This window comes from Bradyrhizobium sp. AC87j1 (assembly GCF_002936975.1).
Classification (GTDB): Bacteria; Pseudomonadota; Alphaproteobacteria; order Rhizobiales; family Xanthobacteraceae; genus Bradyrhizobium; species Bradyrhizobium shewense.
Genome location: NZ_PTFE01000003.1, coordinates 165,021 through 222,691 on the forward strand (window position 1 = coordinate 165,021; position 57,671 = coordinate 222,691).

At 64.7% G+C, this 57,671-nt stretch carries 47 protein-coding genes and 2 pseudogenes (2 of these 49 cut by a window edge); 30 read left to right on the forward strand and 19 right to left on the reverse strand.

The window, feature by feature from the left end:
* Positions 1-500 carry the 5' portion of a cyclase family protein gene (locus tag CV770_RS03570; protein ID WP_091959596.1) on the reverse strand. The gene continues 277 nt to the left of window position 1, outside the view, so 500 of the gene's 777 nt are visible here — the first part of the coding sequence; the start codon lies at positions 498-500; the stop codon falls past the left edge of the window.
* A gap of 292 nt (positions 501-792) precedes the next feature.
* On the opposite strand from CV770_RS03570, the gene CV770_RS03575 reads away from it, so the two are divergent.
* From CV770_RS03575 to CV770_RS03590, 4 genes are all read left to right on the forward strand, one after another.
* Positions 793-1,764: a TRAP transporter substrate-binding protein gene (locus CV770_RS03575; RefSeq protein WP_104461342.1), complete on the forward strand. Its 972-nt coding sequence runs from the start codon at positions 793-795 to the stop codon at positions 1,762-1,764.
* A gap of 64 nt (positions 1,765-1,828) precedes the next feature.
* The gene (locus CV770_RS03580; protein ID WP_091959366.1) at positions 1,829-2,380 is read left to right on the forward strand and encodes a TRAP transporter small permease; all 552 of its coding nucleotides are present in this window, start codon (positions 1,829-1,831) and stop codon (positions 2,378-2,380) included.
* On the forward strand, positions 2,371-3,663 hold the full coding sequence (locus CV770_RS03585) for a TRAP transporter large permease (RefSeq protein ID WP_028142561.1): 1,293 nt from the start codon (positions 2,371-2,373) through the stop codon (positions 3,661-3,663). Before CV770_RS03580 ends, CV770_RS03585 begins: the two co-directional genes overlap by 10 nt.
* A gap of 21 nt (positions 3,664-3,684) precedes the next feature.
* Positions 3,685-4,491 (forward strand): SDR family NAD(P)-dependent oxidoreductase, encoded by an 807-nt coding sequence (locus tag CV770_RS03590; protein ID WP_104461343.1) that lies wholly within the window; start codon positions 3,685-3,687, stop codon positions 4,489-4,491.
* Positions 4,492-4,504: 13 nt separating this feature from the next.
* Here the strand turns inward: CV770_RS03590 and CV770_RS03595 are convergent, their stop codons facing one another.
* From CV770_RS03595 to CV770_RS03610, 4 genes are read right to left on the reverse strand one after another with little or no spacing between them, the layout of a single operon-like run.
* Complete coding sequence (locus CV770_RS03595) at positions 4,505-5,203, reverse strand: molybdate ABC transporter substrate-binding protein (RefSeq protein ID WP_104461344.1); 699 nt, start codon at positions 5,201-5,203, stop codon at positions 4,505-4,507.
* Entirely contained in the window at positions 5,200-7,332 is a 2,133-nt protein-coding gene (locus CV770_RS03600; RefSeq protein WP_104461345.1) for a xanthine dehydrogenase family protein molybdopterin-binding subunit, read from the reverse strand. The genes CV770_RS03595 and CV770_RS03600 overlap by 4 nt, the downstream gene beginning before the upstream one ends.
* The gene (locus tag CV770_RS03605; protein WP_104461346.1) at positions 7,329-7,799 is read right to left on the reverse strand and encodes a (2Fe-2S)-binding protein; all 471 of its coding nucleotides are present in this window, start codon (positions 7,797-7,799) and stop codon (positions 7,329-7,331) included. Before CV770_RS03605 ends, CV770_RS03600 begins: the two co-directional genes overlap by 4 nt.
* A gap of 13 nt (positions 7,800-7,812) precedes the next feature.
* Positions 7,813-8,787, reverse strand: a complete 975-nt coding sequence (locus CV770_RS03610; RefSeq protein ID WP_201759684.1) for a tripartite tricarboxylate transporter substrate binding protein — start codon at positions 8,785-8,787, stop codon at positions 7,813-7,815.
* A gap of 234 nt (positions 8,788-9,021) precedes the next feature.
* Between CV770_RS03610 and CV770_RS03615 the strand changes: the two genes are divergently transcribed.
* Positions 9,022-11,112: a molybdopterin oxidoreductase family protein gene (locus CV770_RS03615; RefSeq protein WP_104461347.1), complete on the forward strand. Its 2,091-nt coding sequence runs from the start codon at positions 9,022-9,024 to the stop codon at positions 11,110-11,112.
* On the opposite strand, the gene CV770_RS44180 is transcribed toward CV770_RS03615, so the two are convergent.
* Together CV770_RS44180 and CV770_RS44185 are read right to left on the reverse strand one after the other, a co-directional pair.
* A complete protein-coding gene (locus CV770_RS44180; RefSeq protein WP_502693584.1) occupies positions 11,109-11,951 on the reverse strand; it encodes a tetratricopeptide repeat protein in 843 nt (280 codons plus the stop codon). The two genes, CV770_RS03615 and CV770_RS44180, sit on opposite strands and share 4 nt — an antisense overlap.
* Positions 11,952-12,076: 125 nt before the next feature.
* Positions 12,077-12,499, reverse strand: a pseudogene (locus CV770_RS44185) (caspase family protein); the annotation flags it as partial.
* A gap of 168 nt (positions 12,500-12,667) precedes the next feature.
* Here CV770_RS44185 and CV770_RS03625 point away from each other — a divergent pair.
* A complete protein-coding gene (locus tag CV770_RS03625) occupies positions 12,668-13,450 on the forward strand; it encodes an enoyl-CoA hydratase/isomerase family protein (RefSeq protein WP_104461348.1) in 783 nt (260 codons plus the stop codon).
* A 144-nt stretch (positions 13,451-13,594) separates the two neighbouring features.
* Here the strand turns inward: CV770_RS03625 and CV770_RS03630 are convergent, their stop codons facing one another.
* Together CV770_RS03630 and CV770_RS03635 are read right to left on the reverse strand one after the other, a co-directional pair.
* Complete coding sequence (locus tag CV770_RS03630) at positions 13,595-14,023, reverse strand: GlcG/HbpS family heme-binding protein (RefSeq protein WP_018319272.1); 429 nt, start codon at positions 14,021-14,023, stop codon at positions 13,595-13,597.
* Positions 14,016-17,024 carry an FAD-binding and (Fe-S)-binding domain-containing protein gene (locus tag CV770_RS03635; protein ID WP_201759688.1) on the reverse strand — a complete coding sequence of 1,003 codons (3,009 nt, stop codon included), beginning with the start codon at positions 17,022-17,024 and terminating at the stop codon, positions 14,016-14,018. Before CV770_RS03635 ends, CV770_RS03630 begins: the two co-directional genes overlap by 8 nt.
* 244 nt (positions 17,025-17,268) lie before the next feature.
* Between CV770_RS03635 and CV770_RS03640 the strand changes: the two genes are divergently transcribed.
* Together CV770_RS03640 and CV770_RS03645 are read left to right on the forward strand one after the other, a co-directional pair.
* Positions 17,269-18,468, forward strand: a complete 1,200-nt coding sequence (locus CV770_RS03640; protein WP_104461349.1) for a pyridoxal-phosphate-dependent aminotransferase family protein — start codon at positions 17,269-17,271, stop codon at positions 18,466-18,468.
* 62 nt (positions 18,469-18,530) lie between these two features.
* On the forward strand, positions 18,531-19,328 hold the full coding sequence (locus tag CV770_RS03645; RefSeq protein WP_018319275.1) for an enoyl-CoA hydratase/isomerase family protein: 798 nt from the start codon (positions 18,531-18,533) through the stop codon (positions 19,326-19,328).
* 173 nt (positions 19,329-19,501) lie between these two features.
* On the opposite strand, the gene CV770_RS41440 is transcribed toward CV770_RS03645, so the two are convergent.
* From CV770_RS41440 to CV770_RS03650, 3 genes are all read right to left on the reverse strand, one after another.
* Positions 19,502-19,720 carry a hypothetical protein gene (locus CV770_RS41440; protein ID WP_146101233.1) on the reverse strand — a complete coding sequence of 73 codons (219 nt, stop codon included), beginning with the start codon at positions 19,718-19,720 and terminating at the stop codon, positions 19,502-19,504.
* Positions 19,721-19,899: 179 nt separating this feature from the next.
* A complete protein-coding gene (locus tag CV770_RS43835) occupies positions 19,900-20,031 on the reverse strand; it encodes a hypothetical protein (protein ID WP_283811271.1) in 132 nt (43 codons plus the stop codon).
* Between the two features lie 11 nt (positions 20,032-20,042).
* A complete protein-coding gene (locus CV770_RS03650) occupies positions 20,043-20,492 on the reverse strand; it encodes a hypothetical protein (protein WP_146101234.1) in 450 nt (149 codons plus the stop codon).
* 480 nt (positions 20,493-20,972) lie between these two features.
* Between CV770_RS03650 and CV770_RS03655 the strand changes: the two genes are divergently transcribed.
* The gene (locus CV770_RS03655) at positions 20,973-21,368 is read left to right on the forward strand and encodes a hypothetical protein (protein ID WP_104461351.1); all 396 of its coding nucleotides are present in this window, start codon (positions 20,973-20,975) and stop codon (positions 21,366-21,368) included.
* A gap of 249 nt (positions 21,369-21,617) precedes the next feature.
* Here CV770_RS03655 and CV770_RS03660 read toward each other — a convergent pair.
* Positions 21,618-21,763 (reverse strand): annotated as a pseudogene (locus tag CV770_RS03660) (transposase); the annotation flags it as partial.
* Between the two features lie 14 nt (positions 21,764-21,777).
* Here CV770_RS03660 and CV770_RS03665 point away from each other — a divergent pair.
* The 6 genes from CV770_RS03665 to CV770_RS03690 all read left to right on the forward strand — a co-directional run bounded on the left by CV770_RS03665 (position 21,778) and on the right by CV770_RS03690 (position 31,359).
* A complete protein-coding gene (locus CV770_RS03665) occupies positions 21,778-22,356 on the forward strand; it encodes a dihydrofolate reductase family protein (protein WP_104461352.1) in 579 nt (192 codons plus the stop codon).
* 612 nt (positions 22,357-22,968) lie between these two features.
* Positions 22,969-26,874 carry a beta strand repeat-containing protein gene (locus CV770_RS03670; protein WP_201759685.1) on the forward strand — a complete coding sequence of 1,302 codons (3,906 nt, stop codon included), beginning with the start codon at positions 22,969-22,971 and terminating at the stop codon, positions 26,872-26,874.
* Positions 26,875-27,079: 205 nt separating this feature from the next.
* The gene (locus CV770_RS03675) at positions 27,080-28,054 is read left to right on the forward strand and encodes a Bug family tripartite tricarboxylate transporter substrate binding protein (RefSeq protein ID WP_165637466.1); all 975 of its coding nucleotides are present in this window, start codon (positions 27,080-27,082) and stop codon (positions 28,052-28,054) included.
* Positions 28,055-28,241: 187 nt separating this feature from the next.
* Entirely contained in the window at positions 28,242-28,784 is a 543-nt protein-coding gene (locus CV770_RS03680; RefSeq protein ID WP_104461354.1) for a tripartite tricarboxylate transporter TctB family protein, read from the forward strand.
* 11 nt (positions 28,785-28,795) lie between these two features.
* Entirely contained in the window at positions 28,796-30,319 is a 1,524-nt protein-coding gene (locus tag CV770_RS03685) for a tripartite tricarboxylate transporter permease (protein ID WP_104461355.1), read from the forward strand.
* Between the two features lie 158 nt (positions 30,320-30,477).
* A complete protein-coding gene (locus tag CV770_RS03690; RefSeq protein ID WP_104461356.1) occupies positions 30,478-31,359 on the forward strand; it encodes an outer membrane protein in 882 nt (293 codons plus the stop codon).
* A 77-nt stretch (positions 31,360-31,436) separates the two neighbouring features.
* Here the strand turns inward: CV770_RS03690 and CV770_RS03695 are convergent, their stop codons facing one another.
* Together CV770_RS03695 and CV770_RS03700 are read right to left on the reverse strand one after the other, a co-directional pair.
* Positions 31,437-32,630, reverse strand: a complete 1,194-nt coding sequence (locus CV770_RS03695) for a CaiB/BaiF CoA transferase family protein (RefSeq protein WP_201759686.1) — start codon at positions 32,628-32,630, stop codon at positions 31,437-31,439.
* A 118-nt stretch (positions 32,631-32,748) separates the two neighbouring features.
* Positions 32,749-33,051: a hypothetical protein gene (locus tag CV770_RS03700; protein ID WP_104461357.1), complete on the reverse strand. Its 303-nt coding sequence runs from the start codon at positions 33,049-33,051 to the stop codon at positions 32,749-32,751.
* Between the two features lie 198 nt (positions 33,052-33,249).
* Here CV770_RS03700 and CV770_RS03705 point away from each other — a divergent pair, with 198 nt between their 5' ends.
* From CV770_RS03705 to CV770_RS03720, 4 genes are all read left to right on the forward strand, one after another.
* Positions 33,250-36,606 carry a M10 family metallopeptidase C-terminal domain-containing protein gene (locus CV770_RS03705; protein ID WP_104461358.1) on the forward strand — a complete coding sequence of 1,119 codons (3,357 nt, stop codon included), beginning with the start codon at positions 33,250-33,252 and terminating at the stop codon, positions 36,604-36,606.
* Positions 36,607-37,098: 492 nt separating this feature from the next.
* On the forward strand, positions 37,099-37,947 hold the full coding sequence (locus tag CV770_RS03710) for a right-handed parallel beta-helix repeat-containing protein (protein ID WP_104461359.1): 849 nt from the start codon (positions 37,099-37,101) through the stop codon (positions 37,945-37,947).
* 65 nt (positions 37,948-38,012) lie between these two features.
* Positions 38,013-38,861 carry a right-handed parallel beta-helix repeat-containing protein gene (locus CV770_RS03715; RefSeq protein ID WP_104461360.1) on the forward strand — a complete coding sequence of 283 codons (849 nt, stop codon included), beginning with the start codon at positions 38,013-38,015 and terminating at the stop codon, positions 38,859-38,861.
* 211 nt (positions 38,862-39,072) lie between these two features.
* Entirely contained in the window at positions 39,073-39,630 is a 558-nt protein-coding gene (locus CV770_RS03720) for a tetratricopeptide repeat protein (RefSeq protein WP_104461361.1), read from the forward strand.
* A gap of 130 nt (positions 39,631-39,760) precedes the next feature.
* Here CV770_RS03720 and CV770_RS03725 read toward each other — a convergent pair whose 3' ends face one another.
* A complete protein-coding gene (locus CV770_RS03725; RefSeq protein ID WP_104461362.1) occupies positions 39,761-40,357 on the reverse strand; it encodes a prepilin peptidase in 597 nt (198 codons plus the stop codon).
* A 3-nt stretch (positions 40,358-40,360) separates the two neighbouring features.
* On the reverse strand, positions 40,361-42,742 hold the full coding sequence (gene gspD / locus CV770_RS03730; protein ID WP_104461363.1) for a type II secretion system secretin GspD: 2,382 nt from the start codon (positions 42,740-42,742) through the stop codon (positions 40,361-40,363).
* Between the two features lie 139 nt (positions 42,743-42,881).
* Here gspD and CV770_RS03735 point away from each other — a divergent pair, with 139 nt between their 5' ends.
* Genes CV770_RS03735 through gspM form a run of 9 tightly spaced genes read left to right on the forward strand, consistent with a single transcriptional unit; the run spans position 42,882 to position 50,323 of the window.
* Positions 42,882-44,570 carry a GspE/PulE family protein gene (locus tag CV770_RS03735; protein WP_502693585.1) on the forward strand — a complete coding sequence of 563 codons (1,689 nt, stop codon included), beginning with the start codon at positions 42,882-42,884 and terminating at the stop codon, positions 44,568-44,570.
* A gap of 3 nt (positions 44,571-44,573) precedes the next feature.
* Positions 44,574-45,785 (forward strand): type II secretion system F family protein, encoded by a 1,212-nt coding sequence (locus tag CV770_RS03740; RefSeq protein WP_104461365.1) that lies wholly within the window; start codon positions 44,574-44,576, stop codon positions 45,783-45,785.
* Between the two features lie 23 nt (positions 45,786-45,808).
* Positions 45,809-46,264, forward strand: a complete 456-nt coding sequence (gspG, locus tag CV770_RS03745) for a type II secretion system major pseudopilin GspG (protein WP_104461366.1) — start codon at positions 45,809-45,811, stop codon at positions 46,262-46,264.
* Positions 46,227-46,721 carry a prepilin-type N-terminal cleavage/methylation domain-containing protein gene (locus tag CV770_RS03750; protein ID WP_095425671.1) on the forward strand — a complete coding sequence of 165 codons (495 nt, stop codon included), beginning with the start codon at positions 46,227-46,229 and terminating at the stop codon, positions 46,719-46,721. The genes gspG and CV770_RS03750 overlap by 38 nt, the downstream gene beginning before the upstream one ends.
* A complete protein-coding gene (locus CV770_RS03755; protein WP_104461367.1) occupies positions 46,699-47,094 on the forward strand; it encodes a type IV pilus modification PilV family protein in 396 nt (131 codons plus the stop codon). The genes CV770_RS03750 and CV770_RS03755 overlap by 23 nt, the downstream gene beginning before the upstream one ends.
* Positions 47,091-47,795 (forward strand): general secretion pathway protein GspJ, encoded by a 705-nt coding sequence (locus tag CV770_RS03760; protein WP_104461368.1) that lies wholly within the window; start codon positions 47,091-47,093, stop codon positions 47,793-47,795. Before CV770_RS03755 ends, CV770_RS03760 begins: the two co-directional genes overlap by 4 nt.
* Positions 47,792-48,706 carry a type II secretion system minor pseudopilin gene (locus CV770_RS03765; protein WP_104461369.1) on the forward strand — a complete coding sequence of 305 codons (915 nt, stop codon included), beginning with the start codon at positions 47,792-47,794 and terminating at the stop codon, positions 48,704-48,706. Before CV770_RS03760 ends, CV770_RS03765 begins: the two co-directional genes overlap by 4 nt.
* A gap of 1 nt (position 48,707) precedes the next feature.
* Positions 48,708-49,745, forward strand: coding sequence for a PilN domain-containing protein (locus tag CV770_RS03770; protein ID WP_148667116.1), 1,038 nt, complete (start codon positions 48,708-48,710; stop codon positions 49,743-49,745).
* Positions 49,742-50,323 (forward strand): type II secretion system protein GspM, encoded by a 582-nt coding sequence (gene gspM, locus CV770_RS03775; protein WP_104461371.1) that lies wholly within the window; start codon positions 49,742-49,744, stop codon positions 50,321-50,323. The genes CV770_RS03770 and gspM overlap by 4 nt, the downstream gene beginning before the upstream one ends.
* A 77-nt stretch (positions 50,324-50,400) precedes the next feature.
* Here the strand turns inward: gspM and CV770_RS03780 are convergent, their stop codons facing one another.
* On the reverse strand, positions 50,401-54,012 hold the full coding sequence (locus tag CV770_RS03780) for an autotransporter domain-containing protein (RefSeq protein WP_104461372.1): 3,612 nt from the start codon (positions 54,010-54,012) through the stop codon (positions 50,401-50,403).
* Positions 54,013-54,346: 334 nt separating this feature from the next.
* On the opposite strand from CV770_RS03780, the gene CV770_RS03785 reads away from it, so the two are divergent.
* A complete protein-coding gene (locus CV770_RS03785) occupies positions 54,347-55,027 on the forward strand; it encodes a hypothetical protein (RefSeq protein WP_104461396.1) in 681 nt (226 codons plus the stop codon).
* A gap of 45 nt (positions 55,028-55,072) precedes the next feature.
* Positions 55,073-56,653 (forward strand): MATE family efflux transporter, encoded by a 1,581-nt coding sequence (locus CV770_RS03790; protein WP_104461373.1) that lies wholly within the window; start codon positions 55,073-55,075, stop codon positions 56,651-56,653.
* Positions 56,654-56,663: 10 nt separating this feature from the next.
* Here the strand turns inward: CV770_RS03790 and CV770_RS03795 are convergent, their stop codons facing one another.
* A protein-coding gene (locus tag CV770_RS03795; RefSeq protein WP_104461374.1) for a glycosyltransferase crosses the window boundary here: on the reverse strand, positions 56,664-57,671 show its 3' portion. The gene runs 201 nt beyond the window's last position; only the last 1,008 of its 1,209 coding nucleotides appear in the window; its start codon lies beyond the right edge, outside the window; its stop codon occupies positions 56,664-56,666.

Below are 57,671 nucleotides of genomic sequence, written 5' to 3' on the forward strand. Positions count from 1 at the left end.
ATGGTGGCTTCATAGCCCATGCCGCAGCCGGAATTGACGTAGTCGGCGTTGCCGAATTTGGCGCCGGCGCTGGTGTTGACGACCACGATCTCCAGCGGCGACAGCGTGTGCCCGATGCGCTTCAGCTCCGTCTCGACATCGTCCGCGCTCGCGACGTAGCCGTCGGGCAGATGCCGGAAGTCGAGCTTCACGCCGGGCTGAAAGCACCATTCCAGGGGCACCTCGTCGATCGTCCATGACCGCTCGCCGCGGTTCATGGTCGGATGGAAATGCCAGGGCGCATCGAGATGCGTGCCGTTATGGGTCGACAGCGAGACCTGCTCGACGGCCCAGCCCTGGCCATCGGGCAAATCCTGCGCCTTGAGGCCGTCGAAAAACTGCAGCATGCGCGGCAGGCCCTGCTGGTGATCGATGTATTGGATGGTCGGATGGTTGCCCGGCGGATCGGCCGTCACGTCGTTTCTGAGCGGCACCGAGATATCGATCAGCTTCCGCGGCATGGGCATTCCTTCGAAATAGTCCGCTGTTTCGGACATCTTGAGGGGCCTCTCCTGGTCGGGTCAAGTCACGTGCCGGCGACGCAAGCCGTCCCGCCGGCTTCCACAACGACGCGAATTGCGCCAGATCGATCGATGCAACTGCTGCATCGATCAATGCCGGATTTGGCTTGGACATGGAATGCCGCGCGCCCTAGGGACGAGATTGGCGCTTGACTTCACACCTGAAGGGGAGCGACCCAAGGCGGCCTGCAGCCTGCCGACAACGACATAATCAACCCAGGAGGAAGCCCAGATGAAGACACTCACCGGTATCATCGCAGCCGTTGCATTGGTGCTCTCAGCGCCCCTGGCGACTGCCCGCGATTTCCGCTCCGCCGACGTGCACCCCGCCGATTATCCGACTGTCGAGGCCGTCAAGTTCATGGGCAAGCAGCTCGCGGCGGCGAGCGGCGGCAAGCTCGGCGTCAAGGTGTTTCCGAACGGCGCCCTGGGCTCCGAGAAGGACACCATCGAGCAGCTCAAGATCGGTGCACTCGATATGATGCGGATCAACGCATCGCCGCTCAACAACTTCGTGCCGGAAACCGTCGCGTTGTGCCTGCCCTTCGTCTTCCGCGACACCCAGCATATGCGCACGGTTCTTGACGGGCCGATCGGCGATGAGATCCTGGCGGCCATGGAGCCCGCAGGTCTGGTCGGCCTTGCCTATTACGACAGCGGCGCCCGGTCCATTTACACCGTGAAGGCGCCGGTCAAGTCGCTCGCGGACCTGAAGGGTCTGAAGATTCGCGTTCAGCAGTCCGATTTGTGGGTCGGCATGATCCAGAGCCTCGGCGCCAACCCGACGCCGATGCCGTATGGCGAGGTCTATACCGCGCTCAAGACCGGCCTGGTGGATGCAGCCGAAAACAACTGGCCCTCCTACGAGTCGTCGCGCCATTTCGAGGCCGCCAAATTCTACAACATCACCGAGCACTCCCTGGCGCCCGAAGTTCTGGTGATGTCCAAGAAGGTCTGGGACACGCTGAGCAAGGAGGATCAGGCGATGGTCCGCAAGGCGGCCAAGGAATCGGTGCCCGTCATGCGCAAGCTCTGGGACGAGCGTGAGCAGGCGTCCCGCAAGACGGTCGAGGCCGCCGGCGTTCAGGTCGTGACGATCGCCAACAAGGCGGAATTCGTCGACGCGATGAAGCCGGTGTACCAGAAGTTCGCCGGTGACGAGAAGCTGCAGGGCCTCGTCAAGCGTATCCAGGACACGAAGTAACACCACAGCGTCGGGTCCGGCGTCGCGGCCAAGGCGACCCGGACCCTCGCAAGGAGGCGCGGGAATGACAGACCCACACGTCGCAGATCACGAGCAGGGGGCAGTCGTGGCACGCCCGGCGACCGGCTTGCTGTCGCGCGTCAATGCCGTCGTCGCGCGCGCAGGCATGTATTTGTCCGTGAGCGGGCTGCTCCTCATCGTCACCGTCGTGTTCTACCAGGTGTTCGGTCGTTACGTGCTCAATTCGAGCCCGACCTGGACGGAGAACCTTGCGCTGGTTCTCATCCTGTATGTCACCCTGATCGGCGCCGCCGTCGGCGTGCGCGATGCCGGACACATCGGAATGGACAGCCTGTTGGTGATGCTGCCCGACCACGCGCGAGAGAAGATCGAGCTCGTCATCCACGTCCTGGTGGCCGCGTTTGGCGTCGCGATGGCCTATAATGGCTGGATTCTCGGGGCATCCGTGGGGACCGTGAAGATCCCCAATCTCGGCCTGCCCGAGGTCATCCGCTACGTCCCGCTGATCGCCTCCGGCGTCCTGATCGTCTCCTTTTCAATCGAGCACATCATTGCTCTCTTGCGCGGCGAAGAGGTCGTCCCCTCATGGAACTGATCATCCTCGGCGCGACGTTTTTCGGCTTCCTGATCCTCGGCGTCCCGGTTGCCTTCGCCATCGGTCTCTCGGCGATCTGCACCATCCTCTACGAGGGTCTGCCGGTCGCCGTCATCTTCCAGCAGATGATGTCGGGGATGAACATCTTCTCGTTCCTTGCCATCCCGTTCTTCGTCTTCAGCGGTGAGCTGATGCTGCATGGCGGCGTCGCCGACAAGATCGTGCAGCTCGCCAAGAATCTCGTCGGGCACATCCGCGGCGGGCTCGGCATGTCGAACGTGGTCGCCTGCACCCTGTTCGGCGGCGTCTCCGGATCGCCCGTGGCCGACGTGTCGGCGATGGGCGCGGTGATGATCCCGATGATGAAGAAGGAGGGGTTCGACACCGACTACGCCGTCAATGTCACGACCCACGCCTCGCTGGTGGGCGCGCTGATGCCGACCAGCCATAATATGATCATTTATGCCCTGGCAGCCGGGGGCAAGGTATCGATCGGCGCGCTGATCGCCGCGGGCCTCCTGCCGGCAATCGTGTTGATGGCGTGCATGCTGGTCGCCGCTTATGGCGTTGCCGTGAAGCGCGGCTATCCGGCCGGCAAGTTCCCGGGCTGGGCCGAGGTTTTCCGCTCGCTCGCGGCCGCGCTGCCGGGCCTTTTGATCGTCGGCATCATCCTGGCAGGCATCCTGTCCGGCGTCTTCACGGCTACAGAATCTGCCGCCGTCGCGGTCACCTACACGATGCTGCTGACGTTCTTCATCTACCGCACCATGACCTGGAGCAACTTCCTGCGCGCCGCCGCCAAAGCGGTGAAGACGACGGGCGTGGTGCTGCTGCTGATCGGCGTCTCCACCATGTTCCAGTACCTGATGGGGCTCTACGAGGTGGCCGACCTCGCCGGCGACCTGATGAGCAAGGTCTCCACGCAGCCCTGGGTCATCTTCCTGCTCATCAACGTCATCCTGTTCGTGCTCGGCACGTTCATGGACATGGCGGCGACCATCCTGATCTGCACCCCGATCTTCCTGCCGATCGCGATGAAGGCGGGCATGGATCCGGTGCAGTTCGGCATGCTGATGCTGATCAATTGCGCCCTCGGGCTGAACACCCCGCCGGTCGGAACCACGCAGTTCGTCGGTTGCGCCATTGGCGGCATTTCGGTGGGCGCGGTGATGCGCACCATCCTGCCGTTCTACGCCGCGCTGATCGCAGCACTGATGTTCGTGACCTACGTCCCTGCATTCTCGCTGTGGCTGCCCCGCCTGCTCATGGGTTACAAGGGCTAGCAGCTACAGGAGAAGCTATCAGTGACTGACTATCGCAAGCTCTTTGATCTCACCGGCAAGACGGCCGTGGTGCTCGGCGCCGCATCGGGCATCGGCAAATCGTCGGCCGAGGCGCTGGCCGGGTTAGGGGCCCGCGTCGTCTGCGCCGATCGCGCGCTTGACGCCGCGGAGGCGACCGCCGCCGGCATTCGCGACAAGGGCGGCTGGGCCGAAGCAGCCAGCTGTGACGCCGCGAGCGCTGCAGACGTCAGTGCGTTGGCTAAAAGCGTGATGCAGAAATTCACGCGGCTCGACATCGCGGTGACGACGCCAGGGCTCAACATCCGCAAGACCATCCTCGACTACACCGAGGAGGATCTCGACCGTGTCCTCAACCTCAACGTCAAGGGCACGGTGTGGTTCTTCCAGGCCTTCGGCCGCATCATGGTCGCGCAAAAGGGCGGCAGCATCATCGCCTGCTCGTCGGTGCGCGCGGTGACCATCGAGCCGGGCCTCGGCGTCTACGGCTCGACCAAGGCGGCGATCGGCCTGCTGGTGAAGGGCTTTGCCTCCGAGGTCGGCCATGCCGGCGTGCGCGTCAACGCAATCGCGCCAAGCATCGCGGAGACCGCGCTGACCGGCCCGTTCAAGCAGCGCCCCGACATCTATAATCTCTACGCCGGCCATACCGTGTTCAACCGCTGGAGCAGCGCCGACGAGGTCGCGACTGCAGTGGCCTATCTCGCTTCGGACGCCGCGAGCTATGTCAGCGGCAGCACGATGTTCGTCGATGGCGGCTGGACCGCCGTCGACGGCCCGCCGACAGGCCTCACCCAGCTGCACAAATAGGGCGTCATCGGCTCTAGCCGGTAAAGCCGGCGCGCCGGCGCAGGTCCTTCCGATCTGCGCCGGTCAGCAACGCGATCAGCGCCGCCGCCTCTTTCGGATGCGCTGCCCGCGCTGTCACGCCGGCCGTGTACATCGTCACGAGTTCGCAGCCGGGCGGCAGCGCCCCTGACAGTGCAATGCCGTCTGTCGCGATGATCTCGGTCGCCTGCGTGCATCCGATCGGCCGCGTCGCCGCGGACGCCGCGAGCTCCCGCATCGCCGTTGCGCCGTTCGGAAATATCTTGAGGCGCGATGCCACCTCATAGGCGATGCCGAGCTGGTCCAGCACTTTTGCGAAATGCTGTCCCGCGGTCGAGGCCTTGGTGTCAGGGACGTAGATTGCGTCGGCGCTGCGCAGCACCTCGCGCAGATCGGCCTCGGTCTTCACCGTCACCTTGGCATCGCGGCTCCGGACCGCCAGCGCGGTCTCGACCCGGCCGACATCCGTGATCGAGGGGGGGACGACGAGCTTCTCCTCGGCCAGCCTCGCAAGCAGTGCCTGCGTCAGGATCACAAGATCGGCCGGCGTGCTCGCGCGCAGCTTGTCCGCCATCACGCCGACCGCGCCAAACTCGCCGTCGATACCGAAGCCGGTTTGCGCCTTGAAAGCCTCGGTGACGCCGCGCACCAGGCCTTGTGCCGCGCCTCCGCTCAAAACGTTCACTGTCGTCAAGGCGCACGCTCCATCGCTGCAATGATCTTGTCGCGCGTGATCGGCAGGTCGCGCACGCGGACGCCGAGGCAATCATACACCGCATTCGCGATCGCCGCCGTCACCGGACCGTGGGCCGCTTCGCCGGCGCCGACGGGCTCGATCTCCGGCCGCTGGATGATCTCGACATCCACGGCCGGCACCTCGCTAAATGTCAGGATCGGATAGTCCGTCCATGATGTCGAGGTGATGCTGGTCCGGTCAAAGCGCACGCGCTCCTTCAGCACCCAGCTCGTGGCCTGGATCGCGCCGCCCTCGATCTGGTTGACCACGCCGTCCGGATTGATGGCCTCGCCGACGTCGACTGCAAGCGTCAGCCGCTTGACACGGATATCGTCGGTGCCCTCGATCTCGGCAATCGCGGCGCAATAGGCGCCCATGTTCTTGTAGCGGGCAAAGCCGACGCCGTGACCGATGCCCGATCGCCGCTGCGGCTTCCATCCGGCACGTCGCGCGGCGGCGCTGATGACATCGCGCGCCCGTTCGTCACGCAAATGCCGCAGCCGGAATGCGATCGGATCTTCGCCACGCAGGGCAGCGATCTCGTCGAGCAGGGACTCGATGGCGAACACATTGCCTTGCCCGCCAAGCGTCCGCAGCGCCGAGGTGCGCACCGGCATGGTCAGCAGCCGGTGGCTCGTGATCGTCCAGGCCGGGAAGTCATAGAGCGGAACGGAGTTGCGGTCACCGCCGCCGCCATTGGCGGCCGGCGGGTTGGTCGAGATCATGCGGGGATAGGGATTGGCGATCTCGGTTGCCGCGAGCAGCGCCGGCTGCGCCGCGCGTCCCGGCCGTGCCGCATGGCCGTTGCTCCAGATCGCGTGGCGCCAGCCGGTAATCTCGTTGTCGGCGTCGAGATCGGCCTCGATCTCGATGGCCATCGCCGCGCCGAACGGCGCGTGGGACATCTCGTCGTGGCGTGACCACTGCACGCGCACCGGACGGCCACCGACCGCCTTGGCCAGCAGCACGGCATCCAGCGCGACGTCATCGGCCGCATTGTGTCCGTAGCAGCCGGCGCCCTCGATGTGCTCGACGACGATGTTCTCCGCGGGCAGCTTGAGGACGATCGCGAGATCGGCGCGCAGCAGGTAGACGCCCTGGCTGTGCGTCCAGACATGGACACGATCGCCGCCCCATTGTGCCATGGCGCAGGACGGGGCGATCGAGGCGTGGGCGATGTAGGGGCGGGTGTATTGCCGGCGGAGTGTTTGGGCGGGCTTGTCCGCCGGCCCCGCCGCCTTGGTGTCGATGACGGTGGTCTCGACCGGTTGGCTCTTCAAAAAGCCCGCCAGATCGTCTTCGTCCGGCAGCGGCTCGCCGGGCGACCATGTCGCGCCCTTGCGCAGAGCCTTGAGGGCCGCGTCCGCCGCCGCCTCGTTGTCGGCAACCACGCCGGCAAAGCCGCCGTCGCGGACGATCGCAACGAGGCCGGGGACGGCGCGTGCAGCATCCTCATTCAGCGCGATCAGTTTGGCGCCCGAGATATCCGGCCGCAGCACGCGTCCGTGCATAAGGCCCGGCAGCGCAAGGTCGTGGATGAAACGCGGCCGCGCGAACACCTTGTCGGGAATGTCGACACGCTGGACCGAATGTCCGGCGATGGTGCGCCTGGCGGCACTCTTCGCTGTCGGGCCTGCGGTTGCGTCGTGGTCGAGCGAGACCTCGTCCATCAACTCCCAATAGCTGGTCCTGACATTGCCGGGACCCGAGATGGTGCCGTCATCGATATCGAGCAGCGCGGCATCGACGCCGAGACGTTCCGATGCCGCACGAAGGAAGCGCTGGCGTACCTCGGCGCAGACCTGGCGCAGCGCGCGGCCGGACTGCTGGATCGAGAGACTGCCCGAGGTGACGCCTTCGTTCGGGCTCGTCGCCGTCGAGGCACGGATCATCTCGATCCGGACGATCTCGACATCGAGCTCGTCCGCCGCGATCTGCGCCAGCGCCGTGACGATTCCCTGGCCGATTTCGACCTTGCCGGGCGAGATCGCCACACGGCCGTCATCGGTGAATCGCACCCATGATGACAGCTTGGGATTGGCCGCGAGGCTAACCGGCAGTTTTGGGGCAGGGGACGACGTGCTCATGATGCCGCCATCTCTGCTGCCGCACGCAACACGGCGCGGACCATGCGGTTGTGCGACCCGCAGCGGCACAGATTGCGATCCAGTGCGGCTCTGACCTCTGCCTCCGTCGGGGACGGATTGCGCTTCAGCAGTGCCGCCGCGCTGACGAGGATTCCGGATACGCAGTAGCCGCATTGCATCGCCTGTTCGGCGATGAAGGCGCGTTGCAGCGGGTGCGGCTGCTCCACTGTCCCGAGGCCTTCCACCGTGACGACGTCCTTGTCAGCGACCGACCACATCGGCATGTCGCAGGAAGCCATCGCACGGCCATCGACCATGACGTAACAGGCGCCGCACTCATTGGCGCCGCAGCCGAAATGCGCACCGGTGAGGCCGAGCCGGCTCCGCAGCACATCGAGCAGCATCCGGTCCGGATCAGCGTCCAAGGCGATCGCTGCGCCGTTGAGGCGGAATTGAACGGAGGGCATGAGCAGTACGGCCTCAGGACTTGTCGAACTTCTTGACGACGTCGGCCCATTTCTCGATGTCGCCGCGCAGGAATTTGTCGAACTGTTCCGGCGTCATCGACATGGGTACGGCGCCCTGTTCTGTCCAGAGCTTGACGATGTCGGGCCGCTTCACCATTGCGTTGACGGCAGCATTGAGCTTGTCGATCACGGGCTTCGGCGTGCCGGCCGGCGCCATCAGGCCGAGCCAGATGGTCGCCTCGTAGCCTGCTACACCGGCTTCGCCTGCCGTCGGTACGTTCGGCAGCACGGTCGAACGCTGCTTGCCGGTCGTGGCGAGCGCGCGGACTTGATTTTCGGCGATGTTCGGCGCCATCGCCGGCACCGCGTCGATCATCATCTGCACCTGTCCGCCGATCACGCCGCTGCGCGCCTCGCCGCTGTTGCGATAGGGAACATGCACGACATCGATGCCGGCCATGGCTTTGAACAACTCGCCGGCCATGTGATAGGGCGTGCCCTGGCCCGAGGAAGCGTAATTCAGCTTGCCCGGCTGCGCCTTGGCGAGCGCGATGAACTCGGCCAGCGTCTTCGCCGGGACCTGCGGGTTCACCACGATGACGAGATCGGAATAATTCACCGGCGCGATCGGCGCGAGGTCGCGCATCAGCTCGTATTTTCGCTTGTCCGCCGTCAGCAGCGATTCATTCGCGGTCTGTGTGTTGGACATCATCAGCAGCGTGTAGCCGTCGGCCGGCGACTTCACAGCTTCCACGGTGCCGATGACGCCGCCGGCGCCGGTGCGGTTCTCGACCACGAAGGGCTGACCAAAACTCTCCTGGAGCACGTTGCCGATCAGCCGGGCGGCGACGTCGGCCGGCCCGCTGACGCCGAACGGCACGACGATACGGACCGAATGGCTGGGATAATCCTGCGCGAATGAGGGGGCTGCGGAGAATGCGGCAAGCAGGCCGGCCGCCAATGCCAGCACGGATCTTCGGGCGATCATGCCCACCTCCCTGATATCTTTCTTGTTGGCCGGCACTGTAGCGGCAGGGAATGCGGACTGTCGACGGCTCACAAAGCCGATTGTATCAGGGAATATCGCGCGGTTTTCGGTGTGACCGCGCCGCCTTCGCGCTTGCAGCAGGAACCCGCGGCGCGCGCGCTTTGAGCAAATCGCATGGGGCGTGCCGGATAAATGCGCTCGGCTGGCCGGTATTTTGGTGTTACGAACTGGGACATGAACCAGCACGCCAAAATCGAAATCCGCCATTCGACCTGTCCGCATGATTGCCCGTCGGCCTGTGCCCTCGATGTCGAGGTGGTCGAGGGCCGCAGCATCGGCCGTGTCCGCGGTTCGAAAAAGCAGACCTACACGGCCGGCGTCGTTTGCGCCAAGGTTGCCCGCTACGCCGAGCGCATCCATCACCCCGAGCGGGTCACGTTTCCGATGCGCCGCATTGGGCCGAAGGGCTCGGGGCAATTCGCGCGCATCTCCTGGGACGAGGCGCTGGACGAGATCGGGCGTCGCTTCAATCAAGCCGAACGCGAGTTCGGCGCGGAATCGATCTGGCCCTATTACTACGCCGGCACGATGGGCCTCGTGATGCGCGACGGCCTCAACCGCCTCACGCACGTGAAAAAATACTCGCGCTTCTATCAGACCATCTGCGCCAATGTCGCGCGCATCGGCTTTGCGATTGGTACCGGCAAGATCGCCGGCGTCGACCCGCGCGAGATGGCGCTGTCCGACCTCGTCGTGATCTGGGGCACCAATCCCGTCAACACGCAGGTCAACGTGATGACGCACGCCTCCCGTGCGCGCAAGGAGCGCGGCGCGAAAATTGCGGCGATCGACATCTACGACAACGAGACCATGAAGCAGGCTGATATCAAGATCATCCTGCGGCCCGGCACCGACGGCGCCTTTGCCTGCGGCGTCATGCATGTCCTGTTCCGCGACGGCTATGCCGACCGCGCCTATCTGGACAAATACACCGACTGCCCCGCCGAGCTCGAAGCGCATCTGGAGACGCGCACGCCGGAGTGGGCGTCCGCGATTTCAGGCGTGCCGGTGGCCGAAATCGAAGCCTTCGCGAAAGCGGTTGGCGAGACCAAGCGCACCTTCTTCCGCTTCGGCTACGGCTTTACGCGCAGCCGCAACGGTGCCACGCAGATGCACGCGGCAAATTGCATTCCCGCGGTGACCGGCGCCTGGCAATATGAAGGCGGCGGCGCCTTCTTCAACAATTACGCGCTGTGGCATTTCAACGAATCCATCATCGAGGGCCACGACGCCATCGACCAGAGCATCCGTGCGCTGGACCAGTCCAAGATCGGCCGTATCCTCACCGGCGATGCCGAAGCCCTGCGTGGCAAGGGCCCGGTCAAGGCGATGCTGATCCAGAACACCAATCCGATGACGGTGGCGCCGGAGCAGGCGCTGGTCAGGCAGGGCTTTGCGCGCGAGGACCTGTTCGTCGCGGTGCACGAGCAGTTCATGACCGAGACGGCGCAAATGGCGGACATCGTGCTGCCGGCGACCATGTTCATGGAGCATGACGATCTCTATTACGGCGGCGGCCATCAGCACATCTCGGTCGGACCGAAGCTGATCGATCCGCCCGGCGAATGCCGCTCCAACCACGAGGTCCTGCAGGCCCTGGCGCCGCGGCTCGGTGCCAGGCATCAAGGTTTCGAGATGACGCCGCGCGAATTGATCGACGCGACCTTGAGGCTGAGCAACCACGGCGACATCGGCGGCCTCGAAGCCGACATCTGGCGCGACCTGCAACCGGACTTCCGCACCTCGCATTATCTCGACGGCTTTGCCCATGCGGACCGGAAATTCCACTTCAAAGCCGATTGGGCGCATCCGCCGTTCGGCGTGACCATGGGCGATTTCGACAAGATGCCGTCGCTGCCGGACCATTGGGCGGTGATCGAGCACACCGACCAGGCCCATCCGTTCCGGCTCGCGACCAGCCCCTCGCGCAGCTTCCTCAACACGACCTTCAACGAGACGCCGTCCTCGCAGGCACGCGAGGGCAAGGCGAGCGTGATGATCCATCCGCTGGATGCCGCCGCGCTCGACATCGCCGAGGGCGATGCGGTGACGCTCGGCAATCCTCGCGGCGAGACCACGCTGGTGGCGACGCTGTTCGACGGCGTGCGGCGCGGCGTGCTGATCGCCGAGTCCGTTCATCCCAACAAGAACCATATCGGCGGCCGCGGCATCAACATGCTGACGGGAGCCGAAGCCGTGGCGCCGATCGGCGGGGCCGCGTTCCACGACAACAAGGTCTGGATCAGGAAGGCTGCGACCGCTTAGGGGCTGCACTCGGTGACGCCGTAGCCCGCGAACTCCTTCGCAATATTCGGGTTCATGGACTTTGCCTGCGCGATATCGGTGGCGCCGTCGCCGCCGTTCTTGCGGGTGGCGATGCCGCGGCCGAACAGCGACGATGACGAGCGCGGGTTGCGCTGGATCGCGTCGGTGTAGTCCTTGATCGCCTCAGTGGTCCGGCCGAGCTTGAGGTTGACGAGCCCGCGGCTGTCGAGCGCATCGCTCAATCCGGGATCGACCTGGAGCGCCAGATTGCAGTCGGCGAGCGCACCCTGCAGATCGCCGGTCGCCGCGCGCGTCCAGCAGCGATTGTTGAGCGCCTCGCCATCCCCACGATTGCGACGGATCACGAGGTCGAAATCCTGCATGGCGAGCGCGTAGGCGCGCTTGATCGCATAGACCTGACCGCGCTTGTAGCGCGAGGCGACGTCATTGGCATTCGCCGCGATCTTGCGGCTGAGATCGGCGATGACGGGATCCCTGGCGAGATCGTCCGCGCTCGGGGGCGGCTCTGCTTGCGGTGCCTCGCAGACCGGTTTCTGCGGCTCGGGTTTCTGAGGCTCCGGCTTGGTCGGGTCGCCGATCTTGTTGTCGGGCGGCTGCGTCACCGAACCTGCGAACGAGAATTCCGTGGTCAGCGAGGACGACAGCCACGGCACCTGCTCGCGCTTGGTGGCGGCGACGACGCCGTTCTTGGTGTTGGTCAGGGCCTGCTCGGCGCTGATGTTCGGCGCACGCATCTCGCGCAGCAGTTCGGCGACGAACAGGCCGTGCTCGGTCTTGCTGCTGGCCGCGACCGCACCGAGCGCGGCGGAGTAGAGCACGAGCGAATTGCTCGGCGCGATCGCCGGCGCAAGGCCCGCCGAATAGCGCGGAAACGTCGCTCGAACGGGTTGCGGCGCGAGGCGTCGATCAGCGCGATCTTGATCGCGGCACCGCGCGTGTTCATTTCGGCGAGGATGCTGTCGAGGCTGAAGCCGTCGCGCGCCACGTCCGGCTCGGTCCAGATCTGGGCGTCGACCGGGAGCAAATAGGTCTGCCGGTTGGACTGGATGGCAAAACCGTCGAAGAAGATCAGCGCCACCGCGCCGCGTTCGATCCGGGCATAGAAGCGATCCAGCACCTGCCGCATGCCGTCGGCCGTGAGAGTGCTCTGCCGGTCGACGACGAAGCCGTCGCGCTTCAATTCTTCAGTGACGTCCTGGGCGTCGTTGGCGACGTCGTTCAGCACGAACTCGTTGTCGGGATATCTCGCGTTGCCGATCACCAGCGCCAGTTTCGCGGCATCGGCCGCGTGGCTTGCGGGCGCTGTGCTCAGCGCGAGCAAGCCTGTCAGCAATGAAATCATCGCGGCGCGCATGAAATGGCTCATCGGTGATCAAAATCTCCAGTCAGGATAACGGCAGTCACCCGCAATTCAATCGCCAAGCGAATTTGCGCCCACACGCTATGGTGACACGGCGTTGCAGATTGCCCTTGCGCGCGCCGCCCGTCCTGCCGCAAATGGCTGCAAAACGGATGGCAAGGAAGCGAGCGTACCATGACCGACACCACAGCAATCATCACAGAGAAGCGCGGGCAGGCGTTCTGGATCACCATCAACCGGCCGGAGAAACGTAACGCGCTGAACGGCGAGGTCATCGCCGGCATCACCAAAGGCTATCGCGACGCGCACGACGACAAGGACGTCCGCGTCATCGTGCTGACGGGCGCGGGCGACAAGGCGTTCTGCGCGGGCGCCGATCTGCAGAATTCCGGCGCGGCTTTCGCGATGGATCATTCCAAACCAAATGTCGACTATGCCGATCTGTTACGTTTGTCACAGAACGCCACCAAGCCGGCGATTGCGCGGGTCGGCGGCGTCTGCATGGCCGGCGGGATGGGCCTGCTCTGCATGACCGACATGGCGGTCGCGGCCGATCACGTCGTCTTCGGCCTGCCGGAGGTGAAGGTTGGCGTGTTCCCGATGCAGGTGCTGAGCCTGCTGCAGACCATTGCGCCGCCGCGCCTCGTCAACGAATGGGCGCTCACCGGCGAGCCGTTCGATGCAAAGACGGCGCTGGGCGCGGGCCTGCTCAACTACGTCGTGCCCACCGCCGGGCTCGATGCCAAGGTCGACTGGCTGATCGGCCGCATCGTCGACAAATCCCCGACCGCGATCCGCCGCGGCAAATACGCCATGCGCGCCATCGCCTCGATGTCATTCGACGAGAGCATCGCCTACACCGAAAGCCAGATCGCGCTGCTCGCGATGACCGAGGACGCCAAGGAAGGCCTGAAGGCGTTCAGCGAGAAGCGGAAGCCGGTCTGGACGGGAAGGTGAGGGGGCGCAACCGCGCACACAACTCGTAGGGTGGGTTAGCGTAGCGTAACCCACCGCTTCTGCTGCCGCCGAGAAAGAAGAGGTGGGTTACGCCCTGCGGGTCGCGCCTTGCGCGCCCACAGTGCTAACCCACCCTACGGCATGTTACCCCGCGTTGGGCTTCAGCCCCGCCGCCTGGATACCCGCCACCGCGCAGGCCTCGTCATTGTCGGAGGTATCACCGGAGACACCCACCGCGCCGAGCAGCGTCGCGCCGTCCATGATCAGGACGCCGCCGGGGACCGGCACCAGCGCGCCCTTGGCAATCGTGTTCACGGCGTCGATGAAAAAGGCCTGCTCCTGGGCGCGCTGGAACAGCGCCCGCGAGCCCATGCCCATGGCGAGCGCGCCATAGGCCTTGCCGTGCGCGATCTCGCCGCGCATCAGGCTGGTGCCGTCCTGCGCCGCGGCGAGCTTGAGCACGCCGCGCGCGTCGAGGATGGTGACGACCAGCGGCTTCAGCTTGAGTTCGCCGGCCTTCGCGAAGGCGGCGTCGAGGATCTTGCGGGCGGTGTCGAGCGTGAGGTCAGCCATGGCTGGTTTCCTTTGCAGCAGTTGAGGTGGAATTGGTCTCAGTACGATCGAGGCTCATCGCCAGCACGCGCGCGACGTGAAGCGCCTCGCGCTGGGCGCCGTCATGGATCTGATGGCGGCAGGAGGTGCCGTCGGCGACGACGAGAGTCGTCGGGTCTGCGCGCCGCACGGCGGGCAGCAGCGACAGCTCGGCCATCTCGATCGAGGCATCATAGGTGTCCGCGCCATAGCCGAACGCGCCGGCCATGCCGCAGCAGCTCGATTCGATGGTCTCGACCTCAAGGCCCGGGACGAGGCGCAACACCTGCTCGACCGGCTTGAAGGCGCCGAAGGATTTTTGATGGCAATGGCCGTGCACGACGGCCTTCTCAGCGACGGTGCCGAGCGGCAGTTGCAGCCGGCCGGCCTCGGCCTCGCGCACCAGAAATTCCTCGAAGGTCAGCGCATGGGCGCCGACCGCCTTGGCGTCGTTGTCCTTGCGCAGCGAGGCGAGCTCGTCGCGCAGCGTCAACAGGCAGCTCGGCTCGAGGCCGACGATCGGCACGCCGCGCGCGGCAAAGGGCGCAAAGGCAGCGACCAGCCGATCGAGCTCGACCCTGGCTTCATCGACGAGGCCGGCGGAGAGGAAGGTGCGGCCGCAGCAGAGCGGGCGGCCGCCGCTGGTGGGCTTCGGCAGATGCACGCGATAACCGCCGGCCGCGAGCACGCGCAGGGCGGCATCGAGGTTCTCGCGCTCATAGATGCGATTGAAGGTGTCGGCGAACAGCACGACCTCACGGCCATCAACGGGCCCGACCACGTCAGCCGCTGGCGCAAAAACGTCGCTGCGGAAGGCGGGCAGGGCGCGGCGCGCGCTGATGCCGGCAAAGCGTTCGAACAGCTTTCGGAGCAGCGGGCTGCGGTTGCGCAAATTGGCCAGCGGCGCTAGCCGCGATGCGAGGCCGGCATAGCGCGGGAGATAGCCGACCAGGCGGTCGCGCAATGTCAGGCCGTGCGAGGCGGCACGCGCGGCCAGCACCTCGATCTTCATCTTGGCCATGTCGACGCCGGTCGGGCATTCGTGGCGGCAGGCCTTGCAGGAGACGCAGAGTTTGAGCGTTTCCATCATCTCGTCGGACGAAAGCGCATCCGGGCCGAGCTGACCCGAGATCGCGAGCCGCAGCGTGTTGGCGCGGCCCCGGGTGACGTCCTTCTCGTTGCGCGTGGCGCGGTAGGACGGGCACATCACGCCGCCCTCGAGCTTGCGGCAGGCGCCGTTGTTGTTGCACATCTCGACCGCGCCCTGGAAACCGCCGCCGGCGCCGGGATAAGCCGACCAGTCGAGCTTCGTCTTTAGCTCGCCGACGCGATAGTCGGGCTTGAAGCGGAACAGCGAGCGGTCGTCCATCTTCGGCGCATCGACGATCTTTCCGGAATTGAGCACGCCATCGGGATCGAAGCGCTGCTTCACCTCCCTGAAGTCGGCAACGAGGCGTTCGCCGAACATCGTCTCGTGAAACTCGGAGCGCACCAGGCCGTCGCCATGCTCACCGGAATGCGAGCCCTTGTACTCGCGCACCAGCGCGAAGGCCTCTTCGGCGATGGCGCGCATCGCCTTGACGTCCTTCTCCAGCTTCAAATTCAGCACCGGGCGCACATGCAGGCAGCCTTCGGAGGCGTGTGCATACATCGTGCCGCTGGTGCCGTGTTTGGCAAACACCTCGTTCAGCCGTGCGGTGTAGTCGGCGAGGTGCGGCAGCGGCACCGCGCAATCCTCGACGAAAGAGACCGGCTTGCCCTCCTGCTTCATCGACATCATGACGTTGAGGCCGGCGGCGCGGAAATCGGCGATGCCGCTCTGCAATGCAGGCTCGGTGATCTCGACGACGCCGCCCCATTTGCGTTTGTCGTTGGTCCAGCCGAAGCCGAGATCACCCATGAGCTCACCGAGCTGTTTGAGACGGAGGACGTTGTCCGCCTGGTCTTCTTCGGCGAATTCGACCACCAGCACGGCGTCCGGATCGCCCTTGATGGCGGCAGAGATGATGGGGCGGAACATCGCGATGTCGCGGCCGAGCGCGAGCATGGTGCGGTCGACCAGCTCCACCGCGATCGGCTTCAGCTTGACGAGGTGCTGGGCCGCATCCATCGCCTCGTAGAAGCTGCCGAAATGGCAGACGCCCAGCGCCTTGTTGCGGATCACGGGCCACAGCTTCAGCTCGACTTTGGTGGTGAAGGCCAGCGTGCCCTCGGAGCCGACCAGGAGGTGCGCCATGTTGTTGCGCGCATTGCGCGGCACCAGCGCATCGAGATTGTAGCCGCCGACGCGGCGCTGCACTTTGGGAAACCGCGCGGCGATCTCATCGGCCTCGCGCGTGCCGAGATCGAGCATGTCGCGGAACAGGGCGCGTGCGCTGTTGCCGGCGTCGAGATCGGAGAGATCGCGCGACACCTCGCCGTAACGGCTCAAGGTGCCGTCGGCGAGGGCGGCCTCCATCGACAGCGTGTTGTCGCGCATGGTGCCGTAGCGCAAGCTGCGTCCGCCGCAGGAATTGTTGCCGGCCATGCCGCCGATGGTGGCGCGCGAAGCCGTGGAGACGTCGACCGGGAACCACAGGCCATGCTTTTTGAGCTGGCGGTTGAGATCGTCGAGCACGATGCCGGGCTCGACCACGCAGGTGCGGCCTTCGACGTCGAGCGAAAGGATGCGGTTCAGGTGTTTCGACAGATCGACCACGATCCCGTCATTGACGGTCTGGCCGCATTGCGAGGTGCCGCCGCCCCGCGGGGTGACCTTGCGCCCCTCGTCGCGGGCGATCGCCAGCGCCAGCAAGGCCTCGCCCATGGTCCTGGGCACGACCACGCCGGCCGGCACGATCTGGTAGAACGAGGCGTCGGTGGCGTAACGGCCACGGCTGAAGCGGTCGAACAGGACATCGCCGGTGATTTCCCGGGCCAGGCGTGCCGCCAGGCCGCCCTTTTGAGCCGATTCCGGTGATTTTCCAGCCACTTCCGCCGCCATGGTCCGCTTTCGCCTGTTCGCCGGCACCGTCTTGCCTCCCGTCACGGCCCTTGGCAAGCGAGCCCTGCTTCTTGGGCATTGACGGACCCCGCCGGGCGAGGGACAAGCCCGGCGAATAGTGATATGCGAGCGGCTCGCGGGAGCCCTGAATTCGGGCTGACCGACGCTAGCGCCAAGACAAGCTTCCAAGACAAGCTTCCAAGACAAGCTTCCAAGACAGCCTCAAAGACCGGGAAGGACGCCGATGACCGTGCACACTGGAAGGCATTTCTTACAGATTCCAGGACCGACCAACGTGCCCGACCGGGTGCTGCGGGCGATGGACATGCCGACCCTGGACCATCGCGGTCCGGAGTTCGCCGAGCTCGGTTTTGCGGTTCTCGCCTCGATGCAGCGGGTGTTCCGCACCAAGCAGCCCGTGATCATCTTCCCCTCTTCCGGCACCGGCGCCTGGGAAGCGGCGATGGTCAACGTGTTCGCGCCCGGCGACAAGCTCCTGATGTGCGAGACCGGCCAGTTCGCCGTGCTGTGGCGCGGCATCGCCGACAAGTTCAAGTTCGACGTCGACTTCATCCCGAGCGACTGGCGTCACGGCGCCGACCTCGCCGAGATCGAGAAGCGCCTCGTCGCCGACAAGCAGCACGCGATCAAGGCCGTCTGCGTCGTGCACAACGAGACCTCGACCGGCTGCGTGACGCCGCCACTGGAGGTTCGCAAGCTGCTCGACCGCGTCAAGCATCCGGCGCTGCTGATGGTCGATACCATCTCCGGCCTCGGCTCGATGGAATATGAGCACGACGCCTGGGGCATCGACGTCTCGGTCGCCGGCTCCCAAAAGGGGCTGATGCTGCCGCCGGGTCTCGGCTTCAACGCCGTCTCGGACAAGGCGCTGGCCGTAGCCAAGGCCAACCCGGGCATGCGCTCCTACTGGGACTGGCAGGAGGTCATCAACTTCAACAAGCTCGGCACCTTCCCCTATACGCCCGCCACCAACCTGCTCTATGGCCTGCGCGAAGCGGTCAAGATGCTGGAAGAGGAGGGGCTGGAGAACGTCTGGACCCGCCACAAGCGCCACAGCGCGGCGACGCGGGCCGCGATCAAGGTCTGGGGCCTGGAGACGCAATGCGCCGACCCGGCTGCGCACTCGCCGGCGCTGACCGGCGTGCGCGTGCCTGATGGCCACGACGCCGACGCCTTCCGCAAGGTTGTGCTGGAGAACTTCGACATGTCGCTCGGCACCGGCCTGAACAAGATCAAGGGCAAGGTCTTCCGCATTGGCCATATCGGCCACTTCAACGATCTGATGCTGATGGGCACGCTCGCCGGCGTCGAGATGGGCCTGGATCTGGCAAAGATTCCGCACCGGAGCGGCGGCGTCCTGGCGGCCATGGACGTCCTGAAGGGACGCGACGCGGTGCCGATGACCAAGGCTCAGGTGGCTTAAAGGCTCAGGTGGCCTGGCGGCTCAACTGGCCTGAACCGACCTAGAGAAGAAGAGAGCGCGCGATGAACGCACCGACGACTGCCAACGAAGACCTGCTCTACTCCGTCCAGGACGGCATCGCGCGGATCACCTTCAACCGCCCGCAGGCGCGCAACGCAATGACCTTCGCCATGTATGATCGCATGGCGGAGATCTGCCAGGAGATCAACGCCGACCGTTCGATCAAGGCGCTGATCCTGACCGGCGCCGGCGACAAGGCGTTTGCCTCCGGCACCGACATTTCCCAGTTCCGTGCGTTCAAGACCGCGCAGGACGCACTCGACTACGAGGCCCGCATCGACCGCGTGCTCGGCACGCTCGAGCAGTGCCGCGTCCCCGTGATCGCGGCCATCGCCGGCGCCTGCACCGGCGGCGGCGCCGGCATCGCGGCCTGCTGCGACCTGCGCATCGGCACCGAGACGACGCGGATGGGCTTTCCGATCGCGCGCACGCTCGGCAATTGCCTGTCGATGTCGAACATCAGCCGCGTCGTCGCGCTGGTCGGTCCCGCCCGCACCAAGGATCTGATCTTCAAGGCGCGTCTCGTCGAGGCGCCGGAAGCGCTGGCGCTTGGCCTCCTCAACGAGGTCGTGCCTGACGTCGAGACGCTGCAGCGCCGCGCCGACGAGACCGCAAAGCTCGTTGCCAGCCATGCGCCGCTCACGCTGGAAGCGACCAAGGAAGCGGTGCGCCGCATCCGCCGCACGCTGTCGCGCGAAGAGGGCGAGGACCTGATCCTGAAAGCCTATATGAGCGAAGATTTTCGCGAAGGCATGGACGCCTTCCTCAACAAGCGCACGCCGAACTGGAAGGGCAAGTAGCCCGCGTCATTGAACGGCTGCGCCATATTAGGGCGTGTACTCATAAAGGCGCAGACGTCGGCTTTCAGATCTAAGCAGAAATTTTCTGCTCAATCAGAGCGTTGCCGGTTTTGACCCAAAGCGGTCACTTTCCGTCCGGGACAACCCCATGTGTTCGCTGCGCCGATGGCGATTTAGCGTGGCCGCTCGATTACGTTAATTCGGAGGTTGCCTTCGAGCTCCCAACGTCCATCGACGTTAACCGTGCATCCGCTTCCGATCACATAGCGAGCGGAAAAGCCTGCCTTTTTCCAACGCTGCTCGCATCCATCATTCGATATGATTGGGACAAGCTCTACGATCAAAAACAATGCTACTGCGCCGAAACCCAGATAGAAGATGACCTTTCGCATAAGTGCCCTCCGGTCGAAAAACCGTAGCACGAACGACTGAGCCGAAGATCAATAAGCGGCACCTCGGTTAAGGAGCCATTGACTGCTTCTGGCCCGTAGCTGACCTTCACGACGACGCCTGCTTAGGCCGCTTCTGACCCATTACAGACATGGATCGCAACCGCGCCTTTGGTCGTCATTCATTCCCGCCGATAGAAATCGTATGCATTCAGCTCGTTGGCAAGTGTAGCCCCTGAATGCAATCGATCGCCGTCGAGTTGAGTTTTGATGGTTTTTAGCCACGGCAGCTTCATTTCGATACCAACAGTCACGGGATCATCCGTCACCTCAATGACGGCATCCGAAGCACAACCCGGGACCCAAAAGTCGCAGCCAAGTTTGCCGGATCAACCTGTTCGACCGACTTAGGGTCATTGAGATCGCGAAAGCGTACCAACATTGGAATTTCATCGCGGTGCAAGACGCGATGGGGGCGCTGCTCCTTCAACAACCGCACTTGCGGAAGTGGATTGGTCTCCGTTTTGAGCAAGTCGGCAAAGGCGTGGAACAACAGCCATGCGGGAGCTCCAAGGCTGCCAAGGCCAATTTTCGGACCGCGCAGTAACGCGAAGAACGTACCTTCGGAGCCGAGATCAATTGCAACAGCTTCGCCGCTTACCTCATTCCCGAAACCTCCCATGGAGCCAAAGAGGCCTCTCGTATCGGATTGCTTTACCTGGATGACCCCTGATCGACTGACGGATTTGCCATCGACGTCCACGTTGAATGTCAATCTGTATCTTATCGTCTCGCTTAGCGAGTTACCACAACCCGTCAAAATGCTGCTTAGGATGCAGAGGGCCGCCAGCCATCGCGTGCGCAGTGTGGCCATCGCCTTACCAACGACCGACGGGCAAGCAATAGCCGGTTAAGTCATCCAAACGCGCGAACATCCCTTGGTTGTGCACGGTAATGCGCTAAGGTTCGGTAAATGTAGTCAACTGCCCGAGAAACTGGGCACGGATTAGCTTTCGGATTGAAGGTCCGCTTCTGGCCCTTAGCTGACCAATCTCGGCATGTTGCGTGATGGCAGCTTCTGACCCGGACCTGATGCTTTCAGCTTCCGAGGCCACTCGAGCAGCAATATCCGAGTTAATAGTTGTAGATCAGGCGACCTTTCCTTGTGAACCTACAAGTTCTCTCCTGCGACAGATGTCGCGAGGTTGGTGCCCGGCTGGTCTCAAGTCCGATAGTGGACGCTGGAGAGATTAAAATGAATTGGATCGGACCGGTCATCGGCGGGGCGCTGTTTGTAGCTGGTTTGCTAACATCAGCGGGACCGGGGCTGGCGGCAGGGAGCGATGACGGTTTCACAAAGTTCTGGACGCAGTTCAAAGCTGCAGTCGGCAAGAGCGACCAGAAGGCCGTATCGGACATGATTAAATATCCTGTCCTCTACCAGGATCTGCGGCGAGCGGCGGAGTTTCCTGTGATCTGGAAGGGTGCTTTCAGACCTGCACATCGGGCGTGTCTTGCCAAGCAGAAGCCTGTCAAGGACACATCCCCCAAGGGGGTGGTTACTTACTCTGCTTTTTGCGACTCGATCATCTACTCTTTCGCTAAGGATGAATCCGGCTGGAAATTGACGGACTTTGGCGTAGACGATTGATCGGCCTTGTAAGAACTGATTGCCAACTGTTTCGCTGTTGTGATCGGGGCGCTGTCCGGATTTGGCCCTTCTCGGACCTCGTGCAATGTCCGTTTCTTCGCTCTGTCGGGGATAAGCGGACATCGCGGATTTATTAGTACACGCCCTAGGCTGCGGACCCATAAAACCTGAGCCAGAGCCGGATAGCACCAAGCTTTGCAAAAGCGAGGTAAGCTGAAGCGTACCTGTCGTATCGTGTTGCGATGTGCCTGAAAGGCGAACCCCACCTTAGCTGATAGAATACCGTTCAGCGCGCGCCGGTCATCGACCCTCGGAACGCCCCGCGCCTTGTTCGGCAAAAGCGGCTTGATCACATTCCACTCAAACTCAACCGCGTGACTACGGTGTCGGAAGATTGTATGCTTGTCGCATGGGACTACTGATCTTCAGCACCAACGTCACGTTAGACGGCTGTGTCGACCACCAAGAAGGAATCGCCGACAACGAGACACACGCCGTCTTCACTCGCCTCATGGACGAGAGCGGGGCGATGCTGTGGGGCCGCGTCACCTACGAGATGATGGAGAGCTACTGGCCAGCGGTCGCCCGCGGCGAAGCGGAGGTGCCGCCGCCGATGCGCGAGTGGGCGGTTAAGCTGGATGCCAAGCCGAAATACGTGGTGTCGTCAACGCGAAACGACTTCCCGTGGAACAATAGCCACCACATCGCCGGTGACCTGCGAACAGGCGTGCAGAATCTCAAGGATGCGACCCCGGCGGGCGTGCTCCTCGGTAGCGGCAAGCTCGCGGCTGAGCTGGATCGGCTGGATTTGATCGACGAGTACGAGTTCCTCGTTCACCCCAGGATCGTCGGCCACGGCCCCACTCTATACGAGAGCGGCTTTCCGAGCGCGCGACAGCTCGAATTGGTTTCGGCGAAGCCGCTGCGCAACGGCGTTGTTGCTATGCACTACCGACGCTCTTTGGCGAGAGTCGCAAGGCAAGAATAGCTCATAGCCGGATTTTCACAGCGTGGGCGAGGTTTCTCTGCGGCAACAAATTAATGAGTATGCGACCCAGGTGCGGCGGCCGGCGGAAGCGATTGCCTAGCCAACGTCAGCGGCTTCCGCGCAATTGCAATTGTCACAAATCTTTCAAGCGGTTCCGCCCTCCGGAACCGCAGTTGCGCGCGTCTGCGGTTACGCGTTCACGTTGACGGCGCGACGACCTCAGGCATAAGATCGCAGAGGTTGCATGATGCCTTCTCGTATTCCTCGTGCCGACAGGCCGGCCAGCAAGTGATTTTAAGTCCGATTGAATCGATTGACGTGAATTTTGCGAAGCGTTCTGACCGACCGTCCTGCAACCGGGCGTCATTGAACTGAAATTGAACTGAAGACATAGCGACGTAATTTCCACGACGCGAGCCGCGCCAGAATTTCATTGCTGCCGACCATCCCGGGTACGGCCTCGCGAACAAGCCCAAGCCCCTAGATCAAGACCCTAAGCCAACGCTTCGATGCAAGACCGTTGAGTCTCGTCTGATTTCTCAGACCGATCAGTCACGTCGCCGCGCCCTCGTGCGGCGGCGCCTCCATGGCAACGCAGGCAGGGATTTTTCCATGACCAACCACACGCCGGTTTTCACCTCGTCATCCGCGACGGGCAGCTTCACCGAATTTGCCAACCTCAACGATTCGACCACGCTGCACACTCTGTCCGGGACGATGAGCTTCAGGGACAGCGACAGGACCGACACCCATACGACGTCGGCGACGCTGCATTCCGCGGTGGTCTCGGGCGGAACGATCGTCCCGGCGGCCTCGCTTGCGCATTTCCAGGCCGCGATGCAATCGCAGATATTGAGCGATTCAAACGGCTCGGGCCAGCTCAAATGGAGTTTCAGCGACCAGGACCAGGATTTCGACTTCCTGGCCAAGAACCAGACGCTGGTCCTGACCTACGACGTCAAGATCCTCGACAACCACGGCGGCTTCGCGATCCAGACCGTCAAGATCACCATCACCGGTACCGACGACAAGCCGGTGATGAACATGACCACGGCGGCGACAGTTACCGAGCAGACCAACCAGACGCTGTCGCTCTCGCCCGACACGGTTCACGTCGCGCTCAACTTCACCGATGACGACCTCGCCAACACCGGGCACACCGCGACAGTGATCGGCGTCTTCGCCTCCGGTGCCACCGCGGGCCTGTTGCCGGGCCCGTTCGGCAACGCCGAGCTGATGTCGTTCTATCACGTCGACAACGTCGTCAAGAATTCGGGCTCGGCTACCGGCACCATCAACACCACCTTCTCCGCGCCCGATCTCGCCTTCGACTATCTTTCGGCGGGCCAGCATCTCGACATCACCTACACGGTGCAGCTCGACGACCATGCCGGCGGGATCTCGACGCAGACGGTCAACGTGACGGTGGTCGGCACCAACGACAGGCCATTTTTCCTATCGTGCCCGGAATCGGCCGCGCTCGTCGAGAATCAGAATGTCGACCCCGGCGGCAATCTCACCGCACATGACAGCCTGCTCTTCACCGACATCGATCTTGCCGACGCGCACACGGTATCGACGACCGTCACCGCAACCCGTTCGGGCGGCGGAGCGATCCCGCTGACCAATGCGCAGCTGCTGGCGGCATTCGGCACCGCGCTTCAGGATTCGACGGGTCATCTGATCGGCGAGGTCGACTGGAATTTCGCGTTTCCCAATTCCTCCGCCAATTTCCTCAACGGCGGCGAGACGCTCGAGCTCGTCTATCACGTCACGGTCGACGACGGTCACGGCGGCTCCACGACCCAGGACGTCACCATCACCGTCCTTGGCGTCAACCAGCCCGTGGTGATCACGAGCGGTCCGGAATCCTCCACCGTCGCCGAGCAGGACGCCACGACGGGCTCCCCGGTCCTGGACACGACGCCGACGATCCCGGCGGGCACGCTCGCCTTCACCGACCAGGACACCAGCGATACGCACACGGTAACGGTCACGCTGGACTCGACCTCAGGGCCGACACCGCCCGCCGCGACGCAGGCGGATCTCGCAGCGGCGCTGACGACGACATTGCACGATTCCACGGGCACCGGCACCGGCAGCATCGACTGGAACTTTGCGATTGCCGACAACGATCTCGACTATCTCGCGTTCAACGAGACGCTGACGGTGACGTACAACATCAAGGTCGCGGACGGCTCGACCAGTTCGACGCAGACCGTCTCCGTCGTCATCACCGGCGCCAACGACGCGCCGGTGATCACCAGCGGACCGGGATCCGCGTCGCTGTCCGAGCAGCCTGGCGTGACCGGATCGCAGTCGCCCGACACCACCAGTCCGGTGCCGACGGGAACGCTGAGCTTCAATGACGTCGATCTGTCGGACACGCATTCCGTCAGCGTCGTGCTGAATTCGGCGGTGTGGTCGGCCAATAGCTTTGCCGCCCCGGCGCAGACGCTGGTCGACCTTCAATCGGCGCTCGCGACGGTGCTGCATGATTCCACAGGCACTGGAATCGGCAGCATCGACTGGACCTTCAGCATTCCCGACGCCGATCTCGACTTCCTGAGTGTCGGCGAGACGCTGACGGTGCAATACGACGTCAATGTCTGGGACGGCTTTATCAATTCGGTCCAGACCGTCACCGTGACCATCGACGGTGCGGCTGATCCGCTGATCCTGACGCCGCTGACGATCGCGGCGTCCGATACGGCGGGCCCGGATGCCGGTACGGGAATCGCCACCGGCGCCATCTTCGACATTACCCAGCCGGTCGATCAGAGCACGCCGCGGACCATTACCGAGGTCAACGGCAGCGCCGCCAATGTCGGCACTTCGGTCGCCGGCGCGCATGGAACGCTGGTGCTCAACGCAGACGGCTCCTACGGCTATGTCGCGGATGCGTCGGTCGACGCGCTACTCGCCGGCGACAATGTCACCGACCAGTTCACCTTCACGGTCGATGACGGCCAGGGCCACCAGGCCTCGACCACGATCACCTTCGATATCGCCGGCGCCAACGACAATCCGCTAGTTACGGCAGCCAATCTCAGCGGAGCGGTCACCGAGGACGCCGGGCCGCCGGTGATCCTCAACGGCGATTTCGAGACCGGCAATTTAGCCAATTGGACGGTGAGTGGTGGCGGTCACATCCACGTCGCGCAGCTCGAGCTCGGCGGCAGCTTCGGCCATTATTCGGTCGAGCTGTTGCCGACGAGCAATCCGGAAACGCTGTCGCAGAACGTCGCGACCACGCCCGGCCAGCACTATTTCGTCAGCTTCGACGTCATCGGCGATCCCGAGAGCGTCAGTGCGCCGTTCACGGTATCGTGGGACGGCGCCACGATCCTGTCGCTCGGCAACGTGCCGGCCGGCGTCAATCATTATTCCTTCGATGTGCTCGGCGACGGCGTGCTGTCATCGACGCGGCTGCAGTTTTCCTACGAGGACAATGACACCGGCATGATCCTCGATTCCGTCAGCGTCAGCCCGGCGACGGGGCCGGCTACCGAATCCACGGCGGGCTCGCTGTCGTTCTCCGACGCCGAGACGGGGGAGACGCACAGCGCGAGCTTCGTTCCGAACGGCAGCGGCTATGTCGGCACGTTCTCGCTCGATCCGGTCAGCGAGGCAGGCGGCGCCGGTTCGCTCGCCTGGCACTTCACGGTCGACAATGCCGACATCCAGTTCCTGGCGCAGGGGCAGACGCTGACCCAGGATTATCTGGTGACGATCGCCGACAACAACGGCGGCTCGACCACGCAGGATGTCACCGTCACCATCAATGGCACCAATGATGCGCCGACGGCGGCCAGCGAGACCGTGATCACCGATGTCGGCGCCAATGCGACGGTCCAGATTCCGAGCTGGGCCCTCGCCTTGAACGACACCGATTCCGACACCATCGACCATCTTTCGCTTGGCGGTATCACGACGAGCTCCGGTGGTGGGGCTTTCGCATTCGGAGATGCCTTCTTCACCGACGACGGGACGCTTGGCGGCTCGTTCAGCTACACCACCTCCGATGGAACGACCTCGTCCAATGCGACCACGGCAACAATCATCAACAACACGGCGGGCGCGAGCGCGCTGACCGGCACGGGCGGCGACGACATCCTGATCGCGACCAACGGGACCGAGACCATGAGCGGGGGCGGCGGCAACGACGTGCTGATCGCCACGGTCGGTGGCCATGCGATGACCGGCGGCGGTGGCAACGATACCTTCGCCTTCCTCCAACCATCCGGTCCGAGCACGATCGGCGACTTCAACAACACCACTGAGCACGACCGCATCGCCGTCTCCGCGAGCAGCTTCGGTGGCGGGCTGACGGCAGGGATGGACGTGACGTTCGAGACCTCAGGTGACGATGTGTTCTCGGGCTTCTCCCAATTCCATTTCGACACCGGCAACCAGACGCTCTATTACAGCGCCGACGGGACGCAAGGCGCGGCGGTTGCCGTTGTCAGCGTCCAGAACGGCGTGCTGCTCAATCAGCACGACATATTTGTCGTGTAGCGAGCGGGCCGAGCTCCAGGTCTCAAGGTGCGGGCTCCGCAAGGAGCCCGCTTTTTTGCGTTGCGTCATCTCATTCCAAAGTCATAACGGGGACGACGTCGGATGGCTTGAACTTGGCCGGATTCGCCAGCACAATGGTCGTTGAATTCATCTCTGAATTTCCAATCCGAACAAGAACATAGGGAAGACGCCCGTGGGACATGGAATGAAGGCCGCGATTGCGCTGACAGTTGCGCTTTGCGGCACGCCGGCTGTTGCAGGCTGGGAGCCGGCAAAGCCCGTCGAGATCGTGGTGGCGGCGGGCGCGGGCGGCGCCTCCGACCAGATGGCGCGGATGATGCAGGCCGCGATCCAGAAGAACAATCTGATGAAGCAGCCGATCGTCGTCTCGCTCAAGGGCGGCGCCTCGGGTGCGGAAGCGCTGATGTACATGAAGTCCAGCGAGGGCGATCCGAACAAGGTGCTGATCGCCTATTCGCTGATCTACATGCTGCCGCTGTCGGCCAAGATCCCGTTCAACTGGCGTGAGCTGACCCCGGTTTCGGTGGTCGCGCTCGACCAGTTCGTGCTCTGGGACAACAGCGCGGGCCCCAAGACGGTGAAGGAGTTCGTCGCGGCCGCGAAGGCGGCGAGCGCGCCGTTCAAGATGGGCGGCACCGGCTCCAAGCGCGAGGACCATGTGCTGACCGTCTTCCTCGAGCAGAAGACCGGCGCAAAATTCTCCTATCTGCCCTACAAGTCCGGCGGCGAGGCTGCAACCCAGCTGGTCGGCAACCACACCGAAGCCAACGTCAACAATCCATCCGAAAACCTCGAAGTCTGGCGCGCCGGCCAGGTGCGTCCGCTCTGCGTGTTCGACAAGGAGCGGATCTCCTACACCAGCAAGGTGACGGACACGCAGTCCTGGGCCGACATCCCCACCTGCAAGGAGGAGGGCGTCGACGTGCAATATCTGATGCTGCGCGCGATGTTCCTGCCCGGCAAGGTGACCGCCGAGCAGCAGGCGTTCTATGTCGAGCTGTTCCACAAGGTGACGCAGACCGCCGAATACAAGGACTACATGGAGAAGCAGGCGCTGAAGCCGATCTTCCTCACGGGCAAGGACATGGTGCAGTTCCTCGAGGAGGATGATGCCATCAACAAGTCGCTGATGACCGAAGCCGGATTCGTCGCGAAGTAGTCGTCCCTCTCTTTTCCCTCTCCCCGCTTGCGGGGAGAGGTCGGATCGCATCGTAAGATGCGATCCGGGTGAGGGGGGACTCTCCGCGAGCTCAACTTTCACCGTCCCTGTGGAGACTCCCCCTCACCCTAACCCTCTCCCCGCAAGCGGGGGAGAGGGGATCAGCCGCGGCGTTTGTTGTTAGCTCATGTCCCAAACCGATCTTGAAATCGTCGTCGACGATCCGACCGCGCCCGAAGACGACTCGCCTTCCGTCGTCTCGTCCGGCACGATCGAGATCGTCGTCTGCCTGCTGCTGCTCGCGCTGGCCGTCACGCTCGGCTACGACAATTGGCGCACCGGCGCATCCTGGGATTCGACCGGGCCCGAACCCGGTTATTTTCCGTTCTATCTCTCGGTCATCCTCGGCGGCGGCAGCCTCTACGGCCTGATCGTGGCGCTGCTGGCGCGGCGTGCGGCGTCCGGAACCTTCGTCACGCGCGCACAGGCCCGCCGCGTCATGGCGGTGTTCGTGCCGACGCTGCTGTTCTGCCTCGTGATGCAGTTCCTCGGCCTCTATGTCGCGAGCTTCCTCCTGATCTCGGGCTTCATGCGCTTCGTCGGCAAGATCGCCCTGTGGAAGTCGCTGCTCACCGCTCTTGTGTTCACGGCGATCATGTTCGTCACATTCGATGTCGCCTTCGACGTCATCATGCCGAAAGGGCCGCTCGAAGCGGCCTTCGGCCGCTAGGCGGTCCCGCGATGGAAGCTTTCGGTCTCCTGCTTCACGGCTTTGCCGTCCTGCTGACGTGGAAGACGCTCGTCCTGATGATGGTCGGGCTGGTGCTCGGCATCTTCGTCGGCGTGCTGCCGGGCCTCGGTGGCCCCAACGGCGTCGCGATCCTGCTGCCGCTCACCTTCACGATGGATCCGACCTCGGCGATCGTGATGCTGTCCTGCATCTATTGGGGCGCGCTGTTCGGCGGCGCAATCACATCGATCCTGTTCAACATCCCCGGCGAAGCCTGGTCGGTCGCGACCACTTTCGACGGCTATCCAATGGCGCAGCAGGGCAGGGCGGCGGAGGCGCTGACCGCAGCGTTCACATCCTCCTTTATCGGCTCGTTGGTCGCGGTGCTGCTGATCACGTTCCTCGCGCCGATGATCTCGTCCTTTGCGCTGAAGTTCGGCCCGCCCGAGTTTTTCGCGGTTTATCTGCTGACATTCTGCTCGTTCGTCGGATTGGGGCGCGAGGCCAAGCACAAGACCGTCATCTCGATGTCGCTGGGGCTGCTGCTCGCCGGCATCGGCATGGATACCGTGTCGGGCAATCTCCGCATGACCTTCGGCTCGCCGGAGCTGCTCCGCGGCATCAACTTCCTGGTGGCCGTGATCGGCCTGTTCGGTATCAGCGAGATCCTGCTGACGATGGAGGAGCGGCTGGCGTTGCGCGGGCACGCCGCAAGCATTTCGCTCCGCGTCGTGCTCGGCGTCTGGAAGGACCTGCCGAAATACTGGGCGACGCTGCTGCGCTCCTCCTTCATCGGCTGCTGGCTCGGCATCACCCCGGGCGGCGCGATCGCGGCCTCCTTCATGGGCTACAACCTTGCCAAGCGTTTCGCCAAGGATCCCGAAAGTTTTGGCAAGGGCCGCATCGAGGGCGTGTTCGCGCCGGAGACGGCGGCGCATGCGTCAGGCACGTCGGCGCTGCTGCCGATGCTGGCGCTCGGCATTCCCGGCTCGGGCACCGCGGCGATCCTGCTCGGCGGCCTGATGGTGTGGGGGCTCAATCCGGGGCCGCTGCTGTTCGTCGAGCACAAGGACTTCGTCTGGGGCCTGATCGCCTCGATGTATCTCGGCAATGTCGTCGGCCTCGTGCTGGTGCTGACGACGGTGCCGATCTTCGCCTCGATCCTGCGCGTGCCGTTTGCCGCGGTGGCGCCGATGATCGTGGTGTCCTGCGCGATCGGCGCCTACGCGATCCAGAACGCGATGTTCGACATCTGGCTGATGCTCGGCTTCGGCATCGTCGGCTACGTCTTCAAGAAGATCGGCATTCCGCTGGCGCCGTTCACCCTCGCGCTCGTGCTCGGCAATCGCGCCGAGGACGCCTTTCGTCTTTCGATGATCGGCTCCGGCGGCGACCTCAAGGTGTTCTGGTCGAACGGCCTGGTCGGCTCGGTCACGACGCTCGCGATCGTCCTGCTGTTCTGGCCGGTGATCGACGGCATGCTTTCCCGCGTCGGATGGACGCAGCGGACCAGGGCGACATCGCGACAATCATAATTCGTTTGGATTCAATTACATAAAGGGATGGCATGTCGTTGTGGTCCGGGGCGCCACACGCTGCGATTGTTTCTGGATGTTGCCGGCATGGCACAGCCTTTGGGCAGGCGGTGGCGTATGTTTTGATCACAAAATTGTGCGGAGGGGGGGGGGTCTCCATGAAGCGGATCGTGATTGGAATGGCAGCGGCGATGTCGCTGTTCGCGACGGGCGCGTTGGCTGCCGATATCGCAGCAAGACCCTATGTGAAGGCGCCTATCGTCGATCCGGTGTGGAGCTGGACCGGCTGGTACGTCGGCGCCAATGGCGGCTACAGCTGGGGCCGTTCGCGCACCGACGTATCCTATTTTAACACGCCGACTGGCACACCGATCGCGCCTCCGGCCGGCTCCATCACCAGTGGGGCGTTCGACATGAACGGCGGTATCGCGGGCGGCCAAGCCGGCTACAATTGGCAAAATGCCAACTGGGTCTATGGCATCGAGGGCGACCTCCAGTGGTCGGGCGAGAAGGGCAGCGCCGGCTTCAGCTGCGTCGGTACTGCCGTCGCGCCGGTCGCCGGACCCTGTCTTCCCGGCCTGACGTTCTTGCCGCCCGGCGGTCTGGCTGGCACGACCTTGACGGTCGACCAGAAGCTCCAGTGGTTCGGCACGGTCCGGGGCCGCGTTGGCATCCTGGCGACTCCGAAGGTGCTGTTCTACGGCACCGGCGGTCTGGCCTTCGGCGAAATCAAGACCACAGGCACGATGACGAGCTTCAGCGGCATTGCGCCCTTTGGCGCTCCGATTACATCGGTCGGCTCCAACTCAACCACGCGCGTCGGCTGGACCGCCGGCGTTGGCGTCGAGGGCAAGATCACCCGGAACTGGAGCGCCAAGCTCGAATATCTCTACATGGATCTCGGGCGCTTCTCGTCCGGTCCGTTCACGCTGTCGCCCGCCTTGCCGATCAGCGCCAATGTCTCGTCGCACTTCACCGACCACATCCTGCGCGCCGGCATCAACTACCAGTTCGACAGCCCGGTCGTCGCCAGGTACTAAGATCAACAGAGGCGTCCAACAAGAAGCAAAGCCCGGCTCGCGCCGGGCTTTGTCGTTTGGCGACGTCAGGCGAGGGCTCACACCACCTTGGCGTCCCTGAGCTTGCTGATCTCGTCCGCGCTGAGGCCGAATTCCATCAGGACCTCGTCGGTCTGCTCGCCGAATTCCGGCGGCCGCGCCACCATCCTGCTCGGCGTGCGCGACAGCGTCACGGGCTGGCCGACTAGGCGGATGTGGCGGTCCTCGTCGTTCGGCACGTCCTGGGCGATGCCGAGATGCTTGACCTGGGCGTCCTCGAACATCTGGTCGATCGCGTAGATCGGCCCGCAGGGCACGCCGGCCTCGTTGAGCTCGCTGACCCAGGTCTCGGTCGACTTCGTCACGGTGCGCTTCTCGATCTCGGCGTTGAGCGCGTTGCGATTCTTGGAGCGGGCAGGGGCCGTCGCATAGTCGGGATGGGCATAGAGTTCCGGTGCGCCGACCGCCTGGGCGCAGCGCTCCCAGATCCGCCCGCCCGTGGTGGCGATGTTGATGTAGCCGTCCGAGGTCTTGAACACGCCGGTCGGAATGCTGGTCGGGTGGTTGTTGCCGGCCTGCTTGGCGACCTCCTTCTCCATCAGCCAGCGCGCGGCCTGGAAGTCGAGCATGAAGATCTGGGCCTGGAGCAGCGAGGTCTGCACCCACTGGCCCTTGCCCGAGACCTCGCGCTCGAGCAGCGCGGTGAGGATGCCCATGGCGCAGAACAGCCCGGCCGTCAGGTCGGCGACGGGGATGCCGACCCGCATCGGGCCTTCGCCCGGCGCCCCGGTGATGGACATCAGCCCGCCCATGCCTTGCGCGATCTGATCGAAGCCGGGCCGCTTGTGATAGGGGCCGTCCTGGCCGAAGCCGGAGATGCTGCCATAGACGATGCGCGGGTTGATTGCGGCAAGGCTCTCATAGTCGATGCCGAGCTTCTTCTTCACGTCGGGCCGGAAATTCTCGACCACGACGTCGGCCTTGGCGGCGAGGCGCTTGAACAATGCGAGCCCGCGCTCGTCCTTCAGGTTCAGCGTCATGGCCCGCTTGTTGCGGTGCAAATTCTGGAAGTCGGAACCCCGGCGAGGTCCGCCCGGCTGCTCGCCGCCAGCATCCTCGGTCAGCGCGTCGATCTTGACGACGTTGGCGCCCCAGTCCGCCAGCTGCCGCACGCAGGTGGGCCCGGAGCGGACGCGGGTCAGATCGAGCACGGTGAAGCGCGACAGGGCTTCCGAGGCATGCGGAAAGGGCATCTTGAGAGGCTCCGGGACAGATTGCGGGCCTACCATAGTGCCGAACGACCACACGACAAGCCGGCCCGGCGCCGATGCCGCCTACCGAAATGCCATGCCTGATGCGGTGCCCGAGCGATCAGCGCGACAGGCGCTTCAACTCCGTGCGTGCCTGCTCGGCCAGGGGATCATCGCCGTGGCGCGCAATGAAGAGCTCGAGCGCCTCCCGCGTTCCCCTGCGGCGGGCGGCTTCGTATTCCTCTGCCACCGCAACGGCGGGATCGCGGGCCATCGGCATGGAGGGCGCACGCGCCGCCTTGCCTTTGTCGTCCGCATTGGCCTTCTCCACCATGACAGGCAGTCCTCCGAAGGGTTGATGACTCAGTCCGGCAAGCGCCATCAAGGCGCCAAACAGACCGGCCATAAGTGAACGTCGTTTCATGAAACCCTGCAAATTATGGTGCCGCAGGAACCGAGGCTGTTGTTGCGCCCCGTATGACTACGGGATCTGATGGCTAACACAGTCTTATGGAAGAGGGGCAGGCGGAGCTGCCCAATTTAAACGAAACGTTTAACTCTCACGCTAGAATCATGTGCTTTCGTCCCGAATCGCACGCGACCCGTTGCTCTGGAGAGTCCATTGGCTACCGCTGTTAATGTCAGTGCCACCAACAACGCCGAGATCGACGGCCTGCTGTCCGGCTACAAATGGACCGGCACGATCACCTACAGTTTTCCTGACGCATCCAGCGACTACCCCAATCCCTATTACGGCGGCAGCAGCGAGCCGACCACTTCGGGCTTTGCCTCGGCGCCCACCCAGATCCAGGCGGCCATCAACTACGCGATCGGGCTGATCCTCAGTTACACCAACGCCGACATCCAGTACGCGGGCACGAACGGCGCCGACATCATGATCGCGCAGTCGCCGGCGGCCAATCCGACCGCCTACGCCTACTATCCCGGCAATTACGCGTCCGGCGGCGACATCTGGTTCGGCACCCAATACAATTTCTCGCTGGCCAAGCTCGGCAATTATTACTTCACTACCGCGCTGCATGAGCTCGGCCATGCCTTTGGCCTCAAGCACAGCCAGGAGGCCGGCGGCCCGGCCAACGTCGCGGTGCCGAGCGCGCATGACGACAGCGAATACACCGTCATGAGCTATCGCAGCTATGTCGGCGGTTCGACCACGTCCGGCTACACCAATGAAGCGTACGGATACTCGCAGACCTATATGGCCAACGATATCCTCGCGCTGCAGACGATGTACGGCGCGGACTACACGACCCAGAGCGGCAGCACCGTCTACACCTGGAATCCGACCACCGGGCAGGAGTTCATCAACGGTGTCGGACAGCTCGCGCCGGGCGGCGGCGTCGGCGGCTCGGCCAACCGCATCTACGAGACGGTCTGGGACGGCGGCGGCGTCGATACCTACGACCTGTCGAACTACACGACGAACCTGAGCATCAATCTCAACCCCGGCGCCTCGTCGGTGTTCTCCTCCGTGCAGCTGGCCTATCTGGGCAACGGCCATTACGCATCGGGCAACGTCTACAACGCCTATCTCTATAACGGCGACGCACGCTCCTACATCGACAACGCCATCGGCGGATCCGGCAACGACGCCATCGTCGGCAACGCCATCGCCAACACGCTGAACGGCGGCGGCGGCAACGACACGATCACCGGCGGGGCGGGCAACGACACTATCATCGGCGGCTCGGGCACCGACACCGCGGTGTATTCGGGCAGCCGGGCCAACTACACAGTCTCATACAACGCAGCGACACAGACCTTCACTCTGACCGACTTGCGCAGTGGCTCGCCCGACGGCACCGACACCGTCATCGGCGTCGAGTATTTCCAATTCGGGGGCGTCGCGGTCGCCAGTTCCACTCTCGTGCCGACCGCGGTCGAGGCGTTCGGATCGACCAGCGTGGTTCTGACGAATGGCAATTATTACTTGAACAACATCTCCACCGGCAGCGGGCCTGTCCTGAAATTCGGAGGCGCCGTGGTCAACGTGGCCGATTACGGCACGTGGTCGGTCATTGCCGCCGAGCAAGTGTCGGGCGGTGGCTATGATGTGGTCTGGAAGAATTCGGCGAACGCGCACTATTCCGTCTGGAGCACGGACAGCACCGGCAACTTCCTGACGACCCTCGCTGCAGCCCCGGAAGTGCTGGGGACCGACGCGTCTCTTCAGGCGCTTGAGCCGACGCTGCAACAGGATCTCAACGGCGACGGCACAACCGGGGTCCCCGGCGTCGTCGTGGTCAGCGGCGTCACGGTCGAGGCGTTCGGATCGACCAAAACGGTCCTGTCGGGTGGTAACTATTACCTGGCCGACATCTCGACCGGCACCGGCCCCACCCTGAAATATGCCGGGGCGACGGTGATCGCAGCCAATTTCGGCACGTGGTCGGTCATTGCCGCCGAGCAGGTGGCGGGCGGCGGTTATGACGTCGTCTGGAAGAATTCGGCGAACGCGCACTATTCCGTCTGGAGCACCGACAGCACCGGCAACTTCCTGACGACGCTTGCCGCCGCGCCCGAAGTGCTGGGGACCGATGCGTCCCTGCAGGCACTGGAGCCGACGCTCCATCAGGACCTCAACGGCGACGGCACGACCGGGGTCCCCGTCGTCCCCATCGCCAGCGGCGTCACGGTCGAGGCGTTCGGATCGACCAAGACGGTCCTGTCAGGTGGCAACTATTATTTGACCGACATCTCATCCGGCACCGGCCCCACCCTGAAATATGCCGGGGCGACGGTGATCGCAGCGAATTTCGGCACGTGGTCGGTCATTGCCGCCGAGCAGGTGGCAGGCGGCGGTTATGACGTCGTCTGGAAGAATTCGGCGAATGCGCATTATTCCGTCTGGAGCACGGACAGCGCCGGCAACTTCCTGACGACTCTCGCCGCAGCCCCCGAAGTGCTGGGGACCGATGCGTCCCTGCAGGCACTGGAGCCGACACTCCATCAGGATCTCAACGGCGACGGCATGACCGGCGTCCCCGTCGTCAGCGGCGTCACGGTCGAGGCGCTCGGATCGACCAAGACGGTCCTGTCAGGTGGCAACTATTATTTGACCGACATCTCATCCGGCACCGGCCCCACTCTGAAATACGCCGGGGCAACGGTGATCGCAGCGAATTTCGGCACGTGGTCGGTCATTGCCGCCGAGCAGGTGTCGGGCGGCGGTTATGACGTCGTCTGGAAGAATTCGGCGAACGCGCATTATTCCGTCTGGAGCACCGACAGCACCGGCAACTTCCAGGCGACCCTTGCCGCCGCCCCCGAAGTGCTGGGGACCGATGCGTCCCTGCAGGCACTGGAGCCGACACTCCATCAGGATCTCAACGGCGACGGCACGATCGGGGTCCCCATCATCGGCGGTGTCACGGTCGAGGCGCTCGGATCGACCAAAACGATCCTGTCAGGTGGCAACTATTATCTGGCCGACATCTCGACCGGCACCGGCCCCGTCCTGAAATACGCCGGGGCTACGGTGATCGCGGCGAATTTCGGCACCTGGTCGGTCACTGCCGCCGAGCAGGTGTCGGGCGGCGGTTATGACGTGGTCTGGAAGAACTCGGCAAACGGCCATTACTCCGTGTGGAGCACGGACAGCACCGGCAACTTCCTGACCACGCTCGCGGCGGCTCCCGAGGTGCTGGGGAATGATCCATCGCTGAAGGCGCTGGAGCCGACGCTTCACCAGGACCTCAATGGCGACGGCGCCATCGGCGCAGCGCCGCCCGCGACTGCGGGGCTCGGCGCCTCCGGTGATGGCTTTGCGTTCAATTTCACTGAGAGCGGAATCTCATCGGCCGTCCCGTCCGAGCTGCCGGACGCCATGCCCGCGCCGGCCAGTACGCAGACCGCAGAGCAGTGGACTCAACCGGCGGGGAGCCACGACGCGGCTGTGATCGACATTCTGACCGAGTTTTTTCACAACCTGCACGAACATGGCTTCCTGCTGAGCTGACGGCACGCGTCGCGCCGAATCGACGCAGCGCGGGCGATCCCTCCTGTCATGGCAGGCGGATCGCATCGTTATTCGTGTGAGATGCACCGCGTGTTTGCGATCGCTTCTGGGCTGACCGTCACGAACGGCTACCCCGGACGAGGTTGGCGACGCCGTAGGCGCATTCATGGCGTAAGATTCCTCATAAAATGTACACGTCGAATTGAACCTTGCCTGTTCCGGCACGACCACTAGAAAGCTCGCCGTCTGTCGCGCAACAGTTGCGTGATGCGAAGTGGCAAGAAGCCTGCTTCCGTTTTTCCCAATAGCGTTGCGTATCCGATCATTTGAACACGAAGGCCGTACTGCGAGCGCCGAAAGCGGCGGGGGGAAGTTTCAGCGAAATATCGACAATGATGCCGTAGGGCCGCGCGACGCGCGGGCTGCTGCGGCGAAGACATGTGCATGGCAACAAGCTGGGATCCCAGCTCAATATCATCGGGAGAAAGAGAAATGCGTCGAATTGCACTCTTGGCTCTGATTGCAGGATTGTTCGTGCCGGTGATGGCATCGCAACCGGCTCATGCCCAGGCCACCAGAACGTGGGTGTCCGGCGTGGGCGATGACGCCAACCCCTGCAGCCGCACCGCCCCATGCAAGACCTTTCCCGGGGCGATCTCGAAGACGGCGGCGGGCGGCGAGATCAATTGTCTCGACTCCGCCGGTTTCGGCGTCGTGACCATCACCAAGGCGATCTCGATCTATTGTGAAGGCGTTGTCGGCGGCATCCTCGCAGCGGGTAGCTCCGGCGTCATCATCAACGCCGCCGCGACCGATCACATCGTGCTGCGCGGCCTGGACATCGACGGATTCGGAACCGGCATCAAGGGCGTCAACATCCTCCAGGCGGCCTCGGTGGTCATCGAGCATTGCTTCATCAGGAACTTCAACAGCGCGGGCGGCGTCGGCGTCTTCGTCAACCCGTTGAACTTCAATTCGATGCTGATGATCCGCGACAGCGTGATCTCGCACAACGGCACCGCCGCCGACGGCGCCGGGATCAGCATTAATACAAACGGCGGCAGTTCGCGGAGCCTGATCAACAACACGGCCATCCACAAGAACTTCGTCGGCGTGAGCGTGCAGGGATCGGCCAACGTCCAGATCAACAACACCAACATCTCGGAGAATCTGGGTACGGGCGTCGCCCTTACCGGCGGTGCGGGAGTGCGAATCGGCCGCTCGGTGATCGTCAACAATCTGGGGGCGGCGACCTCCGGCAATGTGCTGTCGTATCTGGATAACCAGATCAACGGCAACGCGCCGGACACGACGCCGGCTACTGCTGGCGGCTACCACTAGTCCGCAACTGCTCGTGAATTTCTTCTGGCAACGTGAAATCTTCAGTTCAATTTGGGAGGTTGAAAATGCGTCGTATTGCTCTATGGGCTCTCTTGGCGGGACTGGTTTTGCCTTTCGCCGTGTCGCAGCCGGCTCATGCCCAGGCGACCAGAACGTGGGTTTCCGGTGTCGGCGATGACGTCAATCCGTGCAGCCGCACCGCGCCGTGCAAGACCTTCGCCGGTGCGATTTCGAAGACCGCCGCGGGCGGCGAGATCAACTGCCTCGATTCCGCAGGCTTCGGCACGGTGACCATCACCAAGGCGATGACGATCTATTGCGAAGGTGTCGTCGGCAGCATCCTTGGGTCCGGCACCAACGGCGTCAACATCAACGCTGCGGCGACCGATCACGTCGTGCTGCGCGGCCTCGATATCGAGGGTGCCGGCACGGGGATCAAGGGCGTCAACATCCTCCAGGCGGCCTCGGTGGTCATCGAGCACTGCTTCATCAGGGACTTCAACGGCGCGTCGGGAACCGGGATTTTCTCCAATCCGGTGAATTTCAACTCGATGCTCATGATCCGGGACAGCGTGATCTCGCACAATGGCACAGCGGCTGCTGGCGCGGGGATCAGCATCAACACCAATGGCGGCAGCACCCGGGTGCTGATCAACAACACGGCTATTCACAACAACTTCGTCGGCCTGAACGTGCTGGGATCGTCCAACGTCCAGGTCAACAACAGTAACATCTCGGAGAATCTGAGCACGGGCTTTGCCCTCAGCGGCACTGCGGGAGCCCGGATCGGCCGCTCGGTGATCGTCAACAATCTCGGCGCAGCCACGACCGGCAACGTGCTGTCCTATCTGGATAACCAGATCAACGGTAACGCTCCGGACACGACACCGGCTACCGCGGGCGGATATCACTAGAGCATGAGCATGTAGCTGTTTTCGAAACGGCCATGCTCAAGCAACGAACCAAGGCGCGATGACGCTCCGGTCTCATCGCAGTTTGGCATCGGGTTCAATCGACGAGCTTCGGGCGCCCCGCGCCCGAAGCCTTTTTTGTGGCCGGTACGCACTATGGATTTCGGGATACCTACGGACTAGTCTGGCTGCGTGTGCAAGGAGAGCAGGTGGGATGGAGACCCTCGACAGCCGGAATCCCAGATTTTGCCGTGCGGCGCCGCAGGCGCGCGGTTTTTGGCGACGGGCGGGGTGGGGTTGTGCCGTCATCCTGTTGACGCTGGCCTTCGCAATCCCGGCCCATGCCCAATCGTTCCGCCAGGGCGTCTCCGCTTTCCATCGTCAGGACTATGTCACGGCATCCCGCATCTTCATTCCGCTCGCCGAGCGGGGCAACGCGGCTGCACAATCCTATCTCGGTTTCCTGTTCGAGACCGGCCGCGGCGTGCCGCAGAACTACACGGAAGCCGCGATGTGGTACCGGCGCGCGGCGGAGCAGGGCGACAGCCGCGCTCAATATTCGCTGGGCCTGCTCTACGACCGCGGCCAGGGCGTGTCGCAGGACATCGTCGAAGCCTCCAAATGGCTCAATCTGTCCACGGCCGCGGCACCTCCGCCTGCCCGCGAGGCGCGAGCCAGGATCCGCGATGCCGTCACCACCAAGATGACGCGCGGAGAGATCGCCCAGGCCCGCCTGCGGGCGCTGGAATGGGCGCCGAGCCGCGAGCACTGACCACCACGTAAAAATCCGCAGAGCGCGCGCCGTCAGGTAAGTCCTTGAAAACGCTGTCCCCGCCTACTGTGTATGGGGTTGTTTTCGCGTTTTGATGTGAGCAGGGTCGGTTTGATCCCGATCCTCGCCGTCAGCCGGGCCAGCCGCCGAGCCAGTTCGTGTACCAGGTCTCGCCCAGCCAGCCGATCCAGATCGCCGGCGCCAGGAACAGCCCGAACGGCAGGAAGGCTGTGGCGCGCAGCGGCTTCCGTCGCAGGGCCGCACCGACGACATAGGCGCCGATCGCCAGCAACGCCGCGAGCTCGATCACCGCGACCACGGTCGCAAGGTCGAGCCAGGCGCCACAGACCGTGGCGAGCTTGACGTCGCCGAGCCCCAGCCCGTCCCGGCCGCGCCAGCGGCGGTAGAGCACCATCATCAGCAGCAGCGGCAGGCCTGTGGCTGCGGCGCGTGTCAGCGGCCAGAGCAGCGCCTCGGCACCGAGATCGGGCACGAACGCGCCGGCACGGAGCAGCGCGAGCGCGAAGGCGGCGCCCGTCAGCTCGTTCGGAATGCGGTAGTGACGCGCATCGTTCGCCGCGATCGCAAGCATCAGGGCGGCCAGGAACGCGCCGTACAGGCCTTCGGCGCCCGGGGAAGTGACGAGGCTTGCGAACACGCCGAGCAGTAGGGCGATGGTGAGCGCGAGCGCAGGGCCCGTCCCGACCTTCGCCGCCTGATCCGTCACGCCCTAGCGCGCCGCCTTGGGCGGGTTCACGGTGACCACGGGATTGCTGGTCCCGACCAGGCGGCTGTTCATCTTGCTGCGCATTTCCTCCGCAATGACGTGCGCATCGACGCCGTCCTTGATGACGGTCGGGCGGATGAACAGGATCAGCTCGGTGCGGGCGCGCGTAGTGCCCTGGTGCGAGAAGGCATCGCCCACGCCGGGAATGGAATCGAGGATCGGAATGCCCTGGCGCTGCCTGTTCTCGGTCTCGCTGATCAGGCCGGCGAGCAGCACGGTCTGGCCGCTCGTCACCGCGATCGAGCTCTTGACCCGGCGCTGCGAGATCGTCGGCGTCAGCGAGCCGGTGCTGCCGGCCGCGACGCTCGAGATCTCCTGCTCGATGTCGAGCACGACGTTGCCGTTGGCGTTGGCGCGCGGGAGCACGCGCAGGATGATGCCGGTGTTCTTGTAGTCGATGGTGTTGACGACGGTGTTGTTCGCGGTCAGCACGGTCGCGGTGCCGGTCGAGAACGGCACCTGGTCGCCGACCTGCAAGGTCGCCGGCTGATTGTCCAGCACGACCAGCGACGGGTTGGACAGCACCTTGACTGTGGTGACGTTGTGGAGCGCATCGAGCACCACGCGCGGGGAGTTTTCCGCGCCGATCAGAAAGTTGAAGCCAGGCAGGGCGCGGCCGAGCAGCGCTCCGGCGGCGGCGTTGACCGCGCCGGTCTGCTGCTCGATGTTGCTGCCAACCGAGGCGCTGTTGCTGACGCCGCCGATGACATTGGAGACCGAGCCGTGCTTGCTGGCGATGAAGAACTGGACGCCGTAATTCAATGCGTCGTTCAGCGTGACTTCGGCAATCGTCGCCTCGATCGCGATCTGGCGCTGCGGCCGGTCGATTTGCCGGATCGTCTGCTCGACGACGCGCTGCGATTCCGCATTGGCATAGACCAGCACCGCGTTGTTGGTGACGTCGGCCGTGATCCGCACGTTCTGAAGGATGGCATTGTTGACGGGTTTCGCGCCGGTGCCGAGCAGCGAGCCGGAGCCGTTGTCCTGGCCGGGCACGCCGGCCGCCGCAGGGGCGGGGCGCGCGGCCAGCGACGAGCCGGGAGCGCCGGTGACCGGAGTTGCGGCACCCGCGGCGGCAGTCGGAAGTGCGCTGAGCGAGGCGATCGGATTGGTTCCGGACGAGGACGTCGCGATGCCCGAGCCGGGCGAGATCTGGCCCGCGGAATTGTCGAGCGAGGAGTTGCTGGTCGCGCTCTGGCTGAACAGGATCTCATTCAGCAGCGCCACCACGGCCTTGGAGTTGCCGTAGCGCAGCGGATAGGATTTCAGGTTCACGCCATCCATATCGGAGCGGTCGAGCCGCGCGATCCAGGTCTGCGCTCGCTTGAGGTATTCGGGCTTCTGGCTGACGACCAGGATCGAGTTGAGCCGGCCGATCGGCTGGAATTTCACCACGTTCTGGCCCAGGCCGCCTTCGCCTGAATCCATGATCTTTTCGATCTCGGCGATGAGCGGCTCCGGCGTGGAATTGCGCACCGGGAAGATGCCGACCGATTGCCCGCGCATCCAGTCGGCGTCGAAGGAGAGAATGGTGTCGACCGCGGTCGCCCGGTCGGTGCCGCTACCGCTGACGATCAGCGTGTTGCGGGCGCTGTCGGGACGCATGGTCTGGGCCTTCACGCCGAAGGCATCGAGCAGCTTGAATATATTCTGCGCCGAGACGTAGCGCAGCGGCACCACGGTGACGCCCTGGCCGGCTGCGGCGTTCAACGAGCGGTCGACGCCGCCGGGACCGGCCTCCGGCGCCGGCAGCAGGCGATAGCCGGTGCGGTCACGGACCAGCGCGACACCGGACATGCGTAGCGCGTTCTCCAGCACGTAGAGCGCATCCGCCTTGGGCACCGGCCGCACCGAGGCCAGGGTCACGGTTCCCTGTACCCGCGGGTCGATCGTGTAGCCGACATTGAGTACATCACCAAGAATGACCTTTGCGACGGTGGTAACAGGCGCGTTCTCGAAATTGAGGTCGTAACCGCTGCCGCCGGCATCGTCGCGCTCGGCCAGCGCGCCGCCTTGCGGCGTTGCACCATCGCTGAGATAGATCGCCGGCTTCGATGATCTTGCCTGCGCAATGCCGCTGGCGCCTGCATCCGCAGGTTGACGCGGCTGGAGATCGAGGGAGCGGACCTTGTCGGCGATGTCCTGGGCGCGCGGGTCCTTTGGATCGGCTTCGATCGACTGGTCGGCGGTGACGATGCAGGCGCCGAGCACGAAGGCGGACGACAACAGGAGCGTTCCAGACAACGCTGAGCGAAGGCGCAAAAGCGGTTGGACCACCTTAAACAAAATACGCCTGCCAACGCTGGAAGTGACTGAAAATTGCATCCGATCCCCCCTTGGTTCGGACGCGCAATAATTTGCGCCACGATTATGTTTTTGCTAATAAATAAGTCAAGGGCAAAGGGCGCTCCATGTCCCGTCGAGGTTGTTGCATTCAGGTAACAAGGTCAATGCTGTGAATGCGATGCGCGACCGCTCCGCAGATAGCTTCCGACAGCACCTCCTGGAAAAATACTCATTGCCGCCGCGGGCGCATGCCCATGTCGACAAATCGGCCCCTCCCGCGCTCACGCGTCCCTTGCGTGAATTGTGGGAGGCCACCGATCTTTCCGCGGCCGAATTCGCAGATGAAGTCTCCGACCATTTTGGTCTGCCGCGGCTGAGCCTTCCGCAACTGCTCGCGGCCACGCCTTGCCTCGACGGCTTCTCGCGCCGCTTCCTGCGTGAATCCACCATCTTTCCTTTCAGTGCGCCCAACGATGTTTTCCGGCTGGCTGTCGCCGACCCCTCCGACACGGCGGCCATTCGCGCCGCCGAAATCGTGTTCGGAGCACCGGTCGATGTCGTCGTGGCTTCATACGAGGATATCACCACGGTCCTCGATCAACGGGCCGATGCTGACGATGCAAATGCCGATCGAAGCGGCAGGAGCGTTGCGCAGCAATCCGACGACGACATCGAGAGCCTGCGCGATCTCGCCAGCGGCGCGCCGGTGGTGCGCGCGCTCAACGATCTCCTGGAACGCGCGGTGGACTTGCGTGCCAGCGATATCCACGTCGAGCCATTCCGTGCCGGGCTTACGGTGCGCATGCGCGTCGACGGCCTGTTGCGCGCGCTGCCCTCGCCGCACGGCATTCCGCCGCAGGCGCTGATCTCGCGCATCAAGATTCTCGCCAGCCTCAATATCGCCGAGCGGCGCCTGCCGCAGGACGGCGCGGCCCGCGTGCGGGTCGGGCGCAGCGAGATCGACGTTCGCGTCGCGACCATGCCGACGCAGCACGGCGAGAGCGCCGTCATCCGCCTCTTGCCGCGCGACCGCGGCCTCCTGGAGATGAGCAAGCTCGGTCTCGCCGCGCGCGACGAGAGCGTGATGACGCGGCTGCTCGCGATGCCGCACGGCATGATCGTGGTCACGGGACCGACCGGCAGCGGCAAGACCACGACGCTCGCGACCATGCTGTCGATCCTGAACGAACCGACGCGCAAGATCCTCACCATCGAGGATCCGGTCGAGTACGAGATTCCCGGCATCAACCAGTCCCAGGTCAAGCCGTCGATCGGGCTGACCTTCGCCTCCGCCATGCGCGCCTTCGTGCGCCAGGACCCCGACGTGATCATGGTCGGCGAGGTCCGCGACGCCGAGACCGCGCATATCGCGATTCACGCGGCACTCACCGGCCATCTCGTTTTGACGACGCTGCACACCGAGACCGCCGCGGCCGCCGTGCCGCGCCTGATCGATCTCGGTATCGAGGGCTTCCTGCTGAAGTCGACGCTGCGCGCGGTGGTGGCGCAGCGCCTGGTGCGCGTGCTGTGTGACCGCTGCAAGGTCCCGCATGCGCTGACGGACGCCGATCTCGCCGAGGACCCGCGCTTTGCGGTGATCGGCTTCAAGTGCGGCGAGGTCGTGCACGAGGCCGGCGGCTGCGAACGCTGCGGCGGCACCGGTTATCGCGGCCGCAACGGCGTGTTCGAGATCCTCGAAATGTCCGACGAGGTGCGCGCGCTGATCGGCCCGCAGACCGACTCCCATTCGATCGACACCGCCGCGATGCGGGGCGGCATGACGACGATGCTGGAGGATGCGGTGGCCAAATGTCGGGCGGGGCTCACCACCGTGCCCGAGGTCTTCCGCGTCACGACGGTGCGGTAACGTATGCCGAACTATCGCTACCGCGCGCTCAACGCCAACGGCGAACTGGTCTCCGGCGCCATTGCCGCGCCTGCGCCGGGCGACGTCGCGCAACGGATCGAGCGGCTCGGTCTCGTGCTGGTCGACAACGTCACGCCGGAAGAGGGCGGTTCGGCGGGCCGTGTGTTCAGCCTCTTCAACAGGCCCAAGCCGGAAGATGTCACCATCTTCACCCGCGATCTCGCGCTGCTGTTGCGCGCCGGCGCCCGTATCAACGACGGATTGGAGCTGCTCGCGGCCGATCCCGATTTCGGCCGGCTGCGTCCGGTCGTTGCCGACATCCGTTCGCGCGTCGTCGCTGGCGAGAGCTTTGCCGAAGCGCTGGCGCGGCACGAGGGGCTGTTTCCGCCGATGTATGTCGCTCTGGTGCGGGTCGGCGAGGCCTCGGGATCGCTGGACCAGGTGCTGGAGGTGCTGGCCGGCGAGCGCACGCGCGGCGAGGCGTTGCGACGGCGGCTGTCGGATGCAATCCGCTATCCCCTGTTCGTGCTGGGCGCGGCGGGCTGCGTGCTGTTGTTCTTCCTCACCTTCGTGCTGCCGCAGTTCGCATCCGTGTTGCAGGATTTCGGCGCCAAGATCGATCCCGTAGTCGGCGTCTTCCTCAACGTCTCCACCTTCCTGCGCGGCAATTCCGATGCGGTGCTGGCTGGTCTTGCGGCCACTATCGGGGTGGCGTGGCTCCTGCTTCGGCAAGAGCGCGTTCGCCGCGCCGTCGCCAATGCGATCACGCGGCTGCCGGCAATCCGCAACGTGATGAGCGCGTACCGGACGGCGCTGTTCTGCCGCAATCTCGGCTTGCTGCTCGGCAGCGGCGTCAATCTCACCATCACGCTGCGCATCCTCGTCGACATGATGGCGACGACCGGCCCGTCCGCGGTCTGGAGCGATGCCGCCGACCGCGTTCGCCATGGCTCGAAGCTGTCCGACGCGCTGGCCGAGACCGAGGCGCTGCCCGCAATGGCGGTACGCATGCTCCGGCTCGGCGACGAGACCGGGCAATTGCCGATGCTGTCGGGCCGCGTCGCTGAATTCTACGAGGCCAAATTGCAGCGCACGCTGGACCGCGCCGTCGGCATCGCGGGCCCGGCGGCGATCATCGCGATTTCGCTGGTCGTCGGCGGCCTGATCACTTCGGTGATGACGGCGCTGATGTCGGTGAGCCAGATTGTCGGTTGAAATTGATAGTTGGAGGATTTGAGGTGACGAAACATCGATCGTCAAAACGGGGCCGTCGGCGCGCGGGCCGCGGGGAGGCGGGCTTCACCCTGGTCGAGATGCTGGTCGTCATTACCATCATCGGGATGATCATGGCGTTGGTCGGCCCGCGGGTGCTGAACTATCTTAGCGAGTCCAAGGCGAAGGCGGCCAAGATCCAGATCGAGAGCTTCTCCAGCGCGCTCGATCTCTACTTTCTCGATCTCGGCCGCTATCCCACGTCGAACGAAGGCCTCTCCGCGCTGACCCGCAACTCCAATCAGGCCGGCTGGAATGGGCCCTATTTGCGCGGCGGCGTGGTGCCGAGCGATCCCTGGGGACACATCTACGTCTATCGCGCGCCGGGCGCGAGCGCGCCCTATGAGATCATCTCGCTGGGGGCGGACGGTCAGGAAGGCGGCAGTGGAACGGCGGCCGACATTGTCAGCGGCGCGCGCTGAGGGCATTGGCGAGACGCGCGGCTTTGCGCTGATCGAGATCCTGTGCGTGCTCGCGATCATCGGCCTGCTCGCGGCCATCATCCTGCCGGCTGTCCCGCGTACGACGACGCGGGCCAGGCTGGAGAGCTATGCGGTCGAGACCGCGGCGCTGCTGAAAGCCGACCGCAACGCCGCGCTGCGCCGGCAAACCAGGGTGGCGACCCAGGTGGATGCGGAGGCGCGCGCGATTCGTTCCGGCGTCACCGGGCGGACCATCCGCTTGCCAGGCGACGTAGTGGTGCAGGCGATGCTGGCCTCGCGCTGTGCCGACCGGGCCGCAGGGCGGTCGATCGATTTCTTTCCATCGGGCATGTCGTGCGGCGGGGTGATCGCGCTGGCGCGGCCCGGCATGGGATATGAGGTGCGCGTCAACTGGCTGACCGGAGGCGTCGAGATTGTCCCGCAGAAGCTGCTCTGATAGCGCCGGCTTCACCCTGATCGAGGCGCTGGTCGCGCTCGCGATCATCGCGGTCGTGCTCGGGACGATCGGCTCGGTCATCGCCACGACGGCGAAGGGCACGCGCGCGATCGACCAGCGTCTGGCACTCGCCGGTACCGCCGAGACCCTGCTTGCCGACCTGCCGGCGCGCTCCCTGCTGAAGCCCGGCCGGCGCAGCGGCGATCTCGCCGGCAGCCGCTGGCGGGTCGACGTTGCGCCGATGAACGTGCCGGGCGGCACTCCCGCCAGCGATCGCTTCGTGCCTTTGGCCGTCAATCTGCGTCTCCAGCGCGCCGACGGCAGCGCCATCCAGGTCACGACGGTGAAGCTGGTGCCGAGGGCTTCGCAATGAAGCGCCTGCGCCGCACACTTGCCGACGAAGCCGGCTTCACCCTGCTCGAAGTGTTGCTCGCAACCCTGCTGATGACCGTCATCCTGGCGGCGCTGGCGACCGTGACGGCGCAATGGCTGCCGAACTGGAATCGCGGCATTGCCCGCGTGCAGCGGGCCGAGCGTCTCGCAACCGGGCTCGACCGCATCGTCGCCGATCTGTCCGTTGCCGAGCAGATCACAGTGAACGGCGATGCCAGGGTACCGCTGTTCGACGGCGCCGAATTGTCGGTCACCTTCCTGCGCACGGCAATCGGTCCGAGCACGCGTCCGGGCCTCGAATTCGTCCGCCTGATCGAAAAGGCCGACGCGCAGGGACTGGCGCTGGTGCGCGAGCGCGCGCCGTTCCAACCGATGCCGACCGACGGACAGATCCGCTTCGTCGATCAGGTCGTGCTGATCCGGGCGCCGTTCCGCGTGAGCTTCGCCTATGCCGGACCGGACGGTCAGTGGCAGCCGATTTGGCGCGGACAGGCGCAGCTGCCGGACCGTATCCGTATCACCGTGCGCGACAGCGCGACCGGGCAGGTGCTCGCGGTCTCGGGCGCGGTGGTCCCGCACATCACAGTGCCGGCCGAATGCGCGCGGGCCAAGAATCCGGCGACTTGCGTCACGGCGCGCACCCGGCCGCAGCAGGCGGAGAAACAGGAGCAACAGTTGTGAGCGGCGGAAGGCACGACCAGACGAGGCTTGCCGACAGCCGCGGCTTCATCGTCGTCGCCGTGCTCTGGATGCTGGCGGCGCTGGCGGCGCTGGCGCTGATCTACCTGACCTACGTCACCAACACGGCGGTCACGGTCGCCGTCAATGCCGACAGGGTGCAGGCCGATGCGCTGGTGAACGCGGGGATCGAACTTGCGGCCTACCGTCTGACCGCGCAGAACGAGGCAACGCGTCCGACCAGCGGCACCTTCAATGCCCGCGTCGGAGCCGGTCGGGTGAGCGTGACGTTCCGCTCGGAGGCTGCGCGCATCGATCTCAACATGGCGCCGAAGCCGCTGCTGTCGGGCCTGATGACGGCGCTCGGTGTGTCCGCGACGGATGCGCCCATCTATGCCGACCGGATCCTCGCCTGGCGCTCGTCGACGGAGCCCGGCCAGGACAATCCGGAGGATTCCTACTATCGCACGCTCGGCGCGCCCTATCTGCCGCGCCACGCGCCGTTTCCGCATAGCGAGGAGCTCTGGCTGGTGCGCGGCATTCCGGCCGCGGTCGTGGAGCGCGTGCTGCCCTTCGTCACCGTGTTCAGCAACATGCGGGCGGTGAACGTGCTCGACGCCGCGCCTCAGGTGGTGGCGGCGCTGCCGGGCATGACGCCCGGGATGCTGCAACAGGTGCTGCGCGACCGCGCCGACCCCAACGTCGATTCCCGTGCCCTGGTCGGGCTTGCCGGCGGCACCAATGTGACGGTCGAGGGCTCGAAGGCGTACCGGCTGACGGTCGCGGTCGAGCTGCCGTCGCATCGGCGGAGCTCGGCCGAGATCGTCATCCTGCTTCTCGAAAGCGGCGGTGAGCCGTATCGTGTATTGTCGTGGCACAACGCCGTCGACGGCTCCGCCGGAAAGCCTCTGTGAGATGAGCTCGCTCGATTCCCTCCGCGCCATTCTCGATGCCTGGACCGGCACCGTGGCCGGCACGCTCGTGCGCGCCCTGGAGCGGACCGTGTCGCCGCGGGTGGTACGGCTGGTCGAAAGCGAGACCGGCGCGTTCGCGCTGGAGGCGGCGAAGGCGGAGAACGCCCCGAAGGAGATCGCGTTCGCGGACGGCAAGTTTGCAGGCGCCAATCTCGCGCAGATCGTCCGTGGCAGCCGCGTCGAGATCGTGCTGCGGCCGTCGCGCTTCCTGTTTCGTCCGCTGGAGCTGCCGGCGCGCGCGGCCGATTTCCTCGACGGTATCGTGCGGGCGCAGATTGACCGGCTGACGCCGTGGAACGCGAGCGAAGCCGTGTTCGGCTGCCGCGCCCCGGCGCCGCATGGCAGCGACAGCATCACGACCGAGATCGCCGCGGCGCCGCGCAAGCTGGCGATGAGCTATGTCGAGGCCGTGGCGTCCTTCCATCCGTCGGCGGTCGCGATCGCGACGGAGGCGACTGCGGGCGGACGCATCAAGGTGTTCGAGCAGAGATCGCGCGGCGCGGTCGACCCGGCGCGGCTGAGCCGGGCGCTGCAGGCGGTGTTGGCTCTCACTGCCGTCGCAGCGGTGGCCGGATCGGTCGCCGCAAGCTATCTGGCCGACAGCCTCAGCGCGCAGGAGAGGGAGCTCGAACGGCAGATCACCCAGCGCCGCGCCGCGCTCCGCGGCAGCGACGGCGGCGAGCGCTCGCCCCTCGCGCTGCTCGAACGCCGCAAATACGAGACGCCGGCCAGCGTAATCGTGCTGGAAACGCTGAGCCGGGTGTTGCCGGACCACACCTATGTCACCGAGCTGCATCTGGCGGGCAACAAAGTACAGATCGGCGGTATCACCCGCGATGCGCCCTCGCTGATCCCCTTGATCGAGCAGTCGCAGCATTTCACCCGCGCGACCTTTTACGCCCCGACCACGCGCAACTCCTCCGATCCCGGTGAGCGCTTCCACATCGAGGCGCAGATCGAGCCGAGGAACGTGCCATGAGCAGCGCAAAGGTCGCCGGCGGCAATGCCGTTGCGCGGGCGCTTGCGAGCTCGCCGCTGATCGCGGTCACGCTCTATGTGGCGGTTGCCGGCGCGCTGTTGCTGACGGCGGGGCTGTCGATCGCCGAAATTCTCGCCCACCGCCAGGCGCTGGCGCAGACCTCCGACCTGCTCGACCAGTTTCGCGGCCGCAAGGGCGGCACCAAGAACGCCGCGGCGGCAATGGCCGAGCATCCCGGCACGCCGTTCCTGGAGGGACCGACCGTGACGGTCGCCGGCGCCAATCTGCTGCAGCGTGTTGCCGCTGCGGTCGGCAATGTCGGTGGCCAGATTCAGTCCTCGCAGGTCGATGTCTCCGGCGCGCAAGCGAAGGACGGCTTCGTCGGCCTCGTCGTGAGCTGCGAGCTCGAGCAGCCGGCGCTCCAGAGGCTGCTGTACGATCTTGAGGCCGGCATGCCGTTCCTGTTCGTCGATCAGCTCGACGTTCAGGTGCCGCAGACCACGGCGCTGAGCGACGCCGGCACCGGCCGCGTCAGGGTGATCCTGGGCGTCTCGGGCCAGTGGCAGGCGGGGAAGTAGGGCGCTAGGCTTTTGTTTAGACGCGTTTTCTTTACACGAACCGGTATCCACTTCGCTCGAAAACGCTCTGGATCAGCTCACCAGGAGTATTTGAACACGCCCTTGCCGGAATAGCTGGTGACGTTGCCGGAGAACTCGCCGTCGAAGGTGCCGGCGATCGAGAAGCCGCTCAGCCATTTCATCTCGGCGCTGGCACTGACGAGCGCAGAGTCGGCATCGACCCTGGCGCCGTTCACGACGAAGCTGGTGCCAGGCAGGGTCTGGAACAGCGCGGTGACGGCGCGGCCCGGATTGTAGTCGTGCGCCCAGGCGGCGCGGCTACGCAGTGTCAGCACGCCGTTCTGCATCGCATACGATTTGTCGGTGCGCAGGCCGAGCTCGGAGCGGGTGTCGGTCAGCGATTGCGAAGCGTAGTTTAGCGCGAACAGCCCGCCACCATTGAGGCTGACTTCAGAATAGTTCGGCAGGTTGAAGTTCGTCACCTGCGCCGCAGCGTAGGGCGTGATGCCGATCAGCGGCGTCGTGAAGCGATAGCCGCCCTCGAAGCGGGCCGAGAACGTGTCGGCCTTGAAGCGGCCCTGGAGCTGGTCGAATCCACCCGGCGCCACGGTGCGGTTGGTGGTGACGTCATGCCAGCCATAGGCGAGTGCGGCCGAGATGTAGGCCGGTCCGAAATTGTGCCGGCCATAGACGCCGGCCTGGAATAAATCGGCCGAGCCCGAGCCCATCGCATTGGCGAGCGAGTAGTTCAGCCCGCCGCCGCCGAGCGCGAAGCCGACCAGCGTGTCGACCGAGACCCGATAGTCCGCGCCGGCCGCGCCGCCCCAGACCCGCGCGGTCAAATCCTGTGAGCCGACCGTGGCATTGCCGCCGACCTCGGCCGAGCCGCCATAGCCCGCCGTCCAGACGCTCCAGCGGCTGCTCGGCTGCGAGGACAGCAGCGGCGCCTTGGTCGCCATCGCATAAGCCTCGCGCTCGCGCGCGGTGGCCGGCCGCATGGTCGCATAAGAGGCTGCGTTATCGCTCTCGGCAAACTGGGCGACGCTGCCCGCCTTGGCGAAGCCGCCCGAGCGTCCGACGACGGTCGGGTCGAGCATCAGGTTCAGGAATTGGCCGTCGGCATTGATCGCGGATTGGATGATGCCGGTGCCGAGCTCGCCCGAGGCGGTCGTCAGCCCCGCCGGCGACAGCGCAGCGAAGGCCGCGGGAATGCCGCTGGTGGTGTTGAAGAAATTGGTCAGCGTGTTCGCGACGTTCTGCTGGTTGACGTTGAGCCCGCCGCCTTGCGCGAAATTGACGTTGACGTTGAGGAACACGTTGTTGGTGTCGTAGCTCAGGGTCGCATTGAGCGTCGGCATGTTCGACAAAACTGTCGGATTGAAGGTGCTGCCGACCAAGGTGCCGGCCGCAGTCAGGATCGTGTACTGCTTCTTGACCGTCCCCGAGGTGAAGTTCGCGCGCACGGTCGCGCCGCCGAGGTCGGTCGCACCCGTGACCTGGGTGAGGCTGGCGTTGGTCGAGGAGACCTGCACCAGATAGGTCGAGGCGGCGGTAAAGGTCAGCGATCCGCTGATCGTCATCGGGCCGAACGGGCTCGCCGCGCTGCCGGGGGCCAGCGTGCCGCCATTGACCGCGACGCCGGCGATCGTGCCGCTGCCGGCGAGGGTGCCGGCGGCGTTGACGGTGACCGGACTATTCAGGATCGAGCCGTCCACCACCAGCGTGCCGCCGTTCACGGCGGTGGCGCCCGTATAGGTGTTGACGCCGGACAGCGTCTGGGTGCCGCCGGCCATCGTCAGTCCGCCACCGAAGCCGGCATCGTCGATGACGCCCGAGAAATTGCCGATGCCATTGGTGATCGTCAGCGTGTTATGGCCGAGATTGACATTGCCCGAGCCCGCCAGCGATTTGATCGAGGTGCCGCCATTGAGCAAGCCCGAGATGTCGAAGATGCCGTTGGTGATGACGTTGCTGGAGGTCGCGATGCTGCCGTTGAAGCTGGCGAAATCGATGAGATCGAGCTCGCCGCCGGCCGCAATGTTTGTGGTGCCGGTATAGGTGTTGGTGCCGAACAGCTGCTGAGTCGCGCCGTTTGCGATCGCGAGGTTGCCGCCGGTGCCGCTGCCAATGCCGCCGTCCTGGATCACGCCGCCGAAGAACGTGCCGTTCGTGATCGTCAGCGTCTTCGATCCCAGTGAAACGACGCCGGCGGTGCTCGGAGAGAAGATCCCCCCAACCGAAGCGCCCGAATTGGTCTCGGAGATATCGAGCGTGGCACCTACGCCCGCGAGGGTGACATAGAGCGAGTTCTCGATTGAGCCTGCGCCTTTCAGCGCGAGCGTGGCCCCCGCGTCGATCTGCGTGACGCTGTTGTAGGTGTTCACGCCGGACAGTGTTTGCGTTCCGCCGAAAACCTCCAGTCCGCCGGTGCCCTGGATCACGCCGGCGAATTCGGTCGAACCATGGGTGATCACGAGCCCACTGGCGCCGATGTTGACCACGCCGCCGGAATTGCCGGCGAGCGTCGTGATGGCGTTGAACGGCAGGAACGAACCGGAGAAATCCAACGTCCCATTCACCGTCACGACGCTGGAATTCGCGACGAATCCCGAGATCGCCAGCGTTCCGGCCAAGATCGTCGTCGCGCCAGTATAAGTGTTGGTGCCGGCCAGCGTCAGCGTGCCGGTTCCAACCTTGGTCAACCCGCCGCCGGCGCCGGAAATCACGCCGTCGACCTGGGTCGAGGTATTCAGGCTGCCGGTGGTGAGGGTGTTGGCGCCGAGCACATAACTGCCAGCGCCTTCGATCGAGCCGGCCGTCGTTCCGCCGCTGGTCAGGCCTGAGATGTCGACCGTGCCGCCGGCATTGGTGATGAACTTGGCACTGCCGCCGTTAGAGGTGCCGGTGAAGTTCGTCGTCCCGCCGTTGTTGGTGGTGATCGTGGCGCTGCCCGCGGTGGCGGAGCCGTCGAAATTCACCGTTCCGTCGTTGATGATGGACGAGGTGGCGGCGGTGGTGGCGTTGTGGAAGTTCAGCACTCCCCCTGCGCCGTTGTTGATCGTCGCGGTGCCGGCCGAAGCATTGGTGAAGAAATCGATCTGACCGGTGGCGTTGTTGGTAATCTGGGCGCTGCCGGCAGAAGCCGAATCCTCGAACGTGACGAAGCCGCTGTTGGCGAGACTTGCCGTTCCCGCCGTGCTGTCCTGGATGAAGTTGACGTTGCCACCGACGTCGTTCGTGATGGTCACCGCCCCGGCGCCGCCGCTCGCGGTGCTGCTGTTCTGGAACACCAGATTGTTGCCGGAGGTGACCTGGAAGGTCTGGGTATTGACAGTATCGTCGTTGATGATGCCCGTTGCGTTGACGATGAACGGGTTGCCGATCGTGAATGTATAAGCCTGCGAGGTGTTCGCGAACTGGATCGTGCCGATACTGACGACACCGTTGTTGTTGTCGACCGCCGTGCTTCCGGTGTTGGTGAAGGTCGCGGTCTCGTCGGGCACGCTCGGATTGGAGGACCAGTTGGTCGGATCCGTCCAGTCGGAGGAGCCGCCGGTCCACGTGCCGTCCACGGCATGCGCGGCGACGACGCCGAGCGCCGTGGTGGCGAGGAGTATGGCCAGCGAGTGGCGCGTGACGGATCGCAGCCCGTATCCAATCCTCCCACCTGCCATTGTCGGTCCAGCCATCCGATCGTCTCAAATCAGCAAAGAAATCATCGCAAACATGCAATCGGAGCGCGTGCCGAGGCCCGGCGCCCATGCCATGATCTCATGGCGCCGCAACGGCCTGCAATGAACGGATATCCATTTGCGCCGGCTTCCTCCCTGTTCCGCTTTGCATTTTCAGCCATCGTGGCCATCGGGCAACATATTCATGCATTGCAACAGGTGCGGGGCAGATTGGGGCCTGCTCGCTGGATTGGGCCGGACGGTGTGGGTTGATGACGCCGCAGATCGGAACTAGTTTGACGCGGATGCCTCGCCGTCGCGTGGCGCGGCCGGTGGTCGCAGGGGAATGTCGATGTCCGGGTGGCTGAGGCCGACAGGATTGGCCGCGCTGTGCATGGTTCTGGGCATGGCCGGGACCATGGCGGCCACCTCTTCGCGCGTGGATGTCTTGTCGGACGACGCGGCGGGCAATCCTGCTGAAAGTGTTGATGTCGGGACGATGAAGCCGATCGCGCGGCCCGTGCAGCAGGCGCCAGGCAAGCCCATTCCTCGCGGCAATCCGCTGTGGTCGGTGCCGCTCTCGGCGCTGACCGCGACCCAGGAACGCCCGATCTTCTCGGCCATGCGCCGGCCGCCGCCGCGCGCGGTCGCCGCATCACCCGTCGAGGAAAGTCCCGCGCCGCCGCCCAAGCCGGTCGAAGCGCCGCCGCCGTTGTCGCTGGTCGGGGCCGTGGTGGGCGAGGGCGATGCGATCGCAATTCTCGTCAACCGCACCGATCAGAAGGTCGTGCGTCTGCGGCAGGGCGAATCGCTCGCAGGCTGGTCGCTGACCTCGGTGCAGCCGCGCGAGGTGACGTTCAAGCAGGGCGAGCGCAGCGAGGTGCTGGTGCTCCAACGGCCGGACCCAGCCGCTGCCGCGAGCCCGCCCGCAGATGCCGGGGGCAAGCTGACGATGCCGGGCCCGGCCGATCCGTCGTTCTCCCCCTTCGTGCCGCGCTCGACGCCGAAGAACGGCGAGTCGGATGGGCTCTGAGCGCTTGCGGGCGCGCGGCCGATTGCTTGACGGGAAGGACGCGGCTTGACCGACAAGCAAATTGACGCGCCCGGCACGGCCGACGGTTCGAGCAGACCTGGCGGCATCAGTCGCGGCCGCCGCCTCGTGCAGGGCTGGTCCGCCAACCTGGTCCAGATGGTGTTGGGCCTGTCTCAGCAGCTCCTGCTCATCCCCGCCTTCCTGCATGTCTGGACCGGCGACATGCTCGCGGCCTGGCTCGCGATCTATGCGGCGGGAAGCCTCGTCGTCGTGGCGGATGCCGGACTGCAGCTTCGCGCGATCAACCGCTTTCTCGCCTTCAAGGCTTGCGCCGATTGCGACGGGCGCACGGCGAGTTTCTATTCGGCCCTGCTGCGGATCTATCTTGCCATCGTCGCGGTGCTGGGTGTCCTGCTATGCGTGGCGGTGGTCCTCGCGCCGCCATCGGCCGTGCTCGGCTTTCAGGCCGCGCCGACATTCGATGCTGCGATGCTGGTGATGACGCTGGGCATGCTTCTGACCGTCCCCGCCAACCTCGTCTCCGGCCTCTATCGGGTGCGCGGCCATTATGGCCGGACGGTCTGGCTGCAAAACGCCGCGCTGCTGCTTGGGCAGATCGCCCAGCTCGCGGCGCTCGCATTGTTCGGCAGCCTGCTTGCGGTCGCGATTGCCTTCGTGTCGATGCAGCTCCTGTTCGCGATCCTGCTCGCTGCGTTCGACGCGCCGCGACTGTTTCCGTTCCTGCGCCGCACCGGCAAGCCGCCGTTGGTGTCGCCATCGCTGCGCTGGAGCCTCGGGCAATTCGGCCGCGCGGTGCCCTTCGCGGTCGCCAACATCACCGAGCTTGCGCTCGTCAACGTCCCGGTGCTGCTCGTCTCCGCGCTGGTCACGAACCGCGTCGCGGTGGCGCAATGGGGCCTGACGCGCGTGATCGCGAGCCTGGTGCGCGGTCTCTGCCTCCAGGTGACGCTACCGCTCGCCGCCGAGCTCGGCCACGATCACGCCGTCGGCGACAAGGATCGGCTGCGCCGGCTCTACGCCCATGGCTCGGTGTTCGTGACGGCTCTTGCCTGCCTGATCGTCGCGGGCCTGCTGCCGTTCTGGCCGGACTTCTTCGCGTTGTGGACCCATGGCAGCATCCCCTATGACGCGCCGCTCACGGTGACGCTGCTGCTCGGCTCGGCGGCCGTCGCGCCATCGCTGCTGGCTCTGGTGTTTGCCAATCACAGCAATCGCGGCGATCTCTTGATCCGGACCAAGGGCCTCCAGCTCGTAGTCTTCCTGGCGCTGTCCTTCGTCCTGATCCCGCATCTGGGGCCGCTTGGTGCCGCGCTCGCCGTGGTCGCAAGCGACATCCTCATCCAGTTCGGACTGCTCGCGCTGATCGTCATGCGCCAGACCCTGCATCATCCGGGAAGGCACGTCGCCTTCCTGATGCTCATGGCCGTTGCTATCGTGGGAGCAGGCTGGCTGATCGGGCAGGCGATCATCGCGCTGGTGCCGGGGAGCGGGCTCATGCACTTCATCGTGGAATGCGCGATCTGGCTGGCCGCGGTCGGCATGCTCGCAAGCCCGCTGTTGAGCACAACTCTGCGCGAGCGGTTGCGGGCGCTGATTCCTGCCTAGCTGTTGCTATTCAACGCGCGGTCAATGCCAGCCGGTGCTTCAGCCGTTCCAGATGGCGGGCGAATTGCTGGTGGCCGGCATTGGTCTCCTCGGCAAACTGTGCAAGGCGGAGTTGGCCGGCCGCGCGCAGCCGCTCGCGCGTGCCGTCGGCGCGCAGGCTGACGATCGCGTCCGCGAGCGAGCGCGGGTCGTCATAATCGAACAGGATCGCGGCGTCGCCGGCCTGGGCCTTGAAGGCCTCGGGATAGATCACGGGCGTGCCGACCGCCCAGGCTTCCAGCGGTGGAAGATTGGTCGGGCCGAAATAGCTCGGCATCACCAGCGCCGCGGCGCCGCGATACAGCGCGCCGAGCTCGGCGGACTCGACAAAGCCGATGATGGAAATCTGGTCCGACAGGCCGTAGGCGCGGATCGCCGCATCGATCTTGTCGCGGCCGCCGCGATCCGATCCGCACAGCACCAGCCGTTCGGTGATGCCCCGTTCGCGCAAGCTTGCGAGCGCAGCGAGCAGCGTCATGTGGTTCTTGTGCGGCCAGAATTGCGCCGGATAGAACAGATAGCCGGGCTCGAGCCGGTATCGCGACAGCACCGCTTCATCGTCGGCGGCGTCGGACGTGGATTGGCTGACATAGGTGGAGGGCGAGAACGGGATGCAGACCGCGCGGTCTTTTTCCATGGCATAGCGGTGGCAGAGATTGTCGACCAGCTCCGGCGCGTTGACGATCACCACCGCGGCCTTGGTGCTGGCGAGGCCGAACAGGATCTCGCGGCGCTCGAATTCGCCGAACGTCCTCACTTCCGGAAACTCCGGCGCGTCGCGATGGCAGCCGTCGAAGATCGTGATGATGAACGGCAGCTCGTAGAGCAGCAGGTGCCGCTTCGAGGTCGAGGTAAAGTGCACGACGTCGATGCCGTCGCGGATCAGCGCACGCTCGAACGGCGATTTCAGCTTCAGCGCGATCTGGACGAGATCGAACGGCCCGCAATATTTCAGGAACAGGAAGACATGGTCGAGCGG

What these genes read in the sequence shown, in the direction of transcription:
- CV770_RS41440 (WP_146101233.1), bottom strand. Translation starts at nt 19,720, where the DNA reads ATGCGAAAGGTCATCTTCTATCTGGGTTTCGGCGCAGTAGCATTGTTT.
- CV770_RS03700 (WP_104461357.1), bottom strand. Translation starts at nt 33,051, where the DNA reads ATGAAACGACGTTCACTTATGGCCGGTCTGTTTGGCGCCTTGATGGCG.
- CV770_RS03605 (WP_104461346.1), bottom strand. Translation starts at nt 7,799, where the DNA reads ATGCCCTCCGTTCAATTCCGCCTCAACGGCGCAGCGATCGCCTTGGAC.
- CV770_RS03600 (WP_104461345.1), bottom strand. Translation starts at nt 7,332, where the DNA reads ATGAGCACGTCGTCCCCTGCCCCAAAACTGCCGGTTAGCCTCGCGGCC.
- gspM (WP_104461371.1), top strand. Translation starts at nt 49,742, where the DNA reads ATGAGCAGCGCAAAGGTCGCCGGCGGCAATGCCGTTGCGCGGGCGCTT.
- CV770_RS03615 (WP_104461347.1), top strand. Translation starts at nt 9,022, where the DNA reads ATGAACCAGCACGCCAAAATCGAAATCCGCCATTCGACCTGTCCGCAT.
- CV770_RS03695 (WP_201759686.1), bottom strand. Translation starts at nt 32,630, where the DNA reads ATGCCCTTTCCGCATGCCTCGGAAGCCCTGTCGCGCTTCACCGTGCTC.
- CV770_RS03610 (WP_201759684.1), bottom strand. Translation starts at nt 8,787, where the DNA reads ATGATCGCCCGAAGATCCGTGCTGGCATTGGCGGCCGGCCTGCTTGCC.
- CV770_RS03785 (WP_104461396.1), top strand. Translation starts at nt 54,347, where the DNA reads ATGTCCGGGTGGCTGAGGCCGACAGGATTGGCCGCGCTGTGCATGGTT.
- CV770_RS03630 (WP_018319272.1), bottom strand. Translation starts at nt 14,023, where the DNA reads ATGGCTGACCTCACGCTCGACACCGCCCGCAAGATCCTCGACGCCGCC.
- CV770_RS03760 (WP_104461368.1), top strand. Translation starts at nt 47,091, where the DNA reads ATGAAGCGCCTGCGCCGCACACTTGCCGACGAAGCCGGCTTCACCCTG.
- CV770_RS03655 (WP_104461351.1), top strand. Translation starts at nt 20,973, where the DNA reads ATGAATTGGATCGGACCGGTCATCGGCGGGGCGCTGTTTGTAGCTGGT.
- CV770_RS03685 (WP_104461355.1), top strand. Translation starts at nt 28,796, where the DNA reads ATGGAAGCTTTCGGTCTCCTGCTTCACGGCTTTGCCGTCCTGCTGACG.
- CV770_RS03690 (WP_104461356.1), top strand. Translation starts at nt 30,478, where the DNA reads ATGAAGCGGATCGTGATTGGAATGGCAGCGGCGATGTCGCTGTTCGCG.
- CV770_RS03670 (WP_201759685.1), top strand. Translation starts at nt 22,969, where the DNA reads ATGACCAACCACACGCCGGTTTTCACCTCGTCATCCGCGACGGGCAGC.
- CV770_RS03635 (WP_201759688.1), bottom strand. Translation starts at nt 17,024, where the DNA reads ATGGCGGCGGAAGTGGCTGGAAAATCACCGGAATCGGCTCAAAAGGGC.
- CV770_RS03715 (WP_104461360.1), top strand. Translation starts at nt 38,013, where the DNA reads ATGCGTCGTATTGCTCTATGGGCTCTCTTGGCGGGACTGGTTTTGCCT.
- CV770_RS03645 (WP_018319275.1), top strand. Translation starts at nt 18,531, where the DNA reads ATGAACGCACCGACGACTGCCAACGAAGACCTGCTCTACTCCGTCCAG.
- CV770_RS03680 (WP_104461354.1), top strand. Translation starts at nt 28,242, where the DNA reads ATGTCCCAAACCGATCTTGAAATCGTCGTCGACGATCCGACCGCGCCC.
- CV770_RS03770 (WP_148667116.1), top strand. Translation starts at nt 48,708, where the DNA reads ATGAGCTCGCTCGATTCCCTCCGCGCCATTCTCGATGCCTGGACCGGC.
- CV770_RS03720 (WP_104461361.1), top strand. Translation starts at nt 39,073, where the DNA reads ATGGAGACCCTCGACAGCCGGAATCCCAGATTTTGCCGTGCGGCGCCG.
- CV770_RS03580 (WP_091959366.1), top strand. Translation starts at nt 1,829, where the DNA reads ATGACAGACCCACACGTCGCAGATCACGAGCAGGGGGCAGTCGTGGCA.
- CV770_RS03625 (WP_104461348.1), top strand. Translation starts at nt 12,668, where the DNA reads ATGACCGACACCACAGCAATCATCACAGAGAAGCGCGGGCAGGCGTTC.
- CV770_RS03575 (WP_104461342.1), top strand. Translation starts at nt 793, where the DNA reads ATGAAGACACTCACCGGTATCATCGCAGCCGTTGCATTGGTGCTCTCA.
- CV770_RS03665 (WP_104461352.1), top strand. Translation starts at nt 21,778, where the DNA reads ATGGGACTACTGATCTTCAGCACCAACGTCACGTTAGACGGCTGTGTC.
- CV770_RS03710 (WP_104461359.1), top strand. Translation starts at nt 37,099, where the DNA reads ATGCGTCGAATTGCACTCTTGGCTCTGATTGCAGGATTGTTCGTGCCG.
- CV770_RS03780 (WP_104461372.1), bottom strand. Translation starts at nt 54,012, where the DNA reads ATGGCTGGACCGACAATGGCAGGTGGGAGGATTGGATACGGGCTGCGA.
- CV770_RS03585 (WP_028142561.1), top strand. Translation starts at nt 2,371, where the DNA reads ATGGAACTGATCATCCTCGGCGCGACGTTTTTCGGCTTCCTGATCCTC.
- CV770_RS03735 (WP_502693585.1), top strand. Translation starts at nt 42,882, where the DNA reads ATGCGCGACCGCTCCGCAGATAGCTTCCGACAGCACCTCCTGGAAAAA.
- gspD (WP_104461363.1), bottom strand. Translation starts at nt 42,742, where the DNA reads ATGCAATTTTCAGTCACTTCCAGCGTTGGCAGGCGTATTTTGTTTAAG.
- CV770_RS03640 (WP_104461349.1), top strand. Translation starts at nt 17,269, where the DNA reads ATGACCGTGCACACTGGAAGGCATTTCTTACAGATTCCAGGACCGACC.
- CV770_RS03740 (WP_104461365.1), top strand. Translation starts at nt 44,574, where the DNA reads ATGCCGAACTATCGCTACCGCGCGCTCAACGCCAACGGCGAACTGGTC.
- CV770_RS03675 (WP_165637466.1), top strand. Translation starts at nt 27,080, where the DNA reads ATGAAGGCCGCGATTGCGCTGACAGTTGCGCTTTGCGGCACGCCGGCT.